This is a genomic window from Streptomyces sp. NPDC093598 (assembly GCF_044764825.1).
GTDB lineage: Bacteria > Actinomycetota > Actinomycetes > Streptomycetales > Streptomycetaceae > Streptomyces.
In genome coordinates, this window is sequence record NZ_JBIWIV010000009.1 from 226,041 (window position 1) to 283,711 (window position 57,671).

A 57,671-nucleotide genomic window follows, 5' to 3' on the forward strand; every position below is an offset into this window, starting at 1 on the left:
CGAGGACCAGGCCGATCCCGGCGGCCAGGGCGAAGAACCACACCGGCGCCCCGGCCGGCAGGAAGTACCCGGCCGCCAGCGTCACCGTCCACGCGACCAGCGAGCCGAGGATCGTGCGCTTGGCCCCGTACACCCGGGCCAGCCGGCCCATGGTCAGCGCGCCCGCCACCGCCAGCACCTGCACCAGCAGGACGGCGCCGATGAGCGTGGACTGACCCAGGCCCAGCTCCTCGGAGCCGTAGACCGAGGCCTGGGAGATCACCGTCTGGATGCCGTCGTTGTAGACGAGGTAGGCGAGCAGGAACCCCAGCGTCAGCGGATGGCGGCGCATGTCGCGGACGGTCGCCGCGAGCTGCCGGAAGCCGGGGAGGGCCGCCTCCCGGCCGGCGGTCCTGCGATCGCGCAGCCGCCGCAGGGGGATGAGGGCGAACGCACCCCACCACAGCCCGGCCGACGCCAGACAGATGCGGACCGCCGCGCTCTCGGAGAGGCCGAAGCCGTCGTGCCCGGTGTAGAGGACCAGGTTGGCCACGAGGACCAGCGAGCCCGCCGCGTAGCCGAAGGCCCAGCCGCGGGAGGAGACCGCGTCCCGTTGCCCGGGCGGGGCGATCTGCGGCAGATAGGAGTTGTAGAGCATCATCGCCACGGACTGCGCGGCGTTCGCGACGACGAGGAGGACGCCGCCGAGCAGGTAGCGGTCGCCGCCCAGGAAGAACATCGCCGTGGTGGCCGTGGCCCCCGTGTAGGCGGCGGCCGCGAGGAGTGGCTTCTTGCGGCCGGTGCGGTCGGCGGCGGCGCCGACCAGGGGCATCACCAGCACGGCCACGATCACCGACAGGGACACCGTGTACGCGAAGAAGGACCCGGCCCGCACAGGGATGCCGAGGGGGTGGACGTACCCGTCGGGCCCGGCCGCCGACTCGGCGACCGAGGTCAGATAGGGGCCCAGGAACACGGTGAGCACGCTCGTCGAGTAGACGGAGCACGCCCAGTCGTAGAAGTACCAGCCGCGCTGCTCGCTCTTGCGCTCCGCGGCCCCGTCGGCCGGTGGCGTCCGCACGGTGTCGTGGCCCACCCGTGCCCTCGCTTCCCCGTGAACGCGCGGGAGGGGCGGGCCCGGGGTCTCAGACCCAGACGCCGCGGTCCTCCATGACCTTGCGCAACGTGTCGATGTGATCGGTCATGATGCCATCCACACCCAGGTCGAGAAGCCGGTGCATGCTGTCGGCGTCGTTGACCGTCCACACGTGCACCTGGAGCCCGCGCGCGTGGGCCGCGTGCAGGAAGCGCTGGTCCACGACCTGGATGCCGGACTGGATCTCGGGGACCTGCGCGGCCACCGCCGAGCGGCGCACCGCCGCCGGCAGCCCCCAGGAGCGCAGCCGCAGGTTGAGCACGCCCCGCGTGCCGTACGAGGTGGCCAGGCGCGGGCCGGCCAGCCGCTGGGCGCGCACCACGCGCGCCTCCGAGAACGAGCCGAGGCAGATCCGGTCCCAGGAGTCCGTGCGCCCGACCAGGTCAAGGAAGGGCAGCAGGGCGGCCTCCGCCTTGACGTCCACGTTCCAGCGCACTTCGGGGAAGGTCTCCAGGAGCTCCTCGAAGAGGGGGAGCGGTTCCTCGCCCGCCACGCGGGCCTGCCGCACCTCCTGCCACGGCAGGTCGGCGATCCGGCCCGCCCCGTCCGTCACCCGGTCCAGGGTCGCGTCGTGGAAGGCGACGAGCTTGCCGTCGCGCGTGGTGTGGACGTCGGTCTCGATGTACCGGTAGCCGGCCTCGACGGCACACCGGAACTGCCGCACGGTGTTCTCCAGACCGTCCGCGGCCCCGCCCCGGTGGGCGAAGGCGATCGGGCCGGGATGGTCGAGGTAGGGGTGGCGTATCCGCGGGGTCACGGACGCAGTATCGCCCCTCGGGGTTGACCGGCGGCAACCGTCGTGCTGCCACCGGATGCCGTGGGGACGGCGAACACGCGCAGGAACACCTGGGCGAGCGGGCCGATCGCCAGGGCGTACAGCAGGGTGCCGATCCCGACGGTGCCGCCCAGGGCGAAGCCGGTCGCCACGACCGTCAGCTCGATGCCCGTGCGCACCAGTCGGATCGAGACGCCGGTGAGCTGGTGCAGCCCGGTCATGAGGCCGTCGCGCGGGCCCGGCCCGAAGCGGGCCGCGATGTACAGGCCGGTCGCCGCGCCGTTCAGGACGATCCCCGCCACCATCAGCGTGATGCGCGGCGCCGGGCCGTGGGCGTCGGGCACCAGGGCCAGGGTCGCGTCCATCGCCATGCCGATGACCAGCACGTTGGAGATCGTGCCCAGCCCCGGCCGCTGGCGCAGCGGGATCCACGCGAGCAGCACCGCGGCGCCCACCAGGGTCAGCACGACGCCGATCGACAGGCCGGTCCGCTCGGCGAGGCCCTGGTGCAGCACGTTCCAGGGCTCCAGCCCGAGCCCCGAGCGGACGAGCAGAGCCGAACTCGCGCCGTACAGCGCGAGACCGGCGTACAGCTGGACGAGCCGCCGGGCGAGACGCCCTCGCGTGGACATGAAGTGCCCCCCTGTGGTGGTAGTGGACTGCTGCATGACACCCTGTGGCTTGGATGGAGAGGCCATCCATGGCCAATCCGGGGAAGGTGGACTGATTTCCATGGCGGAATGGACCTCGGCCGTGGGCGCGGCGCAGCTCGCCCGGCTCCTCAACTCCCAGCAGGACCGCCCGGCGGGACCCGGCACGCGCCGGCCGCCGGCCTACCGCGCGCTCGCCGACGGCATCCGTCTGCTGGTGCTCGAAGGGCGCGTCCCGGTGGCCGCCCGGCTGCCCGCCGAACGCGAACTCGCCCTCTCCCTGTCCGTAAGCCGTACGACGGTCGCCGCCGCGTACGAGGCGCTGCGCAGCGAGGGGTTCCTGGAGTCCCGGCGCGGCGCGGGCAGCTGGACCGCCGTGCCGGCCGGAAATCCGCTGCCCGCGCGGGGGCTGGAGCCCCTGCCGCCGGAGGCCCTCGGCTCGATGATCGACCTGGGCTGCGCCGCACTCCCGGCTCCCGAGCCCTGGCTCACCCGGGCCGTCCAGGGCGCCCTGGAGGAGCTGCCGCCGTACGCGCACACGCACGGCGACTACCCCGCCGGGCTGCCCGCGTTGCGGGCGATGATCGCCGAGCGGTACACCGCGCGCGGCATCCCCACCATGCCCGAACAGATCATGGTGACGACCGGGGCGATGGGCGCGATCGACGCCATCTGCCATCTGTTCGCCGGGCGGGGCGAGCGCATCGCCGTCGAGTCGCCCTCGTACGCCAACATCCTCCAGCTGATGCGGGAGGCCGGGGCCCGGCTCGTGCCCGTCGCCATGGCCGAGGGGCTCACCGGGTGGGACATGGACCGCTGGCGGCAGGTCCTGCGCGACGCCGCGCCCCGCATCGCCTACGTCGTCGCCGATTTCCACAACCCGACCGGGGCGCTCGCGGACGAGGACCAGCGGCGGCGGCTGGTGGACGCGGCGCGGTCCGCGGGGACCGTGCTGATCGCCGACGAGACGATGAGCGAGCTGTGGCTCGACGCGGAGGTGCGGATGCCGCGGCCGGTGTGCGCGTTCGACCCGGCCGGGTCCACGGTGATCACGGTGGGGTCGGCGAGCAAGGCGTTCTGGGCCGGGATGCGGATCGGGTGGGTGCGGGCCGCGCCGGACGTGATCCGCAGCCTGGTCGCCGCGCGGGCGTATGCCGACCTCGGTACACCCGTGCTGGAGCAGCTGGCGGTGAACTGGCTGTTCGGGACCGGGGGCTGGGAGCAGGCCGTGGAGGTGCGGCGGGAGCAGGCGCGGGCGAACCGGGACGAGCTCGTGGCCGCGGTGCGGCGGGAGCTGCCCGGGTGGGAGTTCGACGTGCCGCAGGGCGGGCTCACGCTCTGGGTACGGACGGGGGGCCTGTCCGGGTCGCGGCTGGCCGAGGCGGGGGAGCGCGTGGGAGTGCGCGTGCCGTCCGGGCCGCGGTTCGGGGTGGACGGTGCGTTCGAGGGGTATGTGCGGTTGCCGTTCACCGTGGGAGGTGCGGTGGCCGAGGAGGCGGCCGTGCGGCTGGCCGCGGCCGCGGGGCTGGTGGAGAGCGGAGCGGTCGGGAGCGCGGAGGCGCCGCGCACGTTTGTCGCCTAGCGGGCGGGGATTCCTCGGACAGGTCCCCGTGCGGAGGGGATCGCCCCCGGCCGGGTGTCGCTACGAGTGATCCGCTTCCGACGGTTTCGTCAGGACCGGGACCGGCTTCGGCGGGAGGTCCCTCCGAAGGGCCGGTACCGGTTCGGGCTCCGGCGCCTGCGTTGCCTGCGGCGCCACCGGCTCCGGTTCCTCGGCGGCCGGTACCTGCTCCGGCTCGCCCGCCGACTGGTCCTGCTCCGGAATCGTCTCCCCGTCCGCCGGGGTCGTCCGGGGTGGGAGGAGGTCCAGGACCGCCTGGCAGAGGGCGTCGGGCGTCGCGTCGTCGTAGGGGTTCGGCGTGACCGGGACCTGGAGCCGGTGGACGGGACCCGCGCCCAGACGGGCGTAGCCGCGGCCGGGCGGGAGCTGGTCGACGGGGGTGGTGTGCGGGGGGGCGCCCAGGACCGACTCGAGTTGTTCCGCCGTCGCCGGGCCCAGGACCACGCGGGCGCGGGTGTGCCGGCGTACCGGATCGCTGAGGGCGTCCATGCTGTCCAGCTGGTCGGCCACGACCACCGTCACGTTCGCCGGGCGGCCGTGCCGGAGGGGGACCTGGAGGAGCGCCTGCGGATCCTTGCGGCTGTCCGCGGCGGCCAGGTGGGTGAACGCCGTCGGGCGGTCGAGGAGGATCCACAGCGGGCGCTTGGTGTCGTCGGGCGGCGGGTGCCCCGCCTGGTGGGCGCGGTTGGCGGCGATGAGGCGGCGCTCGGTCTCGGTCGCGGCCCACTCCAGGCTGGCCGTGACCCCGGCGAGCCCGGCCTCGACGGCCAGGACGCCGTCGCGGCCGGTCAGACAGGCGTACTCGCCGGTGCCCCCGCCGTCGACGATCACCACGTCGCCGTGTTGCAGGGCCTGGAGGGCGATGCACCGCAGCAGGGTGGAGATGCCGGTGCCCGGCTGGCCGAGAGCCAGCAGGTGCGGCTCGGTGGAGCGCGGGCCCGTGCGCCAGACGACCGGCGGCACGTCCCGCCGCTGTTCCCCGCAGGTGAGGGGGAGGGTGCGCTGGACCCGGGTGAGGTCGGTGAAGCCCAGGACCGTCTCGCCGGGGGCGGTGACGAAACGCTGGGCGGCGATGTCGACGGGCAGCGGCAGAAGCACGCTGACCGTCAACTGGTTGCCCTCCTCGTCCCACGTGAAGTGGTATTCGCGGCCCCGGCCCGACTTGGCGGCGAGGAGGTGCTCGATCCGGGTGCGGGCCTCGGCCTCGCCGTCGGTGAAGTACGCCGGGTAGCGCACCACCAGCTGAGCAATCCGGCCGCCTCCGTCGAACGCGTAGGTGGGGAAGGCCTTGTCCCACGCGCCGCCGTGGGAGTACAACGGCTCGGGGTCCTCGGCGGCGGAGAAGTGCGGCACGAGCGCCTCGTACAGCGACTGCAGCCGCCGGCTCTGCGACTCGTCGGGCCCGTCGGAGGCCGCCGGGGAGCGGTCCCGGCCCTGCCAGGCCGCCGCCGTCATCAGGGTGATGACGGCGAGCAGCGGTCCGTACGGCGCCAGCGCCACGACCAGGATCACGGAGGCCACCAGGAACAACAGCGCCCCCCGTCGCTCCTTGGGGGTCTCGATCCATCTGCGCCGCCCGGCCGCTGCCAGCCGGCGCAGACCCCGCGTGATCGTGATCAGCGGGTGGAGGACGTCGGTGGCGCTGTCGGCGGCCGTCCGGGCCAGCTCCCGGCTCCGGGCGAGCTGCGCGCTGCCGTTGCTCAGAATGCGGGGGAGGGGGCGCCGGGCCACTACTGCCTCCGGTGAGTGCGTACGAGTGGGATGCGCACGGGGAACGAGGCCGTCAGAACCTGATTCCGCCGAGGAGGCTCGCCAGGCTCTCGCCGCCCGCCTTGATGCTCGGGGCGATGGCCGTGCTCGCCAGATAGAAGCCGAACAGCATGGCGACCACGGCATGCGACGCCTTCAGTCCGTCCTTGCGGAAGAAGATGAAGACGACGATGCCGAGCAGGACCACGCCTGAGATGGAGAGGATCATTTGGGTTCTCCTGGTTCGCGGGGACAGTCACCATGAGTACTTCCAGGCTCACAGGATGTATCCATACGATAAAAGGTGCAACTGGGTGAAATTCGAACGATTTCCCCTGTGCGGTGGGGTGGTCCCGGGTCTCGTGGAGCCGGGCTGTTGCGCTTGTCCGGGTCTGTGGTGATCTTTACCTCGGGCACATCGGGTCATGTGCCGCGCGAGCCAGTACCCTGGCGATTCACTCGTACGGCTGCGCCCCTCGCAGGCGTACGCACCCGAGGAGACGCGTAGTGGAGAGGCGGTCCGGCAGATGACCGAAGTCCCCGACCCCGAGGTCGTGGAGCTGGCGACCAAGATCTTCGATCTGGCCCGGCGGGGACAGACCGAGGCGCTCGTGGCGTACGTCGACGCGGGTGTTCCGGCCAACCTCACCAACGACCGCGGCGACTCGCTCGTGATGCTCGCCGCCTATCACGGCCACGCCGACGCGGTGCGTGCGCTGCTCGACCGCGGCGCCGAGGCCGACCGGGTCAACGACCGAGGCCAGACCCCGCTCGCCGGGGCGGTCTTCAAGGGCGAGACGGACGTGATCAAAGCACTCCTGGAGGGCGGCGCCGACCCGTCCGCCGGCACGCCCTCGGCGGTCGACACCGCTCGGATGTTCGGACGGAAGGAATTGCTCGAACTGTTCGGCGAGCACTGAGCCGACCGGTCTGACCAGGAACGACAGGGAAAACGGGGGAGGCGGTACAGGGCCGCCGAAATTTCGGTCGCGGCAGACGAGAGTGCCGAGTCATCATGACGAAGTGCTTCACGGACGTGATGGTTGGGCAGGTGTTGCCGCACCGCGCGGGCCGTGACGCGGTCCGCAAGGGCCACCGACGAGAGGCAGAGGAAGATGGTCTACAGCAAGCAGGAAACGGCGGGCACTCCGACGTGTTGTCGCGCGGCCAGGTAGTACACGTCCCCGGTTGCGTCGACGCTTGATGTGAGGCTGTTTCCCATGTTCGATCCGGTCATAGCGCCCAGCGGTACGCTGCTCGGCCTGCTCCAGCGGGGCCGCGGCGACGGCACGCTGCACGCGCTCACCGCTCCGCGCCCCGAGGCGCTGGCGGCGTTGAACCACTGCGTGCTGCGCGATCCCCGCCACGACTGGCAGGTGGAGAACCGCTCCCTCTACTACGCCCGCCTCTACCTCGACCTGAACGGCGAGCTGGACGAGGTCGAGGCCCATCTCTTCTGCGCCGAGGACGTCCTCGACACCGACGAGTCCCGCACCGGGCTCGCCCTCGCCGTCCTCGGGCACCTCGCCTCCTACGGCAGGCGGGACGCGCTCGAACTGCTGCGCAGGTACGCCGCCCACGGCTCCAACTGGGCCTGGGCCCTCGACGAGCTGGCGCTCCGGGACGACGACGCGGGCCTGCGCGCCCTCGCCGCACCCGTCCTCGCCCGGTTCCCGGCCGATCCGGAGGGCGACGCCGAGCTGGCCGCCACCGTCCGGGACGCCTTCGAGCCCCGGCCGTGGCGGCTGTGGGCCCAGGATCCGCGCGAATCCGTCGCCACGCGCGTGCGTGCCGCCCACGAGACGGGCTCTTTCGACCGCTGGCAGCGCCAGATGCGGCCGTCCGGCCCCCGGCCGGGGTGGAGCGTGCAGGCCGTCTTCGAGTGGGCCCAGCAGGGCATCGAGAGGGGTGCCGCCCTCCATGTGCCGGCCGCCCGCTGTCTCACCGCAGTGGCGGGGCCCGAGGACCGGGCAGAGATCGTCCGGGCGGCGAAGGACGGCACCGACGGAGCCCGGTGCACCGCCCTCAGGTACCTCGCCGACGGCAACGATCCCGAAGCCCTCGATCTGATCGAGGGCGCCGTGGCCACCGGCTCGACGCTCGTCGTGGACGCCGCCGTCGACGCCTTCGAACGCATGCGCTCACTGGCGGCCGTGGACCGGGCGCGCGGCTGGGCCCGGCGGCCCGACGCCCTGGGCGCCGCCGCCGGACGCGTCCTCGCCTGCCGGGGCGGGATGCAGGACCGCGACCTGGTCCTCGCGGCGCTGCGCGAGGCCGTGCGGGGCGAAGGCCCCGACGCGCAGACGCTGTGGACCCTCGTGGACGGCACCGGCCGGCTCGGCATCGGCTGCGCGGCCCCCGTGCTCCGCCACGTCTACCGCGAGACCGCCTCTTCCCATCTGCGCGGCAGGGCCGCCCGGGCCCTCGCCGCCACCGACCCCTCCTTCGCCACCGGCTTCGCCGTCGAGTGCCTGTGGGACTGCGAGGAGACCACCCGGGAGATCGCCGCCCGGCACGCCGAGACCGGAGACACCCGCGTCGTCGAGCGACTGCGCCGGCTCGCCGCCGACCCGGCCGAGGAGGACGAGGTGCAGACGGCCGTGCGCAGCCGGATCGGTCCGGAGGAGACCGCTGTGTGACCCCCCTCCCCGAGGGGATGCCGGGGCGGCTTCCCGCCTCCAGGGTGAACGTGGGGTGACTCGCGGGTCAGGAGGGCATGGACACGGCCTGACCTGCGCGGGTGCGCCTCAGAACGCTCATAGGACGTTCCTCGGCCGGAAAGATCCACGTTGACGCGGCCACGTCCGGCACGGCGACAACACCGGTATGCGTGTCGTCATCGTGACCGAATCCTTTCCCCCCGATGTGAACGGCGTGGCCCACTGCGCGCTACAGACCGCCCGGCACCTCGTCGATCGCGGTCACGTCCCCGTCGTCGTCGCCCCGGCCCCCGCGCCCGGGAACAAACCCGACGCCTTCGCGCCGTGCCCCGTCGTCCACGTCCCCTCCCTCCCGCTCCCCGGCTACCCCCAGGTCCGCGTCGCCCTCCCCAGCCGCCGCCTGGCCGCCACCCTCATCGAGCACCGTGCCGATGTGGTCCACCTCGCCAGCCCCTTCGTCCTCGGCGTGCGCGGCATGGCCGCCGCCGCCCGCCTCGGCGTCCCCACCGTCGCCGTCTACCAGACCGACCTGGCCGGCTACGCCCGTACCTACATGGGTGCCGGAGAGGCCGCCGCCTGGCGGCGCATCCGCTCCGTCCACGGCGCCGCCGACCTCACCCTCGCCCCCTCCAGCGCGGCCCTGCACGACCTGGAGACGCACGGGGTGCCCCGGGTCGAGCTGTGGCCGCGCGGCGTGGACACCGAGCGCTTCCGGCCCGACCGGCGCGACGAGGCCCTGCGCCGCGAACTCGCCCCGAACGGGGAGCTGATCGTCGGCTACGTCGGCAGGCTCGCCCCCGAGAAGCAGGTCGAACTCCTCGCCGGTGCCTGTGGCCTGGAGGGCGTCCGGGTCGTGATCGTCGGCGACGGCCCCAGCCGGCCCGGCCTGGAGCAGGCGCTGCCCGGCGCCGTCTTCCTCGGCCGGCGCACCGGCGACGACCTCGCCCGCGTCTTCGCCTCGTTGCACGTGTTCGCGCACACGGGCCCGTTCGAGACCTTCTGCCAGACCGTCCAGGAGGCCATGGCCAGCGGCCTGCCGGTGGTGGCGCCCGCCGCGGGCGGACCGCTGGACCTCGTCGCCCACGGGCGCACCGGGCTGCTGGTGCCGCCGCGCGACGCGGCCGCGGTACGGGACGCGGTGCGGTCCCTGGCCGCCGACGCCGGGCTGCGGGCCGCCTTCGGCGCCGCCGGACGCGCCATGGTCGAGGGCCGCACCTGGGCGGCCGTCGGCGACCAGCTGATCGGGCACTACGCGAAGGTGCTCGCCGGGCGCCGGACGGCGGTGGCGGCATGAGCGCCCCGCGTTCCGGCGACAGCGGCCGGCAGGCGCTGCGGATCGTCCGGCTCGCCAACTTCGTCGCGCCGTCGTCCGGAGGTCTGCGCACCGCGCTGCGCGAACTCGGCAAGGGGTTCAGGGCGGCGGGGCACGAACCCGTCCTCGTGGTCCCCGGCGAGCGGATGAGCGACCGGGAGACCGAGCAGGGGCGGGTGATCACCCTCCCCGGACCTCTGCTGCCCGGCACCGGCGGCTACCGCGTCCTCGCCGACAAGCGGCGGGTGGCCCGGCTCCTGGAGGACCTCGCGCCGGACCGGCTGGAAGTGTCCGACCGGACGACCCTGAGGTGGACCGGCAAGTGGGCGCGACGTGCCCGGGTCCCGGCCGTGATGGTCTCCCACGAGACGGCCGACGGGGTGCTGCGCACCTGGGGCCTGCCCGAGGGGGCCGCCCGGCGTGCCGCCGACGCCCTCAACGTCCGCACGGCCCACACCTATTCGCGGGTGGTGTGCACCACCGAGTTCGCCGAGCGGGAGTTCGTGCGGATCGGCGCCCGCAACGTCGTCCGGGCCCCGCTCGGCGTCGATCTGGTGCAGCGGCACCCGGCGCTGCACGACCCGGGGATACGGGCCCGGCACGCGCGCGAGGACGAGACGCTGCTCGTGATGTGCTCGCGGCTGTCCGTGGAGAAGCGGCCCGGCACGGCGCTGGACGCCCTGGAGGCGCTGCGGCGGCGCGGGCGCCGGGCCGTGCTGGTGGTGGCCGGGGACGGTCCGCTGCGCGCCCGGCTCGAACAGCGGACGCGCGAGAGCGGCCTGCCGGTCACCTTCCTCGGGCACGTCTCCGACCGCGGGCTGCTCGGCGCCCTTCAGGCGTCCGCCGACGTGGCCCTGGCGCCGGGGCCCGCCGAGACCTTCGGGCTCGCCGCGCTGGAGGCCATGGCCTGCGGCACGCCCGTGGTGGCGAGCGCGTCGTCCGCGCTGCCGGAGGTGATCGGCTCCGCCGGGGCCGTCGCGGCGGACCACGGGGAGGCGTTCGCGGACGCCGTGGACCTGCTGCTGGAACGCCTGGAGGCGGACCGGCGCGGCGCGGCACGCGCGCGTGCGGAGTGCTTCGGGTGGAACGCGGCGGTCGACGCGTTCCTCGCCGCGCATGACGCGGCTGTGCCTGTGCGTCGGGTCCTGCCGTTCGTGCCCGGGGGCGTGGCATGAGACCCCCGCGGTTCGAGGGGCCCTTGCGGTTCGTGGCCCTCGGTGACTCGCTCACCGAGGGCGTGGGGGATCCCGTCGGTGACGGGGTGTGGCGAGGCTGGGCCGCGCTGCTCGCGGACGGGCTCACCGAGGAGCCGGTCGGGTTCACCAACCTCGCGGTCAGCGGATCGCAGACCCGGGACGTGCTGGAACGGCAGCTGCCCGCCGCGCTGGAGCTGCGACCCGACCTCGTGTCCGTCGTCGTCGGCGTCAACGACACCCTGCGCTGCACCTTCGACATCCAGGCCGTGGCCGCCCGGCTCGACCAGGTGTACGCGGCCTGCACCGGACAGGGCGCGGTCCTGCTCACCGCCTGCCTGCCCGACCCGGGCGCGATGCTCGGGCTGCCGGGGGCCCTCGCCCATCCGCTGGCCCGGCGGCAGCGGGCCGTGAACACGGTGGTGCACGCCCTGACCGAGCGGCACGAGGCGCTGCACCTGCACGCCTGCGAGGGCGACTGGGTCACCGACCGTGCCATGTGGAGCGCGGACCGGCTGCACCCCGCGGAACGCGGGCACCGGCAGCTGGCCCTGCGCTTCCACGCACTGCTCGCGGAGCACGGCCTCGCGACGGGGCCCGCGCCGTCACCCGAGCCCGAGTTCCCCGTCCCGACCAGGTCGGCGAGCCTGCGGTGGCTGGCCACGGCCGGCACCGGCTGGGTGGCCCGCCGGTGCACCGACCTGCTGCCCCAGCTCCTGACCCTGGCCGCGGACGAGCTCCGGCACCGCGCCCGGGGCACGAGCACCCGGCTCGACCTGCGGGCCTCGGCCGCGGTGTCCGCCGCCCTCGCCGCCCTGTCGGCGACCCCGGCCGGTCAGCGGTGACCGGCCCGAACGGTTCAACGGCGGCGTACGGCCACGAAGCGGACCGGCGTGCCGGGCACCGCCTGGGCGGCGGCCGGGAGGTCGGCGGGGCGGACCACGGCGATCACCGGGTAGCCCCCGGTGGTGGGGTGATCGGCCAGGAACACCACCGGCCGCCCGTCGGGCGGGACCTGCACGGCACCCAGCACCATGCCCTCGCTGGGGAGTTCGCCCGGCAGGGCCCGCTCCAGGGCCGGTCCCTCCGTGCGCAGCCCGATCCGGTTGCTCGCGGAGGACACCCGGTAGGTGCGGGAGACGAAGCCGCGTACGGCCTCCGGTGTGAACCAGCCGTCGCGCGGGCCGAGTGTCACCCGCAGCACCAGCTCGGCCGGTGGCGCCGGCTGCGGCGCGACGTCCACGCGCGCGTGCCCGCCGGCCGGGCGTCCCAGGGGCAGCACCGTGCCGTCCGCGAGCGGGGGCGGGCCGAGCCCCGACAGCAGATCCGTCGACCGGCTGCCGAGCACCCGCTCGACCGCGATGCCGCCGCAGACCCCCACGTAGGCGCGTACGCCCGACACGGCGGGCCCGACGTCCAGCAGCGCCCCGGCGGGCACGCGCACCGGCGCGCACCAGGCGACGGGCCGTCCGTCCACCGTGACCCGGCAGGGCGCGCCCGCGACCGCCATGGAAACGGTGGAACGGGGACGTACGGCACAGCCGTCCAGGGTCGTCTCCAGTACGGCAGCCCCGGGCGGATTGCCGACGAGCCGGTTGACGAGGCCGGCGGCGGGCCAGTCCAGTGCCCCGGAGCGGGGGACGCCGAGATGGGCGTGCCCGGGGCGGCCCGCATCCTGCACCGTTGTGAGGGCCCCGGCCCGGACGACGGCGAGCGCACGGTCGGTCATGACCCCGCCTCGGGGACGAACCGCACCCGCGTGCCCGGCGACAGCAACGCGGCCGGCACGCGCGTGTGGTCCCACAGCACGGCGTCCGTCGTGCCGATCAGCTGCCATCCGCCCGGCGACGAACGCGGGTACACGCCCGTGTACGGGCCTGCCAGGGCCACCGACCCGGCCGGGACGGCCGTACGCGGGGTGGCCCGGCGCGGGACGTCGTAGCGCGGCGGCAGCCCGGTGAGGTAGCCGAAGCCGGGTGCGAAACCGCAGAAGGCGACCCGGAACTCGGTGTCCGCGTGGATGCGGGCGACCTCCCGCACCGGCACGCCCCAGTGCGCGGCGACGTCGGCCAGGTCCGGGCCGTCGTAGCGCACCGCGATCTCGACGACCGCACGCGCGCGTGGGGGAGCGGGCGGCAGGTCGGCGGCGGTCAGTTCGGAGGCCAGCCGGGCGGGGGAGCCGAGGCCGTCGATGAGGACCGTGCGGGCCGCGGGCACGATCTCCCGGGCCGAGAGCGACCCCTCCGCGCGGCGCCGCAGCAGCTCCGCGTGCAGGGCTGCGGCCTCGTCGCCCGTGGAGACCTCGACGAGCAGGGCGTCCTCGCCGACGGGCAGGACCTTCATGCGAAGGCCCCCACCCGGATCCCCGACGCCTCCAGCCGCTCCCGCACCCGGCGCGCCAGCTCCACCGCGCCGGGGGTGTCGCCGTGCAGGCACAGGGAACGCGCGCGTACCTCGATGCGCGTGCCCGAGCGGGAGACGACCTCGCCGGAGCGGGCCAGGCCGAGGGAGCGTTCCACGACGGCGTCCGGGTCGGTGATCACGGCGCCCTCCAGGGTGCGCGGCACCAGGGTGCCCTCATCGGTGTACGCCCGGTCCGCGAACGCCTCGGTGACGACCGGCAGTCCGGCCTTCCCGGCCAGCTCCAGCAGGCGCGAGCCGGGCAGTCCGAGGACGGGCAGCGTGGCGTCGGCGAGGAGCACGCCGTCGACGACCGCGGCGGCCTGCTCCTCGTCGCGCACGACCCGGTTGTAGAGCGCGCCGTGCGGTTTGACGTACGCCACGCGGGCGCCCGCCGCGCGGGCGAAGACCTCCAGGGCGCCGATCTGGTAGGCCACCTCGGCCGCCAGCTCGCCGGGCGGCACGTCCATCGCGCGCCGCCCGAACCCGGCCAGGTCCCGGTAGGACACCTGGGCGCCGATCCGCACGCCGCGCTCGGCCGCCAGCTCGCACACCCGGCGCATGGTGACCGCGTCCCCGGCGTGGAAACCGCAGGCCACATTGGCGCTGGTGACGACGGACAGCAGCTGTTCGTCGTCGGTGAGCCGCCAGCGGCCGAAGCCCTCGCCGAGGTCGGCGTTCAGGTCGATACAGGCCATGAATCCAGTGTCTCCTGTCAGGCCACGCGGTACTGCTCGTCGCGGGCGTCGGTGAGGAACATCTGCCCCGGGGCGTGCGTGAGGGCGAACGGCGGACGCGAGGCCATCACGGCCGCCTGCGGGGTCACTCCGCAGGCCCAGAAGACCGGGATGTCGTCCGGTTCGGCGTCCACCGGCTCCCCGAAGTCGGGGCGGCCGAGGTCGTCGATGCCGAGCCCCGAGGGATCGCCGCAGTGCACCGGGCTGCCGTGCACCGCCGGCATGAGACTGCTCTCCCGGATCGCCGCCGCCAGCTGCCGGGGCGGCACCGGCCGCATGGACACCACCAGCGGCCCGTGCAGCCGCCCCGCCGGACGGCACTGCCGGCTCGTGACGTACATCGGGACGTTGCGGCCCTGCTCGACGTGGCGAATCGGAACGCCCGCCTCGCCGAGCGCCCACTCGAAGGTGAAGCTGCACCCGATCAGGAACGACACCAGGTCGTCCCGCCAGTACGCGCGCACGTCCGTCGGCTCGTCCACGAGCTCGCCGTCCCGCCACACCCGGTAGCGCGGCAGGTCGGTGCGCAGATCCGCGCCGTCGGCGAGCACGGTCGTGAAGGAACCGGCGTCCGTGACGTCGAGGACCGGACAGGGCTTGGGGTTGCGCTGGCAGAACAGCAGCATGTCGTAGGCCCAGTCGGCGGGCACCGCGATCAGGTTGACCTGGGTGTGACCCGCGGCGACCCCGGCCGTGGGGCCTGTCAGGCCCTCACGGAAGCGGGCGCGGGCCGTTTCCGGGCGCCACGCGTGCGCCTGCTCGTCGAGAAGGAGCAGGGGGCGGTCCTCGGTGCTCGTGCGGTTCACGTGAGCTCCTTCCCGCGCGTCTCCGGCAGTCCGAGCAGCGCCAGGGCCGCGATGCCGTAGCCGATCGCGCCGAAGACCAGCGCGCCGCCGACGCCCCAGCTGTCGGCCAGGAACCCGACCGTCGTCGGGAACACGGCACCCACCGCGCGGCCGGTGTTGTACGTGAAGCCCTGCCCCGTCCCGCGCACCGCCGTCGGGTACAGCTCGCTCAGGTAGGACCCGAAACCGCTGAAGATCGCCGACATGCAGAACCCGAGCGGGAAACCGAGCACCAGGAGCAGGGTGTTGGCGCCGCTCGGGATGTTCGCGTACGCCAGGATGCACAGCGCCGACAGCAGGGCGAAGAGCCAGATGTTGCGCCGCCGGCCCAGCTTGTCGGTGAGGTAGCCGCCGGTCAGGTAGCCGATGAAGGCGCCCGATATGAGGAACGTCAGATAGCCGCCGGTGCCGACGACCGACAGGTCGCGCTCGGACTTCAGATACGTCGGCACCCAGGTGGCCAGCGTGTAGTAGCCGCCCTGGACACCGGTCGAGAGCAGCACCGCGAAGACGGTGACCCGCAGCAGGCCGGGCTTGAAGATCGCCTTGAACGACCCCTTCTCCGCGCTCTGTTCACGCGCCGCGGTCGCCTCGGGGGCGTCGTGCACACTGCGCCGCAGCCAGACGACGAGCAGTGCGGGCAGCGCTCCGGTCCAGAACATGATGCGCCAGGCCAGGTCGTCGCCGGCCACCGAGAAGACCAGGGTGTAGACGATCACGGCCAGGCCCCAGCCCACGGCCCAGGAGCTCTGGACCGCGCCGAGCGTCCGGCCCCGGTGCTTGGCGCTCGCGTACTCGGCGACCAGGATCGCGCCGACCGCCCACTCACCGCCGAAACCGAGGCCTTGGAGCGCGCGGAAGACCAGCAACGTTTCGTAGTTGGGCGCGAAACCGCAGGCGACCGTGAACACCGCGTACGTGATCACGGTGAGCATCAGCGCCTTCACCCGGCCGACGCGGTCCGCGAGCACCCCCGCGAGGGCGCCGCCGATCGCGGAGACCACCAGCGTGACCGTGGTGAAGAGACCGGTCTGGCCGCTGTTCAGGCCGAAGTACGCGGACAGCGCGACCATGCTCAGCGGCAGCGTGAAGTAGTCGTACGAGTCCAGGGCATAGCCGCCGAAGGCACCGGCGAACGCGCGGCGGCCACGCGGCCCCAGGGCGCGCAGCCAGCCCAACGCCCCGTCGTCCGATGTGGGTTCGGCGAGCGCGGGGCGTGTGTCGTCGGTCAGGGCCTGCGGTGGAGGGTTCGTGCTCATGGGCACCTCGCAGAGGGAGGACGGAGGGTGCTTCGGGGTGAGCCGTGCCGTGCGGAAGCGGTCGGCGCCGCGGTGAGGAAAGCGATGCCGTGCGTAGCACCGTAGAGGATTGTTCAACGATCCCTCAATACCCATGTTGGTTCGTTCTTGGGATCTGCGATTGAATTCCGGCATGGCAGAGCAGCTGAAGGATCTCGCCGACGACCGGGCTCTCCTGGGGCGCACCAGCACCGCGGAACGGGTCTCGGACATCCTCAGGAGCCGGATCGCCGAGGGCTACTTCCCGCCCGGCACCCGCCTGTCGGAGGACAGCATCGGCGGCGCGCTCGGCGTCTCCCGCAACACGCTGCGCGAGGCGTTCCGGCTGCTCACCCACGAACGCCTGCTCGTCCACGAGCTGAACCGGGGCGTCTTCGTCCGGGTCCTGACCGTGGAGGACGTCGAGGACATCTACCGCACGCGCCGGCTCGTCGAGTGCGCGGTCGTCCGAGGGCTCGGTGAGCCGCCGTACGGGCTCGACGGGCTCGCGGATGCGGTGGAGGAGGGGCGGCGGGCGGCTCGGGAAGGTGACTGGAAGGGAGTGGGTACGGCGAACATCCACTTCCACCGGGAGCTGGTCGCGCTGGCCGCGAGCGAGCGCACCGACGAGCTGATGCGGAGTGTCTTCGCCGAACTGCGGCTGGCCTTTCATGTGGTGGACGAGCCGCAGCGACTGCACGAACCCTATATCGCGCGAAATGTCGCTATTCTTCAGGCTCTTCGGCACGGGGACCGCGAACAGGCCGAGAGCCTCCTCGCCGGTTACCTCGACGACTCGCTGGAGCGGGTCGTCGAGGTGTACCGCCGTCGCGTCGGTGAGGACGGCTGAGCAGCAGCACCGCGCCGTTTGGGCCGATGTCAGACCCAGGACCTAGTCTGTGCACCGTGACTTCGCCTGCATCGACGGACAGCGTTCCGCCCCAGCTCAGCGCGGGGCCGCGCCCCGCCCCGGGGCCGGCCGCCGACGAGGGCCTGGCGCGGCGCCTGCGCGCGCTCGCCTGCACCGCCCCGCTGCACGACCTCGACGCGCGCAAGGCCAACCTCGCCGGTGAGTACTCGGTGTACGGCATGGCGGAGGTGGCCCTCGCGGCCATCGACCTGGTCACCCTGAACATGGACTTCGACACGGGCGCGGACCACGACCAGATCGTCGCCCGCCTCATCCCGCGCATCGCCGCCCAGGCCGCGCAGCGGCCCGCCGCCGAGCACGAGCGGGTGGCTCGCTGGGTCCTGGAGAACCTGATCAACGTCGGCAGCGTCGACCGCGGCTTCCGCGCGGTGTACGGCACGTTCGGGGCGGACGGCACCTATGTGCGCCGCGACTACGACTTCAAGCTGATCGAGGAGGTCCCCGGCCCCGGCGGCACGGTCTACCTCCGTACGACGGACGAGGCGGTCAACGTCCTCGTCGGAGCTCTCGACACGGACGTCACCAGCGCGCAGATCGCCGCCGAGGTCAAGCTGGAGGTGCTGGTCAGCCGCGGCCGGCTCGCCGACGCCCAGCTCGCGGCCGAACAGGCCCGCTACCGGACCGTGCAGTACTCGGAGACCCTGCGCCGCGCCCTGGAGGCGACCCGGCGCAACGTGCGCGCGGTGGACTGGCTCTCCACCGTGCCCGACATGATCGCCGAGGCGCTGGAGCACGTCGCCGACCGCTACCGCCACGAGAACGCGATCCTCACGAACATCCGCAAGGCGCGCGACGAGTCCGAGGATCCCGAGAACAAGCGCCGCGCCGCCGAGCTCGTCGACATCGTCAAGGACTGCATCCGCCGGCACACGCAGTTGCAGTCCCGGCTGCTGGAGGCCGGACCGCTGTTCCGCGCCGAGCAGGACCGGCAGGCCTTCGCCGCCCCGATGACGACGTCGGGGACAGATCTGTACGGACATCTCCTCTCGCCCGTGCTGCCGCTGCCGCTGGAGCAGGCCGTGCGCGTCACGGACGCGTTCTTCGGCCATGGCACCGGGCTGCGCACGCCGGTGTCCGTCCGGGTGGGGGACCTCGTCGACATACTGCTGACGCCGCCGGTGGAGCGCGAGCACCTGGGTGCGGAGATGCCGGAGCCCGACCTGATCGCCACGCCGGACGACAGCCGGTTCAGCGAGGAGCAGATGGCGGCGGCGCAGGAGCTGCTCGACCTGCCGGCGGACGCGCCGCGCCGGTTGTCGGGGCTGCTGGCAGAGGCCCGGCGGCAGGATCCCGAACTGCCCTACCTGGTGGCCCTGCTGGCGGTGCACGCCGCCAGTCCGCCGGTCGGCACGGCCTATCGCCAGGGCGAGCAGAAGCTGCTGTTCGCCGTGGACGACGGGACCGAGCTCGACGATCAGGAGTTCGGCGGCGCGGATCTGATCGTCGGCACCGCGCTGCTGGACGCGGCGGGGATGGCGGCGGACCGGACGGAAGCGGCATGAGTCAGTACGAGTGGCACAAGGAGTCCCGACCGTGAGCGAGCATGTCGAGTGGAGCGAGCCGGACGGACCGGCCCCCGCGGCCGGCGCCGCCGTCACTCCCGCCGACGCCGCCGACGCGGCCCGGCTCGTGTCCTTCGGGTTGCAGCCCAAGCTGCAGCCCGCACGCGACCAGGAGTACGCGGACCTGCTGCGGCGCTACCGAGAGGACCCGCCCTTCGCGCGGCTCGCGGACGCCGTCGCGACCGGTCTGGGGCTGATCGTGCTGGAGGTGTCCCCGCGCGCGGGCATGGCCGTGACCGCCGCCGAGGACTCGGTGTTCGCCGTCCGCATGGGCGACTACGCGCGTCGTACGTCCGCCGACGGCGGCGACCGGTTCCTGCACGGCCTCGCCCATCTCGCCGTCGCCGCCCTGGCGTTCCCGCGCCCCGAGGACCTCGCCGACGACGGCTACATCGGCCGGGTGACGGTCAACGGCGTCGACGCCTTCGTGCGCCAGGCCTGCCGCCGGCTGGAGGAGCGCGCCGCCGAGCAGGGCGAGAACACCGACCCGGCGACCGACGCGCCCGGCCTGGAGGCCGCCTGGCGGATCTGGGTCCGGCGCAGCGCCACCGGTGCCACCAAGGACGCACGCCGCCTGGCCGGTTCGACCACCGGCATCGTCGCCAAGGCCGTCGCCTTCCTCACCGACTCCGGATTCCTCCAGCGCACCGGCGACGACCACGGCGGCACCTACCGCACGACCGCCCGCTACCAGCTCCAGGTCCGCGACATGGCCGGCAGCGCCGCCCTGGCCGAGCTGCTGGAACTGGGCGTCGTCCCGGTCACCGACGGCACGCCGACGCTGCTGCCCCCCGAGGAGGGCGACGACCTGGAGCTGGTCGCCGACGCCGGGCTGCCGTTCCACTCGTCCTGAACCCCCCACCGAACGAAGACTGACGAGAGTCCGCCATGTACGAGCTGTCCCGGGTCCGCCTCTACTCGATCGGGCCCGCCGGTGCGCGCTACGCCGACACCGTGCTTGACCTGCGGGGCGTGGGCGAGATCGTGCCCGACCCCGCGCCCACGCAGGCGGAGTTCTTCGAAGAGGAGCCGGTCGGCCCGCCGCGCCGGCCCGCGCCCGCGGGCGTGCTCTTCCTGGAGAACGGCGGCGGCAAGTCGGTGCTGCTCAAGCTGATCTTCTCCGTGATGCTGCCGGGTCACCGGAACACGCTCGGCGGTGCCAGCTCCGGCGTGCTGCGCAAGTTCCTCCTCGCCGACGACTGCGGACACGTCGCACTGGAGTGGCAGCACGTGCTGACCGGCGAGTGCGTCGTCGTCGGCAAGGTCAGTGAGTGGCGCGGTCGGCAGGTCTCCAACGACCCGCGGAAGTTCGCCGAGGCCTGGTACTCCTTCCGCCCCGGGCCCGGACTGAGCCTCGACAACCTCCCCGTGGCCGAGGCCACCGCCGTACGAGCCCCCGTCGAGGGGCAGTCCAGTGCACGCGGGCGACGCCGCACCATGAAGGGCTTCCGTGACGCCCTCACGGAGGCGGGCAAGACCTACCCGCACCTGGAGGTCCACTGGGAGGAGATCCACGACCGCTGGATCGAGCACCTCGGCGACCTCGGCCTCGACCCCGAACTCTTCCGCTACCAGCGGGAGATGAACGCCGACGAAGGTGAGGCCGCCGGTCTCTTCGCGGTCAAGAAGGACGCCGACTTCACCGACCTGCTGCTGCGCGCCGTCACCGACACCCGCGACACCGACGGGCTCGCCGACCTGGTCAGCGGCTTCGGCAACAAGCTCGGCCGGCGCGCCGAGCTGATGGCCGAACGAGACTTCACCGCCGGGTCGGTGGACCTCCTCGGGCGGATCGTCGAGGCCGCCGAGACCCGCTCCCGCGCGCGCGACGTCCACGCCGGAGCCGAGCGCCGCACCCGGACCCTGGCCCGCAGGCTGTCCGCGCGCGGCGCGCAGGAGCGGGTCCGGGCCGCCGACCTGGCCCAGCGGGTCACCGCCGCCGCGTACGCCGTGACGCACGCCGAGGCGGCCCGCGAGCGCAGCGCACTGATCTCCGCCGAACTCGCCTACCGGCACGCCTCGCTGGCGCTCGCCGCGGCCGAGAAGTCCGCCGCCGCGCAGAAGCGCGAGCTCGCCGACGCCCGCACCCTGTACTCCGCCTGGCAGGCCGCCGAGGCCGTGCTGCGCCACCGCGCCGCCTCCGACCGCGTCGCCCGCGTGTCCGCCGCGATCCAGGAGGCCGAGCGGGACGCGGCCCCGGCGCTGGCCGCCCGCTCCAGGGCCGCCGTGGACCTCGTCCGGGCCCTGCACGCGGCCGCGGAGAAGGCGGAGAGCCGCGCCGACGAGGAGGAGGAGCGCTCCGCCGCCCTCCAGGAGGTCAGCGACACCGCCTACCGGGACTCCACCGCCGCCGCCACGCAGGCGCAGCGCGCCCGCAGCGAGATCGGTCACCTCAAGCAGCGCCTCGCCGAGGTCGAGCAGGAGACCGCCGAGGCGGTACGGGCCGGCTGGCTCGACGACTCCGCTCCCGACGCCGACCCGGCCCGTGCGGCCCTCGCCGCCAGCGACGCCGAGAAGACCGCCGTCGCGGCCTGGGACGCGGCCCGCGAGGCGTCCCACCGGGCCACGGAGCACGCGCGCGAAGCCGCTTCCACCGAGAACCGCGCCGAACTGACCGCGGCCCGAGCGGCCGACGCGGCCACCGCGGCGGAGCGGTCGTACGACGCCGAACGCCGCACCGCGGAGGCCCTGGCGGGGGAGGAGCGGCTGGCGGAACTGCTCAGCCTGACCCCACAGACCCGCCCGGGCATCCCGCAGCCCCGCCACGGCACGGACGATGAGCAGGACGCGCAGTCGGCCTCCGGCGCCCAGGGGTTCGGCCCCGAGGAACTCGACCGCTTCGCCGACGACCTGCGCGACCTCCTCGACGACGCCGTGGGCTCAGCGGAACGGCAGCTGTTCGAGCTGCGGACGGCCGCCGCCGACGACGCGCGGATCCTCGGCGCCCTCGGTGACGGCGGGCTGCTGCCGCCCGGCCCGGACGTGCTGGCCACGGTCGAGTTCCTCGGCGAGCACGGCATTCCCGCGCTGCCCGGCTGGCGCTATCTCGCCCAGGCCGTCGACCCGGTCGACCACGCACGCGTGCTGGCCGCCCGGCCCGAACTCGTCGACGGCGTCATCATCACCGACCCCGACTCCCATGCCCGTGCCCGGGAGGCGCTGGGCGACGCGGCTCTGCTGCCCCGTTCCGCCGTGGCCGTCGGCACCGCCGCCGCCCTGCTCGCCCCGACCCCGGCCCCGGACACCGACAACGGCGACGTGTTCCTCGTGCCGCCGAACCCGGCCATGCACGACGAGCACGCCGCCGACGAGGAACGGCAGGCGCTGCGCGCCCGGGCGACCGAGCGGGACGAGGAGATCCGCACCCTCGCCGCCCGGCTCGGCAAGGACCGCGAGCTGGCCGCCCGGCTCGCCTCCTGGCGCACCGGCTGCCCCGCCGGCCGGCTGGCCGAACTGGCCCGGGCGGCCGAGGACACCCGGGAGTTCGCCGAGGAGTCGGAGGCCGAGCTGGCCGAGGCCCGGACCGTGCGGGCCGAGGCCGACGAGGTCGCCGCCGAGGCAGCGCGCGTCAGGGACGAGCGCCAGGAGGCGGCCCAGAAGGCCCGCCGCTCCGCCGACGCCCTGGCCGGGCTCGCCTTCCGGCTGCGCGAGCGGGCCGGCTGGCAGGTCAAGGTGCGCGAACTGGCCGACGAGGCGGCCGAGTCCGAGGCGGGCGCCCAGGCCTGCCTGGAGCGGGCCCGGGCCGCCGACGAGGACCGGCGTGCCGCCCAGCGCGCCGCCGACGACGCCCGTCGCACCGCCCGCGCGCTGCGCGCCGAGCGCTCCGAGATCGCAGGCGCACCCGACGACGTACCCGAGGACGAGTCCCAGACCCCCAAAACCTCCCTGCCCGCCCTGCGCGAGGCCTACCGGGCCGCGTCCCAGCTGTACGAGCAGGTCGGCGTGGGCGCCGACCTGCGCGCCGAGCAGGCCCGTGCCGAGAGCGACGAGAGCGCGGCCCGCGCGGAGCTGGACCGGCTGAGCAACAAGGTCCGTACGCGCGCGGAGCAGCTCCTCGAATCCCCCGACGGCTCCGACGGGCCCAGCCGGCAGGCCGCCGCCGCCCGCGCCGAGGAGCTGGTGCAGCTCCTGGAGACCCGGATGTCCACCGCGAGCGAGCAGCTCGGGCGGCTGCGCGGCGAGGCCGAACGGCTCGCGCCCGAGGACGGTGAGGCCCACACCGGCCTCGACGAGGACCTCCAGCCGCGCGACGCCGAGCACGCCCAGACCCTCCTGCGCACCGCCACCGCCGAACTCGCCTCCCGCACCGAGGCGCTGAACCAGGCCCGCGAGGCGCACACCGGCCTCCTGGAGGCCCACCGCGCCGCCGAGGACGCGGCGAGCGGCTTCGACGAGATCGCCGCCATGCTCCGCGACCTGCTGCGGGAGCACACCACGGACGAGGAGCACGAGGAGCCCGAGCCCTACCCCGGCAGCCCGGAGGAGGCCCGGCAGGCGGCCGCCGAGGCCCGCCGCTCCCTGCGCGGCTGCGCCGCCGACCTGTCCGCCGCCGAGTCCGCGGTCCGCGAGGCGAGCGACATCCTCGTGCGGCACGCCAACTCCACGCGCTACGAGCAGGTCCGCACCCCGGCCCGCCAGCAGATCCGCGAACTGCCCGCCTCCGCGCTGCCCGAGCACGCCCAGAAGTGGGCGGACGCCTTCGCACCCCGGCTGCGCGTCCTGACCGACGAACTGGAGCAGCTGGAGCGCAACCGCGACTCCATCGTGGACCGCCTGCGCGGCCTCGTCGAGTCGGCCCTGGCCACCCTGCGCTCGGCCCAGCGGCTCTCCCGGCTGCCGGAGGGCCTCGGCGAGTGGTCGGGGCAGGAGTTCCTCCGCATCCGCTTCGAGGAACCCGACCAGGCCACGCTCACCGAGCGGCTCGGCGAGGTCATCGACGAGGCGACCCGCGCCGCCGTCAAGAAGAACTCCGACCTGCGCCGCGACGGGATGTCCCTGCTGCTGCGGGGCGTCGCGGCGGCCCTCCAGCCCAAGGGCGTCGCCGTCGAGATCCTCAAGCCGGACGCGGTGCTGCGCGCCGAGCGCGTCCCCGTCGGGCAGATGGGCGACGTCTTCTCCGGCGGTCAGCTCCTCACCGCCGCCATCGCCCTGTACTGCACGATGGCCGCGCTGCGTTCGAACGACCGGGGCCGCGACAAGCACCGGCACGCCGGCACACTGTTCCTCGACAACCCCATCGGCCGCGCCAACGCCACGTACCTGCTGGAACTCCAGCGGGCGGTGTCGGACGCCCTCGGTGTGCAGCTCCTGTACACCACGGGCCTGTTCGACACCACCGCGCTGGCCGAGTTCCCCCTGGTCATCCGCATGCGCAACGACGCCGACCTGAGGGCGGGCCTCAAGTACATCAGCGTCGAGGAACATCTCCGCCCGGGCCTGCCGCGTGAGGCCCCCGACGGGGAGGCCGTACACAGCGAGATCACGGCGACCAGGATGTACAAGCGCCCGGTTTCCTAGGCGGCGTCCTCCCGCAGGAGATCCGCGCACTTCTCCCCGATCATCATGGTGGTGATGCAGGGGTTGACGGTGACGAGGTCGGGCATGACCGACCCGTCGGCGACGCGCAACCCCTGCACCCCCTTGACCCGCAGCCGTGCGTCCAGGGGGGCCGAAGGATCACCGTCCGCGCCCATCTTCACCGTGCAGGACGGGTGGTAGACGGTGTTGTGCGTCCTGTGGATGTAGTCGAGCAGCTCGTCGTCCGTGCGCACATCGGGACCGGGGGCGAGTTCCGCTCCCGCCCAGCCGCTCAGCGCGGGCTGCTCGGCGATCCGACGGGCCAGCCTCAGCCCGTACGTCATCACCCGCACGTCGTGCTCGTGCGTGAAGTAGCGCGGATCGACCTTCGGCTTGTCCCGGTAGTCCCGGGTCCGCAGCCGTACCGTCCCCCGTGACCTCGCCCGCGTCACGTTGGGCGTGAGGCAGAACGCGTTCTCGGAGGTGGGGTAGCCGTGCCGCGCGGTGTTCATGTCGAAGGGCACGGACCCGTAGTGGAACATCAGGTCCGGCCGGTCGAGCCCGGGCTCTGTGTCGTAGAAGACACCCGCCTCCCACCACTGGCTGGACGTGGTGGGCATGGGCTGCCGGGCCTCCCACATGATCACGCCCTCGGGGTGGTCCTGGAGGTTCTCGCCGACGCCGGGTGCGTCCACGACCACCTCGACGCCGACCTCGCGCAGATGCCCGGCCGGTCCGATGCCCGACAGCATCAGCAGTTTCGGCGAGTCGATCGCCCCGCAGGACACGATCACCTCGCGCCGCGCCCGTACCGTCCGGGTGTGGATCAGGTCCGGGTCGAGGTACTTCGCGCCCACGCAGCGCCGCCCGTCGAGCAGCAGCTTCCTGGCCCGTACACCCGTCCTTACCTCCAGGTTGGGCCGCTTGCCGAGGATCGGGTGCAGATAGGCGACCGAGGACGACTGGCGGATGTTGTTCTCGTCGGAGTTGATCTGGAACCAGTTGGCGCCCCGGACCACCGTGCGGCCCGTGTTGAAGGGGACGGTGGGGATGCCCGCCTGGGCGCACGCCTCCAGCAGGGCCGTGCCGCAGGGGTCGTCGCTCTTCAGCGTGCGCAGCTTCACCGGGCCGGTGCGGCCGTGGTGGTCGCCGGGGGCGTCGTTGTTCTCCAGCCGCCGGTACAGCGGGAACAGGTCGGCGGCGCTCCAGCCCGTGCAGCCCGCGGCCGCCCAGTCGTCGAGGTCCTCGGCCGGGGCCCAGAAGGCGATGCAGGAGTTGTGGGAGGAACAGCCGCCGAGCACCTTGGCGCGCGCGTGCCGCATGAAGCTGTTGCCGCTGGTCTGCGGTTCGACCGGGTAGTCCCAGTCGTAGCCGGACTCCAGCAGCCCCATCCAGCGCTCCAGCCGCAGGACGTCGTCGTCTCCGACGTCGCTCGGGCCGGCCTCCAGCACGCACACCGTGACGGAGGGGTCCTCGGAGAGCCGGGCCGCCACCACGTTGCCCGCGGTGCCGCCGCCGACGACGACGTAGTCGAACTCATGCGTACTCATGGGTTCTCCTTCAGCCCTCAGTCGGCCGCCGGGGCGGCGACGGGAACGGTGGCCGAGGCCTCGGAACGGTGCTCGGCGAGCACGCCGGTCCGGTGGCGCTGGACGAACCAGTAGTAGGCGAAGCCGCCGCCGGCGATGACGGCGACGAACAGCACCGCGCCCCAGCGCAGGTACCAGTGATAGGGAGCCGCGGCGTTGTAGACCGCGGCCCGCGGCCAGATCAGGTTGAGCGTCATGGCCGCGCCCCACACGACGGCCAGGATGTTGACCGGCAGCCCCCAGCGGCCCAGCGAGAACCGGCCCTCGCCCGCGGGCTGCCACTTCCCCCGCAGCCGGGCGACCAGCAGCGGCACCGTGACGCCCAGGTAGGCGAGGTAGATCATGATGATGCCGATGCTGGTGACGACCGTGAAGATCTGCGGCTGACGGATGTTGACCACCAGGATCGCCAGCGCCAGGATCCCGATGATCACGGTGGGCAGGACCGGCGTCTGGAACCGCGGATGGCACTTGGCCAGCTTCGAGGACGCGGGCAGGTTGTTGTCGCGGGCCATCGCGAACGCCAGCCGGACCGCCGCCGTGTGCACCGCCAGGGCGCACACCGTCACCGCGATCAGCACGCACCACAGCATCGCCTTGCCGGCCGTCGGGCCGAGCACGTCCAGCACGATGTACTGCAGGCCGTCCGTGGAGAGCTTGTCGCCCTTCAGGCTGGAGACGCTCATCAGGGCGAGCAGGAGGATCAGGCCGCCGAGGACGAAGGACGCCACGATCGCCCGGATGATCGCGCGGGGCGCGTTCCGGGTCGGGTCCAGGGACTCCTCACCGAGCGAGGCGGCGGTGTCGAAGCCGTACATCACGTACGCCGAGGCCAGCGAGGCAACCAGGAAGGCCCCCAGGTAGCCGCTGCCGTAACCGGCGCCGGTGCCGTGCGTCTCCATGACGACCTGCGGACCGCGCGTGATGTGGACCGCGAACATGATGATCAATACGACGGTGGCGATCAACTCGATGAACACGCCCGCCGTGTTGATCCTGGCCATCAGCTTGACGCCGAAGGCGTTCACGAGGGTCGTGAACAGGATCAACACCGCGGCCAGGATGACCGCGTTGGTCGCCACGTCGTACGTACCGGTGCCGTCCCCCACGAACTGGAAGAACGACGAGATCTGCGGCAGGGTCAGCTGGTAGGCCAGCGCGACGGCCGATATGGACACGATCGAGGCGATCAGCATCATCCAGCCGGCGAGCCAGCCCAGATGGGGATTGCCGATCTTCTTCGACCAGTTGTAGACGGAGCCCGCCACGGGATAGCGGGCGGCGAGCTCCGCGAAACACAGGGCGACCATGAACTGGCCGACGAAGACCATCGGCCACGACCACCAGTAGGCGGGGCCGCCACTGCCGTAGCCGAAGTAGAACAGCTGGAAGGTGCCGGTGAGGATCGAGATGTAGCTGATGCCGGCGGCGAAGGTGTGGAAGTTGCCCAGGGTGCGTTTCAGCTCGGGTCTGTAGCCGAACTCGGTGAGTTCGGCGTCGTCCCGGCCGTGTGGGTCGGTCGACTCTGCGGTTGTCTTCATGGGCGGTTCCTCAATGGGTGTGCCTCAGGGCGTGGTCGGTCAGTCGAACCAACCCTGGGGTGTGGGGCGGGTGTTGCGCCAGATGTGCTTCGTCTCGCGATACTCGGCGAGCCCCGCGGGCCCGAGTTCGCGGCCGAAGCCGGACTGCTTGAATCCGCCCCACTCCGCCTGCGGGACGTAGGGGTGGTAGTCGTTGATCCAGACGGTGCCGAGCCGCAGCCGGGCCGCGACCCGGGCCGCGCGGGCCTCGTCGCTCGTCCACACGGCGCCGGCCAGACCGTAGACCGTGTCGTTGGCGAGGCGTACGGCCTCCTCCTCGCTGCTGAACCGTTCGACCGTGAGGACCGGCCCGAAGGATTCCTCCTGGACCACCGACATCCCCGCGACGCACTCGTCCAGCACCGTGGGCAGGTAGTAGAAGCCGTCCGCGAGGTCCGGCCGGTCCGGGCGCGAGCCGCCGCACCGCAGCACCGCGCCCTCCGCCAGGCCCTTCGCCACGTACGCCTCGACCTTGGCGCGGTGCGCGGCCGAGATCAGCGGCCCGGTCCGCGCCCGTTCGTCGAACGGCCCGCCCAGCCGGATGGACCGAGCCCGGCGTACGACCTCGTCGACGAACCGGTCGTGCAGGGCGTCCTCGACGAGCAGCCGCGCTCCGGCCGAGCAGACCTGCCCCGAGTGCAGGAACACGGCGGTCAGCGCCATGTCGACGGCCGCCTCGAAGCCGGCGTCGGCGAAGACGATGTTCGGGTTCTTGCCGCCGAGTTCGAGGGCCACCTTCTTCACCGTCCCGGCGGCCGTCGCCATCAGCCGGCGGCCGGTCTCCAGGCCGCCGGTGAAGGAGACGAGGTCCACGTCCGGATGGTCGGCGAGCGGGGCGCCCGCCTCCGGGCCGGCGCCCAGGACCAGGTTGCCTGCGCCCGGCGGAAGACCGGCTTCCGTCAGCAGCCGCAGGAGGTGGATCGCGGTGTGCGGGGTCAGTTCGCTCGGTTTCAGCACGAAGGTGTTGCCCGCCGCGAGAGCCGGGGCCACCTTCCAGGCCGTCTGCAGCAGCGGGTAGTTCCAGGGGGTGATCAGCCCGCACACGCCGACCGGTTCGTGCACCACCCGGCTGTCGACGTCGTCCCGGCCCGTGTCGACGACCCGGCCCTGCTCGCTCGCCACCAGCCGCCCGAAGTAGCGGAAGCAGTTCGCGATGTCGTGGATGTCGTACTCGCTCTCGACGAGCCGTTTGCCCGTGTCCAGGGACTCCGCGCGGGCGAGGGCGTCCTTGTCCCGCACGAGCAGCTCCGCGACACGCAGCAGCAGATCGCCGCGTTCCTGGGCCGGAGTCCGCGGCCAGGGCCCTGCGTCGAAGGCATGCCGGGCCGCGGCGATCGCCTCCACCGTGTCCTTGCCGCCCGCCTCGTCCACGACTGCGACCAGGGAGCCGTCGGCCGGGCAGCGGATCTCACGGGTGCGCTCGTCGACCGCTCCCCGCCACTCACCGTCAATGAACAGGTCCGGCATGCGCGCCTCCCAGCCGCTCGACGAGCCATTCGTGGAAGATCTGGATGTGGTGCTCGTTGGGGACCAGCACACCGCCCTCGCGGTACGCGCGGGAAGCCATGGCCGGCTGCGTCCGTTCACAGGCTTCAAAATCCTGGACGTTCACCCGGTGGAAGAGCTCCACGGACCTCGACACGTCCGCCCCCGACTCCACCACCTCGGGCGCGTACAGCCAGTCGCACTCGACGACCGTGCGGTCCTCGGCGAGCGGGAACATGCGGTGCAGGATGACGTGGTCCGGGACGAGGTTGACGAAGACGGTCGGCTTGACGGTGATGGCGTAGTAGCGGCGGTCCTGGTCGGCGCTCACGTCGGGCAGCCTGCCGAAGCCCTCGCCGCCGTCGACGGTGAAGCCCTTGACCTGCTCCCCGAACTCGGCGCCGTGGCCCACGTAGTACTGGGCGGCGTACCCGTCGGCGAACTCCGGCAGCACCTCGGTGAGTTCGGGGTGGATCGTCGCACAGTGGTAGCACTCCATGAAGTTCTCGACGATCAGTTTCCAGTTCGCCTTCACGTCATAGGTGATGCGTTTGCCGAGCGCGAGGTTCTCCGTGCCGTAATGATCGATCGCCGCGACATCGCCGAGCCGCTCGACGGCCGCCTGTACGACCGTCTCCTCGAAGGAGGGCGGCTCGTCCGCCAGACACACCCAGGCGTAGCCGAGCCACTCGCGCAGGGCCACGTGGATCAGCCCGTACGCGACCCGGTCGACGTCCGGCATCTTGATCAGGTTGGGCGCGGCGATCAACTTGCCGTCGAGGTCGTACGTCCACGCGTGGTACGGGCACTGGAGCGTGCGGCGGATCTCGCCCGACTCCTCAAGGCAGAGGCGAGCCCCGCGGTGCCGGCACACGTTGAGGAAGGCGCGCAGTTCGCCCTTGCGGGTACGGGTGATGATGACGTTCTCGCGACCGACCTGGACGGTGCGGAAGGCGCCCGGCCGGTCCAGGTCGGAGCCGCGGACCGCGCAGAACCACAGCGACTCGAAGACGTGTTCCTGCTCCTGCCGGAAGATGTCCGGGTCGGTGTAGTAGCGCCCGGGGAGGGTGGCGATCAGGCTCGGGGTGGTCGGGGTCGTCGTCACGTGCGTGCTCCTCAAAGAGGCCAAGGCATGCCTCCTAACGGCGGATGCGCGTCATCTTCGGGTCGAACAGCGGCTCCTCGGCGACCGTGGCCGGGACCTTCTCGCCGAAGTACTCGATGTGCACGCCGGTGCCCGTGGTGAGACCCGCGGGCAGCCAGGCGTAGGCGATGCAGCGGCCGAGCGTGTAGCCGTGCGACGCGCTGGTGACGTAGCCGGCCGGGGCGCCGTCGACATGGACCGGCTCCTTGCCGAGGACGACGGCGTCGGGGGCGTCGAGGAGGAGGGGCGTGAGGCGCCGGGCGGGCTCGCCGGCCCGGGCCAGGGCCGCCCTGCCGACGAAGTCCTCACCGTCCATACGGACCGCGAAGCCGAGGCCCGCCTCGAACGGGTCGTGCTCGTCGGTCATGTCGGCGCCCCAGGCGCGGTAGCCCTTCTCCAGACGCAGGGAGTTGAACGCCGATCGGCCCGCCGCGATCACGCCGAGCTCCCGGCCGGCCTCCCACAGCGTGTCCCAGAGCCGGAGTCCCAGGTCGGCGGTGGTGTACAGCTCCCAGCCCAGCTCGCCGACGTAACTCAGCCGCAGGGCGGTCACCGGGACGTGCCCGATGTACGTCTCCTTGGCCCGGAAGTAGCCGAAGGCCTCATGGGAGAAGTCGTCCGGAGTGAGCGGCTGGACGAGGTCGCGGGCGAGCGGGCCCCAGACGCCCACGCAGCACGTGCCGGAGGTGACGTCCCGGATGTGGACGTCGTCAGGCGCGTGACGCAGCAGCCAGTCGAGGTCGGCGGGGGAATTGGCGCCGACCTGGAAGCGGTCGGGGGCGAGGCGGGCCACGGTGAGGTCGGAGCGGATGCCGCCCCCCTCGTCGAGGAGGAGGGTGTAGGTGACCGCACCGGGCTTCTTGCGGAGGTTGTTGCTGGTCATGCGGTCGAGGAAGCCGAGGGCCCCGGGGCCGGTGACGTCGAGGCGGCGCAGCGGCGTCATGTCGTAGAGGGCGACGCCCTCGCGGGTCGCCTTCGCCTCGGCCGCCGCGATCGGGGACCAGTGGCGGGCCGCCCAGGCATCACGCTCGGGAAGAGGCCCGAGGCCGTCCACGAGCGGGGCGTTCACCTCGTACCAGTGCGGACGCTCCCAGCCGCCGCTTTCCAGGAAGTACGCGCCGAGCTGCTGCTGCCTGGCGTGGAAGGGGCTGACGCGCAGGGGCCGTGGCCGCTCCATGGGCTGGAGCGGGTGGATGACGTCGTACACCTCGACGAACTGCTGCGCCCCGCGCTCCAGGACGTACGACGGGGAGCGCTGCGCCTCCTCGAACCGCGTGAGGTCGCACTCGTGCAGGTCGATCGAGGGCCGCCCGTCCACCATCCACTCGGCGACCGCCTTGGCGACACCGGCCGAGTGCGTTACCCAGACGGCCTCGGCCAGCCAGAAGCCGCGCAGCCGCCGGGACTCGCCGAGGACCGGCATCCCGTCCGGGGTGAAGGAGAAGACGCCGTTGAAGCCCGCCTCGATCCCGGCGTCGCGCAGGGCGGGCATGAGGTGCCGGCAGTCGGCCCAGCTGGGGGCCCAGTCCTCCTCCGTGAAGGGGTACGAGGACGGCATGTCCATGTTCCGGGCCCGGGCCTCGTCGTACGGCAGGACCGCGAACGGGTCGACGGGCAGGGGGCGGTGGGCGTAGGAGCCGATGCCGATGCGGTCGGTGTGCTCGCGGAAGTACAGGTCGCGGTCCTGGAAGCGGAGGATCGGCTTCGAGGCCTCCGCGGTGGCGCCGCTCAGCTCGGGGAGCGGCCCGGTCCTGGCGTACTGGTGGGCGAGCGGCTGCAGAGGCACGTCGACTCCGGCCATGCGGCCGATGACCGGGCCCCAGAACCCCGCCGCCGAGACGACATGGTCGGCCGGGAAGGTGCCCTGGTCGGTGACGACGGCGGTCACCCGGCCGTCCGTCTGCTCGATGCCGGTGACCGTGTGCCGGTCCAGGAAGCGGGCGCCCCGCGCGGTGGCCCGGGCCATCTGGGCGCGCGCGGCGAGCAGGGCCCGGGCGAGGCCGTCGTCCGGGGTGTGGAAGCCGCCGAGGACCACCGACTCGTCGATCAGCGGCCACAGTTCCTTGCAGCGCGCGGCGCTGACGATCTCGCCGCGCACACCCCAGGAGGCGGCGTAGCCGGCCCTGCGGTGCAGCTCTGCGAGCCGCTCGGGGGTGGTGGCCAGCTCCAGGCCGCCGACCTGGTGGAAGCAGGAGACGCCGTCGACGTCGAGGGAGCCGAACTTCTCGACGGTGTACCGGGCGAGGGCGGTGAGCGTCTTCGACGGGCTGGTCTGGAAGACGAGGCCGGGTGCGTGCGAGGTGGAGCCGCCGGGGGCGGGCAGGGGGCCCTGTTCGAGGACGGTGATGTCGGTCCAGCCGCGGGCGGTCAGTTCGTCGGCGAGGGAGCAGCCGACGATGCCGGCGCCGATGACGACCACGCGGGGGTTTTCGGGTGTGCTGGACATGCCCCTCCTTGCCGGGACGGAGAACGCGTTGGGGGAGTGGGGCGTTGGGGTTGTGGAGTCATGGGGAGCGGGGTGCCGGGTTGCGGAGGTGCGGGGAGCCGAGTTCTGGGGTTGCGAGGTGGGTGAGGCCCGGAGGCTCAGGGAGCGGGGTGTGCGCTCACAGCACGACCACCGAGCGCAGCACCTCACCCCGGTGCATCTTCGCGAACGCCGCCTCCACCTGGTCCAGCGCGATGGTCTCGCTGACGAAGGCGTTCAGATCCAGCAGCCCGTACAGGTACTGGTCGATGAGGAACGGGAAGTCGCGGCTCGGCAGACAGTCGCCGTACCAGGACGACTTGATCGCGCCACCCCGCGAGAACACGTCGATCAGCGGCAGTTCGACCTTCATCTCGGGGGACGGCACGCCGACCTGGACCAGCAGACCCGCGTGGTCGCGCATGTAGAAGGCCTGCCGGAAGGTCTCGGGACGGCCCACCGCGTCGATCGCGATGTCGACACCGAAGCCGCCGGTGAGCTCCCGCACCGCCTCGACCGGGTCCGTGCCCCGTGAGTTGACGGTGTGCGTGGCGCCGAACTTCTCCGCCTGGTCGAGCTTCCTGTCGTCGATGTCCACGGCGATGACCTTCATGGCGCCGTTGAGGCAGGCGCCCGCGATCGCCGCGTTGCCCACTCCGCCACAGCCGATCACGGCGACCGAGTCGCCCCGGCCGACGTTGCCGGTGTTGACCGCGGCGCCGTATCCGGCCATCACGCCGCAACCGATGAGCCCGGCCGCCTCCGAGCGTGCGGCCGGATCGATCTTCACCGCCTGCCCTGCCGCGACCAGCGTCTTCTCGGCGAAGGCGCCGATGCCGAGCGCGTTGGAGAGCGGCGTGCCGTCCAGCAGGGTCATCGGCTGTGCGGCGTTGCGGGAGTCGAAGCAGTACCAGGGGCGGCCGCGGCGACAGGAACGGCAACTGCCGCAAGGGGCCCGCCAGGCCAGCACCACGTAGTCGCCGGGTTTGAGCTCGGTGACCCCCTCGCCGACCGCCTCGATCGTGCCCGCCGCCTCGTGGCCCAGCAGAAACGGGAAGCCGTCGTCGATCGCGCCCTCCCGGTAGTGCAGATCCGTGTGGCAGACCCCGCACGCCTGCACGGTGACGAGGACCTCCCCGGGCCCGGGATCGGGGACCACGATCGTCTGCACCTCGACGGGTGCGCCCTTCTCGACAGCGACTACGGCACGGACCTCGTGTGGCACGACAAGCTCCTCTGCTGTTGCGCAGTGCACGATGGGTTGCGCGATGGGGAACATAGTGGGAACGCCATCGAGGAACCGTCAAGAGGTGCGGGCCATGGTTCGGGTCAACCCTTGGAAAACGGAACGGGACGGGCGAAACCCGCCTGACACACAACAGCGCGGGACCAGGTGTTTCACCTGGCCCCGCGCTGTGCTCCCGCGCTGCCGGCCGACCGGCCCGGGCTACGTCAGAAGCCGTACCCCATACGACGGGACAGCTCGATCGCGGCCGCTTCCGTGCGCTTGGCCACCTCGGGCAGCCGCTCCTGGCTCAGCCGGTACACCGGCCCCGAGACGCTGAGCGAGGCGATGACCTTGCCGTCGTGGGCCCGGACGGGAGACGCCGCTGCCGCCAGCCCGATCTCCAGCTCCTCCATCGTGATCGCGTACCCCTGCTGCACCACGGTGTCCAGCTCGCCCCGCAGCAGGGACGCCACCGTCGTGGTCCGCTCCGTGAAGCGGTGCAGCGGGCGCGCCAGCAGACCTTCGCGCAGGGTCGGCGGCAGATGGGCGAGCAGCACCTTTCCGCTGGCCGTGGCATGCAGTGGGGTGCGCCGGCCGAGCCAGTTCTGCGCGGTGACGGACGCGGTGCCGCGGGCCTGCATGATGTTGACCGCCGCGTCGTCGTCCAGGACCGCGATGTTGACCGTCTCGCCCAGCTCGTCGGCGAGTTCCCGGCACACCGGGACGCCCTCCTGCGAGACGTCCAGCCGCACTGCCGCCGCCCCCGCGAGGCGCAGTACGCCGGCGCCCAGGTAGTACTTGCCGCGGTCCTTCGCCTGGGCCACCAGGCCGCGGTTCTCCAGGACGCCGAGCAGCCGGAACGCCGTGGACTTGTGCACGTCCAGCTCGTCGGCGATCTCGGTCACCCCCGCCTCGCCGTGCCGGGCGAGGATCTCCAGCACACTCACGGCGCGATCCACCGACTGGACGGCACTCGCCGCGCCTCTGCCGCTCTGCCCGGCTCCGTTCTCCGTGCGGTTCTCCTCCTGGCCGGACTGCTTCTGCGTGCGGGTCATGGCTGAACTCTCACCACCTGTCGGCCCTGTTTGGGCCGCATCTGCGGGAACCCCTTGACGCGACGGTCGTCCCGCCCGGATTCTGTTGCGCATAGCGCTTGCTCATGCGTCATGTGAAACATCATGTTACCGAAGCGTCCGGATCTCGGTAGGGGTCGAGCTCCCGGCAGGGGACTCGACCTGACGGCGGGACCGGATGACGTGCACCAACACCCTCGTGCCCGGACCCGCCCCGGTCCCGGCACTCCCTGGAACTGCCTACAGTCTGGCCGAACTGGTCCGGACCATGCGTCCCGGACCGAGAGGGGGGCCCATGATTCCCGTCTGCCGCCTCGAAGACCTCCCCAAGGGTGAGTCCTTCCGCGTCGAGACGACCCCGCCCGTCGCCGTGTTCCACACCGACGACGGCGATCTCTACGCCATCGACGACACCTGCACCCACCAGGACGCCTCCCTGTCCGAGGGCTGGCTGGAGGGCTGCCTCGTCGAATGCCCCCTGCACGCCGCCTCGTTCGACCTGCGCACGGGCGTCCCGACCTGCCTTCCGGCCCGCCGCCCCGTCCGCACCCACCGCGTCACCGTCGACGACGGCGTCATCCACGTCCACCTCGCGGTGGAGGAGGGGACGGCGGCGTGAACGCGATGCGTGCCGGCGATGCGAGCAGCGGAGCCGCTGCCGCGGTGTGCCGCACCACGGCCGGTGAGGGCCACATGCGCTGGTGGCGTACCGCGGCCGGCGCGGCCCCCGTGCGGACCCCTCTGGCGCGGCTCACCTCCGACGGTGCGGCCTGTGTGCCGGTCGCCCACGCGGGTCGTTCCGGGGCAGGTGCGGCCGGCGGCGTTCCCGGCGCCCCGAGGAGGCAGCCCGCATGCGAACCGTGACCATCGTCGGCGCCTCGCTCTCCGGTCTCTACGCCGCCCGGGAACTGCGCGCCCAGGGCTACGACGGGCGTCTCGTCATCGTCGGTGACGAATCCCACCACCCCTACGACCGACCTCCCCTCTCCAAGGACTTCCTCACCGGCCGGGCCGACGAGACTCAACTCGCTCTCACCGACGCCGAGGAGACCGCCGAACTCGGCGCCGAGTGGATCCTCGGCGTCCGTGGCCGCGCCCTCGACGCCCGCGGGCGCACCGTGCTGCTGGACGACGGCCGCACCGTCTCCACCGACGGCGTCGTCATCGCCACCGGCGCCTCGGCCCGCCGACTGCCGGGCGACAGGCTCGCCGGAGTGCACACGCTGCGCACTCTCGACGACGCCCGGGCCCTGCGCGAGGAACTCACCCGGGGCCCCCGCCGGGTCGTCGTCATCGGCGGCGGTTTCATCGGCGCCGAGACCGCGTCGTCGTGTGCCTCCCTCGGCCACTCCGTCACCGTCGTCGAGGCCGCCCCGCTGCCGCTCGTGCCTCAACTGGGCGCCGAGATGGCCGCCGTGTGCGCCGCACTGCACCGCCGGGCCGGCGTGGACCTGGTCACCGGCACCGGAGTGGCCGGGCTGCGCGGTACCGCCACCGTCACCGGCGTGGACCTCACCGACGGCCGCACCCTTCCCGCGGACGTCGTGATCGTCGGCATCGGCGTCGTCCCCAACACCGCCTGGCTGGCGGGCTCGACCCTGGCTCTGCACAACGGCGTCCTGTGCGACGACGGCTGTGTGACGGCCCTGCCGCAGGTGGTCGCCGTCGGCGACGTCGCAAGGGCCGGCGGCCACCGCGCCGAGCACTGGACGTCCGCCACCCAGCAGCCGAAGGCCGCCGTGGCCAACCTGCTCGCCGGACGCACCGCCGAGACCGCCGTCACGGTGCCCTACTTCTGGTCCGATCAGTACGGCGCCCGCATCCAGTTCGCAGGCCGACGCAGCGACGCTGACACCGTCCGCATCACCGAGGGCGAAATCTGCGACGGCGCACCGGCCGAGGGCGGCTTCCTGGCCCGGTACGAGCGGGACGGCCGTACGACAGCGGTGCTCGCCGTGGACCGCCCACGCCCCTTCATGCGGGCGAGACGCGAACTCGCGCGGGGCGCGGGGGAGGAGCGGGTGCGGCCGGTCCTACGGTGAGGAGGCGCCGGATCGAGCCTCGGCCGAGTGACCGCTCTCGCGCGTCGCCCCGCCGCGGCCTCCGTCGCCACGCCTCACGAGTGGGACAACTGCCCGGCTCCACCACGCCGGCGTATCCGCCCCTGCGTCCGCTCGTCGGCCCGCTCCTGCCGCCGGGTCCGGCGCCGCTCGCGCCGCAGCGCCCGAGCCGTGCTGCTCGGCACGGACACCACGCCGTTGCGCTGGTTCCAGACCTGGCGCGTCACCCACACGTCGAGCGCTCCCCAAGTGGCCGCGATCGTGCTGACCACACTGCTGATCACCATCGGGAACGCCAGCCAGGACCCGGCCATCGTGCACAGGAACGCCACCATCGCCTGGATCAGCGTCACGGATATGAGAAGGACCGCCCGCACGGCCGCCGTCCGCACCGGATCCGGCAAGCGGCGCCGCCGCGCGGGCTCCTCGACCCACAGGGGCCGGTAGTGCTGCTGCTCCCGAGCGCCGCGACCCACCTCCGGAGCCAGGACCCCCGGCTCCGCTCCCGAGGGGTCCGCCACGCCCTCGGGAATGTCGCGATCGGTCGCCTCGGGACCCCGATGCCCCGTCAGCTGCGCCCCACCCGCCCTGGGCGCACCGTGCCGTTCCGCCGTGCCCATCACCGTGTCACTCCCCACCGCCAGCAGACCGCTCGCTCGCATCCGAAGACCCGTGCTCCCCAGTGGCTGCCCGGCTTGCGCTGTTTTACGCCGCCCAGGTGCGGGACGCGGCTCCTGTGGCCGATTCCGCCCCCGTTTCCCGAAGAGAAGGACGAACAACTCCTCACGAACATTCCCGGAATCCGAAAAATCTCAGCCAACCACCCTGGCCGACCATGGGGATTGACCCCCACCTTCACCACCGGTTTCGGGGAGACAACTCCCGCAATGCCCGGACAACTCACGACGCCTCGTGGCCGGCGCGGAAGTTCAGCCTCCGGACCGGTTTTCGAGTTCCCCGTGGGTCGGTAGTAGGCTCGCGCCGTTTGTTGACGCACATGTGTACCCCGGGTAGCCCGGGGCCCGACCTTGGGGAGGCCATGCGCTTTCGCGGGAAGTCCATCCGCCGGAAGATCGTGGCGCTGCTTCTCGTGCCGCTGGTGTCCCTGACCGCGATCTGGGCCTTCGCCACGGTGCTCACGGGACGTGAGGCGGGCGACCTGTTCAACGTGTCGTCCGTGGTGGAGAAGATCGGCTACCCCATCGAGGACACCGTCCGCGTCCTCCAGGAGGAACGCCGCCAGACCCTCGTCTACCTCGCCGACCCCCGCGCCTCCGACGGCCTCGCCGCACTCCGCCGCAGCCGGACCGCCACCGACAAGGCCGTCGGCAGCATCCGCGAGAACGCCCGGAACCCGGACGTGCGCGACGCGATGGGCGTGGACACCGACGAGCGGCTGACCGCGGTCCTGGACGCCTTCGACGGCATCGAGTCGCTGCGCCGCAGCATCGAGGACGGCACCGTCAACCGCTCCCAGGCCCTCGACCTCTACAACCGGCTCGTCGACCCCTGCTACGTCCTCCTCGCCAACCTCCACGTGGTCGACAACGTCGAACTGGACAAGCAGTACCGCGCGCTGGTCAACCTCGCCCGCGCCCGCGAACTGCTCTCCCGCGAGGACGCCCTCCTCGGCTCCGCCCTGATCGTCGGCAGGATCTCCCACTCCGAAGAGCGCGACATCTCCGACCTGGTGGCCCAGCGCACTTTGATGTACGACGTCAACCTGCCGCTGCTGCCCGTGGCCGAGCGCGACCGCTACCAGAGCTTCTGGAAGAACGCCTCCTCCGCTCCCTTGCGCGTGGCCGAGGAGGCCGCCGTCTCCTCCGGGGCCGGGACACCCCGCGGCGTCTCCGCCAAGAGCTGGGACAGCGCCGCCGGCAACGTGCTCGACGAGCTCGGCACCCTCAACGACCAGGCCAACGACCGCTACCAGGACCGCGTCCACCCCGTGGCCGTCGGCGTCATCGCCAAGGCGGTCATCGCCGGCGCACTCGGCCTGATCGCGCTCCTGCTCTCCCTCTTCCTGTCCGTACGCGTGGGCCGTACCCTCATCCGCGACTTGCGGCAGCTGCGTCTGGAGGCCCACGAGGCGTCCGGAGTGCGGCTGCCCAGCGTGATGCGCCGCCTCTCGGCGGGCGAGCAGGTCGACGTCGAGACCGAGGTCCCGCGCCTCGAATACGACAAGAACGAGATGGGCGAGGTCGGCCAGGCCCTCAACACCCTGCAGCGTGCCGCCGTCGAGGCCGCCGTCAAGCAGGCCGAGCTGCGCGCCGGCGTCTCCGAGGTCTTCGTGAACCTCGCGCGCCGCAGCCAGGTCCTGCTGCACAAGCAGCTCACCCTGCTCGACGCCATGGAGCGCCGGACCGAGGACACCGAGGAACTCGCCGACCTGTTCCGCCTCGACCACCTGACCACCCGCATGCGCCGGCACGCCGAGGGCCTCGTGATCCTCTCGGGCGCCGCGCCCTCCCGTCAGTGGCGCAAGCCCGTCCAGCTCATGGACGTCGTACGCGCCGCCGTCGCCGAGGTCGAGGACTACGAACGCATCGAGGTCCGCCGACTTCCGCGGATCGCCATCAGCGGTCCGGCCGTCGCCGACCTCACGCATCTCGTGGCCGAACTCCTCGAGAACGCCACGGTCTTCTCGCCGCCGCACACCGCCGTCCAGGTCCTGGGCGAGCGCGTCGCCAACGGCTTCACGCTGGAGATTCACGACCGTGGCCTCGGCATGGCTGCCGAAGCGCTCCTGGACGCCAACCTCCGGCTGGCCGAGACACCGGAGTTCGAGCTCTCCGACACCGACCGGCTCGGCCTGTTCGTGGTCAGCCGTCTCGCCCAGCGCCAGAACGTCCGGGTCTCCCTGCAGCCCTCGCCGTACGGCGGCACGACCGCCGTGGTCTTCATCCCCGACGCGCTGCTGACGGACGACGTCCCGGACACGAACGGCATCGGGTTCCGGCTCGACCGCCCGCAGCTGGCCCCGGAGAGCGAACCGCAGGACGGCCGCCGCGCCGCGCTGTCCCAGGCATCCGCCCAGCGCCCCGGCCTGCCCGCCTCGCTGCTGGACGGTCCGGTCGAGCTGGAGGCACCCGTCGACCTGGACGCCGTCGGCGACTTCCCGGGCGTCATCGAGGACGAGGACAGTGAACACGGCGGCCTGTTCCGCCCCCGCCACTCGCTCACCCGAGCCCCGGACGAGACGGCGGGGCGCCGCACCGATCCGCGCCGCCAGGCAGCCGACGCCCGCGGCGCGGGAGACCGGACCGACGGTGACGAGGAGCTGAGCGCTCCGGTCCCGCTGTCCCGCCGCCACACCCCCAAGCTGGTCAGTTCGCACGGGCGCCCGGTCACCGACCAGCGTCCCCGGCGAGGGAAGGCGGACGAGGAGACCACCACGGCCCCCGGCCGAACGGAGTCGAGTGTCACCTCCGCGCTCCCGCAACGCCGCCGTGGCGAGGAGCCCGCGTCCGGCCGGTCGGGATCCGAGCCCGCCTCCGCCCTTCCCGCCCGGCGCCGCTCCGAGAGCTCCTCGACCGGCAGTCGGGGGGGCGAGGCCCAGCCGGACGCGCCGCCGCCGCTGCCGGCCCGCCGTCGGGGGACGGACTCCGCTCGCCGCGGCATCGGCGCCGCCGGCCGCAACGAGGACCACAGCGAATCCCCGGCCGCGCCCGGCAGCGCCGGCGACGACCGGCCGGAGTCGTCCGCCCTCCCCAGGCGGACCCGCCGCGCGGAGATCGCCTCCAGCGGTCCGGACGGACCCGACCACCTCTCCGGCTCCCCGTCGGAGATCACCGGCGGGCCCTTCCGCCACGCGGCCGGCTCCGCCGCCCCGCCGCCCCGGGGGACCGGCTCCGCACCGCAGCCCGGCTCCGGCACCGCGCCGCTGCCCCGGCGCGTCCGGCAGGCCAACCTGGCCCCGCAGCTGAAGCGGAACTCGGAGCCGCGTACCGAGGACAGGGCCGAGCCGGTCGAACGCGACGCAGATGACGTACGAAACCGCATGGCCTCCCTCCAGCGCGGCTGGCAGCGCGGCCGTGAGGAGAACGCCGCGGTCGATGCCGCCGACAGCGGCACAGCACCACAAGGAACGACAGAGGAGGACGGTCGATGACCGCACCGAAGCCGACCGGCCACACGACCAACACGGGCGAGCTGAACTGGCTCCTCGATGACCTGGTGGACCGCGTCGCGAGCATCCGCAAGGCCCTCGTGCTCTCCGGCGACGGACTGCCGACGGGCGTGTCCAAGGATCTGACCAGGGAGGACAGCGAGCACCTGGCCGCCGTCGCCTCCGGGTTCCACAGTCTCGCCAAGGGCGTGGGACGCCACTTCGAGGCAGGCAACGTCCGCCAGACGGTCGTCGAGCTGGACGACGCCTTCCTGTTCGTGACGGCCGCCGGCGACGGCAGCTGCCTCGCCGTCCTCTCGGACGCCGACTCGGACGTCGGCCAGGTGGCCTACGAGATGACGCTGCTCGTGAAGCGGGTGGGCGTGCATCTGGCCGCCGCTCCGCGCACCGATCTGCCCGCAGGCGGGTAGTGGGATGACATGAGCGCTGACGGTCAGGGAAGAAGCCACTGGTTCGACGACGAGGCCGGACCGGTCGTCCGCCCGTACGCCATGACCCGCGGCCGCACCAGCAGTCAGGGCCAGCACCGCCTGGACCTGATCGCGGTCGTGGTCGCGGAACCGCACGCGGACGATCCGGAAGCGGACCACATGCTCTCCCCGGAGCACGTGGACATCGTCGAACTGTGCCGCGACGTCCCGCAGTCGGTCGCCGAACTCGCAGCGGAACTCGACCTGCCGATCGGGGTCGTACGGGTCCTCGTCGGAGATCTCGTGGACGCGGAATTCGTCCATGTGAACCGGCCCGTACCTCCTGCGGAGCTGCCGGACGAGAGTATTCTGCGCGACGTGATCAGCGGCCTCCGGGCGCTGTGAGCAGCGCGGAAGCGGGGTATTGACGTGACTGGCCGGCAGTTCGGGGTGGACCGAGACGGCACCTTCACCGACGTCGTCACCCGGCGCCCGGACGGCCGGCTGCTCCCGCACACGCTCCTGTCGGACCGTTCCGCCCGGCTCCCTGCTGACCTCTGCGCGGCGCTCGGCGTCCAGACCGAAGGCTTCGGCGCGGGCGACGGCTTGCCCGGCGCGCCCGTCGTCCGGACCCACGTGACCGACTCCCGCCTCACCGACCCCGAGGTCCTGGAGCGGCGACTGCCCGTGCGCCGCATCCGGTTCCTGGAGCCCATGACGCTCTCCACGCCGTCCCAGCACCGCCGCACGCTCCCGTACGGCATGGCGGGGGGTGAGCCGGGCGCGCTCGGCGCCAACCGGGTGGAGCACGCCGACGGTACGGTGACCGCACTCGGCGGCAGCGACTGCGCGGACGTCGCCCCCGGCGACGTACTCGTCATCGAAACCCCAGGCGGCGGTGGCTACGGCTCGCCGTCGCCCGACCCCCATCAAGCAGGAGAAGAGATCGATGATCTTCGGGCGTTCTGAGCGCGGCAAGCCTCCGGTCGAGCCCGTCACGCTCAAGATCCTCGTGGCCGGCGGCTTCGGCGTGGGCAAGACCACGCTCGTCGGCGCGGTCAGCGAGATCAGGCCGTTGCGCACCGAGGAGCTGCTCACCGAGGCCGGGCGCCCGGTCGACGACACCAGGGGAGTGGAGGGCAAGCACACCACGACCGTGGCCATGGACTTCGGCCGCATCACCCTCCGTGAGGACCTCGTGCTGTACCTCTTCGGCACGCCGGGCCAGGAGCGGTTCTGGTTCATGTGGGACGAGCTCTCCGAGGGCGCGCTCGGTGCCGTCGTGCTCGCCGACACCCGCCGCCTCGAGGACTGCTTCGCCGCCGTCGACTACTTCGAACGCCGCTCCATACCGTTCCTCGTCGGCGTCAACTGCTTCGAGGGCGCTCCCCGCTACCCGATCGAGGACGTCCGCCAGGCCCTCGACCTCGACGAGGGCGTGCCGCTCCTGATGTGCGACGCCCGCGACCGCGAGTCGGTCAAGGAAGCACTCATCGGCGTCGTCCAGCACGCCATGGCGTACGCGGCCGACCGCCGTGAGGCCGTGACCGGCTGACACCGCCCGGCCGAGCGGGGGCGGCCCGTACCCCGCCGACCGGGTTACGGGCCGCAGCCGGAACGACGCTCCACGCGCGCGTGGTCAGCTGTCGCTGTCCTCCTCCCAGCCGAAGCTCTTCTCCACGGCCTTGTGCCAGTTGTGGTACTCGCGGTCCCGCACCGACGCCTCCATGTCCGGCGTCCACTCGACGTCCTTCTGCCAGTGCGCCTTCAGCTCGTCCAGGTCGTTCCACACACCGGTGGCCAGACCGGCCGCGTACGCGGCGCCCAGACAGGTCGTCTCGGAGATCTTCGGCCGCACCACCGGCACGTCGAGCACGTCCGCCTGGTGCTGCATGAGCAGGTTGTTCTTCGTCATGCCGCCGTCGACCTTCAGGGTGGTGATGTGCACCCCGGAGTCCTGGTACATGGCGTCCACGACTTCGCGGGTCTGCCAGCTCGTCGCCTCCAGCACCGCGCGCGCGAGGTGCGCCTTCGTGACGTACCGGGTCAGGCCGGTGACGACGCCACGCGCGTCGGAGCGCCAGTACGGCGCGAACAGGCCCGAGAACGCCGGCACGATGTACGCGCCGCCGTTGTCCTCCACGCTGGCCGCCAGCGGCTCGATCTCGTCGGCGGTGCGGATGATGCCGAGCTGGTCGCGGAACCACTGGACCAGTGCGCCCGTGATGGCGATCGCGCCCTCCAGGCAGTAGACCGGTGCCTCATCGCCGATCTTGTAGCCCATGGTCGTCAGCAGTCCGCTCTTCGACGGCACCGGGCGGTCGCCCGTGTTGAGGAGCAGGAAACTGCCCGTGCCGTACGTGTTCTTCGCCGTGCCCACGTCGTAGCAGGCCTGTCCGAACACGGCCGCCTGCTGGTCGCCCAGGGCGGAGGCCACGGGGACACCGGCGAGCTGGCCGACGGCGGTGCCGTACACCTCGGCCGAGGAGCGGATCTCGGGCAGCATGGCCTCGGGGATGTTCATCGCCGAGAGGATCGAGGAGTCCCACTGGAGGGTCTCCAGGTTCATCAGCATGGTGCGCCCGGCATTGGTCACGTCGGTGACGTGCTGCCCGCCGTCCGTGCCGCCGGTCAGGTTCCAGATCAGCCAGGAGTCCATCGTGCCGAAGGCGATCTCGCCGCGTTCGGCACGCGCCCGCAGGTCGGGCACGTTGTCGAGCAGCCAGGCCGCCTTGGGCCCGGAGAAGTAGGTGGCCAGCGGCAGGCCCGTCTGCTCGCGGAAACGGTCCTGCCCGTCCGAGCCGCCCAGCTGGTTGCACAGCGCCGCCGTCCGCGTGTCCTGCCAGACGATGGCGTTGTGCACCGGCTTGCCCGTGGCACGGTCCCACAGGACGGTCGTCTCGCGCTGGTTGGTGATCCCCATGGCGCTCAGCTGGTCGGCGCGCAGACCGGCCTTGGCGATCGCTCCCGCCACCACCGCCTGCACCTTGGACCAGATCTCGGTGGCGTCGTGCTCCACCCAGCCGGGCTTCGGGAAGATCTGGCGGTGCTCGCGCTGGTCCACGGCGACGATCGCGCCGTCCTGGTCGAAGACGATGCAGCGGCTCGACGTGGTGCCCTGGTCGATGGCTGCGACGTACTTCGCGGAGTTGTCCGTCATGGCTACCCCTTCGGCTGGTTCAGAAGGCTGCGTTGTAGATGACGCCACCCAGCAGGCCGCCGATCAGTGGTCCGACGACGGGGATCCACGAGTAGCCCCAGTCGGACGTGCCCTTGTTCGGGATCGGCAGGATGGAGTGGATGATGCGCGGGCCGAGGTCACGCGCCGGGTTGATGGCGTAGCCGGTGGGACCACCCAGGGACAGGCCGATGCCGACGACCAGGAAGGAGACCAGCAGGATCGCGATGCCGGAGCCGTAGATCCCCTCTTGGCCGGCGATCTGTCCGATGCCGATGCCCTCGACGTGCCTGTTGCTGCCCACCAGTGCGAGGAGGGGCAGCACCAGGGCGATGGTGGCGAGGATCTCGGTGATCAGGTTGGCCACCGGGTTACGGATCTCGGGGATCGTGGAGAAGATGCCCAGCGTCGGAACCGGCTCGTCGACTGTGCCCTCCGTGGTGCCCGTCTTCCGCATATTCGCCTGGAACTGGGCGAGGTACACGAGGTAGGCGAGGACGGCTCCGATCATGGCGCCGGTGATCTGGCCGAGCAGGTAGATCCACACCTTGTTCCACACGCCGGTGTCGACGGCGAGGCCGAGGGTGACGGCCGGGTTGAGGTGCCCTCCGGAGAGGGGAGCGGCCGTGTACGCGCCTGCCAGCACGCCGAAGCCCCAGCCGAACGCGATCACGATCCACCCGGCGGCTCGCGCTTTCGAGAATCTGAGGGTGACGGCGGCACACACGCCGGCACCGAACAGGATCAGTATCGCCGTGCCGATCATCTCGCCGACGAAAATGTCTCCGTTGCTCATAACGGCTCCTCAGCCCTGGCCCGGGACGATCCGCCCCGGTCCTCACCTGCAGGGTGCGTTTCCCGTGGCTACTTCAGCCGAAGGCAGGGAGGTCCCGCGTCCCGCCCGGCATCCGTGACGAGCGTGCCGTCGCAGCCGAATCGCCCGTGGGGGAAGGGGCCTTGGCGCAGGCGCGATGACGCGCCGCAGTGCCGGAATACGCCGAGTATGTACGGCGATGTCGACTGACACCGGAAGTGTTCACCGGCACCCAAAGGGCGTCAAGGTCGCCGACCGCAACGGTTGACGGCCATCCGACGGCAGCCGGGCTCGCGCCAAGCCGACGGGCCGGTTGCACGGCCATGGCGGCGCCCGGTCGGGTCGTTGTTCAGATCTGTTCCGGACCCGCGCGGGCCTGGTCGAGCCGCGCGGGGCCTGCCTGACATGGTGTCCGGCCTCCGCCGGGCTCCGCCAAGGGCGAATGCCCGGCCGCACCTGACTCCTCGCTTGCTAGTGCTCGTGTCCAGGATCCACCTGACCTGGTGGTTTCTCAACCGCAGGAGTTCCGCGGTCCGATGCCCCCGCAGAGGGCCCCGGCGCACCGGCCGCCGCCGCGCCCGGCACGGCCCTGACAGCGCCGCGACCCCGCGTGCCGGGCCCTCCTGCGCCAGCCGCCGAACGGGGCGTGCACCGCCGCCCCACCGCCGCGGCAGGAAACCGCCCAGCAGGAACCTGACGCCTTGCCCGCGGGCCTCGTCGGGGCACCGCGGCTCGGCCGTCTTCCGGGCGCCTCAGGCGCCCTCCACCCCCTGCTCGGTTCCCATGCCGCACCCCGCCGACGCCGGCGTCGGCAGTGAGCCCCGGCGGGTCTCGTGGCCCGGCATGCCCGCCCGGCCCAGCACCCAACTCGCCCCGTCAACGCCTTCGCCGCCTTCTTCAGGGGCGCCAGACAGGCGGCGGCCTGCCGGTGATCGGTCACACTGCCCGGCGCGCACAGCACCGTCGCGAGCGACAGCGTGACCGGCCGGCCACCCGCCGACCAGGGAGCGTCCAGCACGGCAGCCGCCAGCGGATCGAGACCGTCCGGATCGGCGAGCACCAGGAAGTCGTCCCCGCCGATGTGCCCCACGCGCGCACCACCCGTCGCGGCCCGTTGCAGCGTCCGCCCCACCGCCCGGATCAGCTCGTCGCCCGCAGCGAACCCGGCCCCGTCGTTGACCTGTTTGAAGTGGTCGACATCCAGCCAGCTCAACGCGATCGCCCGCCCCGCAGCGATCCGCCGGTCCACCTCACCGGTGATCGCGTCCGAGCCGGGCAGGCGCGTCAGCGGATTGAGTCCCGCCGCTTCCTCCACTCGTGTCTCGGCCAGTGCGCGCACGAGGTCCGCGAGCCGCACGACCCCGACGCACCGCCCGTGCTCGTCCACCACGGCCACGTCGTCCGAGGTACGGTCCCGCCCCCCGACCGCCACCACGTCCAGGACCTCCCAGGCCGTGGCGTCGACGCCCACCGTCCGCGGCGGGTCGCCGAGCTTGGCCGCGGGCCGGTCGGCATACAGGGCATGCCCGTAGCGCCCCGACATCGACAGCAGGAAACGGGAGCGGTGCACCGACCGGACCGGTACCCCCGCGGTGTCCACGAGGAGCACCCCGGACACGTCCGGTGACCCGGTCAGCAGGGCTCGTACCTGCCCAGCCGATGCCGTGGCGGGCAGCAGCGCGGCGGGCCGGACGAACTCCCGCACCGACGGTCCGGACCGGGGTGCGGCCATCTCGGCGGGGGAGCGGGGCGGTACAAAGACGTCCGCGGCGGGCAGCCGTGCCGGCGGCGCGAACAGCTCGCCCTGCGCGAGTTGCGCCCCGGCCGCCCGCGCCCCCGCGCACTGCCCTTCGGTCTCCACGCCCTCCACGGCCAGGAGCGCCCCCAACTCGTCGCACAGGGTCCGCATCGACCGCACCACCGCCGGGCGCGCCAGCAGCGACGCGTCCAGTTTCACCAAGCCGGGCGCCAGGTCCGAGAGCAGCCGCAAGGGCACGTCCCCGTCCCCGACACCGTCCGCGCAGATCCGGAAGCCCTGCTCGCGCAGCGCGGCCACCGCGTCCAGCAGAGCCTGCTGCGGCACGTGCGTACAGGGCGGACAGACGTCGATCGTCACCTCCCACGGAAGCCGCCCCGCCGCGCGGACGGCGTCGTGCAGGGAGGGCAACCCGCCGAGGTCCGCGAGGGTCCCGGCGAACACGTTGACGAACAACGGAAGCAGCGTCTCCTTGCGGACCGCGGCGCGGACCGCCGCCACCGCCAGCCGGGAGTCGAGCTCGGCGTTGCGGCGGGCCTCGGCCAGGACGTCGCCGGTCTCCGGGCGGGCGAGTATCTCCAGCCCCGCGACCGTGCCGGTCGTCAGGTTGACCACCGGTTGGAAGGCGAAGCGGAGAGTGTCCGTCCAGGAGTGCACGGGAGCATGATCGACGCCACCGGTGCATGCCCAAGCGCAGTTCATGAGACGTTCACGCAGGATTCCCGAGCGGTCACACAGCGTATTCCCCACGGCCCGTGCTCCGATACGACCAGCACCTGAAGCGGCGTCGGCCCAAGGTTTCTCGTGGCTCACCGAACCACGATCACCGCCGACCCGTGCCCGAACAGCCCCTGGTTCGCGGTGATCCCCACGCGTGCTCCCACCACCTGCCGGTCCCCCGCCTCGCCCCTCAACTGCCATGCCAGCTCGCACACCTGGGCTATCGCCTGCGCCGGAACGGCTTCGCCGAAGGAGGCCAGTCCACCGCTGACGTTCACCGGTATACGACCGCCCAGTGTCGTCGCCCCGTCCCGCAGCAGCTTCACGCCCTCGCCCTCGCCGCACAGCCCCAGGTCCTCGTACCACTGCAACTCGAGGGCGGTGGACAGGTCGTAGACCTCGGCCAGTGACACGTCCTCCGGTCCGATGCCCGCCTCCTCACAGGCGGCGCGGGCGATCGATCCCCGGAACGTCCCGCTGGGAGGATCCACCGCCGCCGCCGAGTCCGTGGCGATGTCCGGCAGGTCCAGCACGGTGTTCGGGTAGCGGGGTGTCACCGTGGACACGGCCCGGATCCGCACCGGCTGCGCATGCCCGTGCCGGCGCGCGAACGCCATGCTCGAGAGCACCACCGCCGCGCCGCCGTCGGAGGTCGCACAGATGTCGAGCAGCCGGAGCGGGTCGGCGACGACGGCGGAGGTGGCGACCTCCTCGGCGGTCACGCGGCTGCGGTAGCGCGCGTGGGGGTTCAGCGCCCCCATCGCCGAGTTCTTCACCTTCACCTGCGCGAAGTCGTCCGGTGTGTCGCCGTGCAGAGCCATGCGTCTGCGGGCGTACAACCCGAAGTAGACAGGATTGGTCGCCCCGAGTATCCGGAACCGCAGCCAGTCGGGGTCGTCGGGCCGGTCCCCGCCCGCAGGACGGAAGAATCCCTTGGGAGCGGAATCCGCCCCCACGACGAGCACCACATCGGCGAGCCCGGCGAGAATCCGGGCGCGCGCGGCGTCGATGGCCTGCGCCCCGGACGCGCACGCCGCGTACACGCTGGTGACCCGGGCCCCCTGCCAGCCCAGTGCTTTCGCGAACGTCGCCCCGGCGACATACCCGGGATAGCCGCCACGCACCGTGTCCGCACCGATGATCGCGCCGATGTCCCGCCATTCCAGCCCGGCGTCGGTGAGCGCCGCGCGGGCCGCGGTGACGCCGTACCGCACGAAATCGCGCCCCCACTTGCCCCACGGGTGCATGCCCGCGCCGAGCACCGCCACGTCGTCCGTCATGCCGTCACCCCCGTCGGCCGCCAGTGCCACGTCGTCCACGTCGTCTCCGCGTCCTCATGGAGCACGCCGGGCACGACCTCCACCTCCATGCCCACCGCCAGATCGGCGACGGTGGTGCCGGGAGCCGCCTGTCCCAGCACCACCATCCGCTCGGCCCCCAGCTCCACAGCCATGAACGCGCACGGCTCCCACGAAAGTTCCGGATCGGTCACGTAGGGTGACGGCGGCCGGTACCGGCTGTCCGTGAACGACCAGATGTGCCCGCGTCGCGACAGCGGAACCTCATGCAACTCGCCGCCCGGGCAAGCGGGATTGCGGCAGTGGTGGTCCTCGCGGGGGAAGAAGACCGAGGCACACGCCGAACAGCGTGTGCCGAGCAGCCGGAAGTCGTCCCCGTCCCCGGCGAACCACCCCGCCACCACAGGTGTCCGTACACGCGCCATGCGCCCTCCCCGCAGACCGAATCTGACGGAACGTCAGAAGTCTGCCACGGAAGCCTGGAGATCGACAGGCCGCGAGTCCGCAACCGGCGGGCAGACGCCACTCCGCATGCGATCCCTTTCCCCGGCGCCCTCATTCCTGGTAGACGCAGCTGCATGACACGACTCAGCACCGTGGCACGTGCCCTGCTCACCGCGGTCGCCGTCTCGCTGGCGGCGACCGCCCCCACAACCGCCCGGGCCGGCACCGATCCCAAGGCGCCGGAGGACTTCGTGGCGCTGAGAAGCGTGGACCCGACGATCATTCAGGAGATGCGCTACGTCACCCCGCACAACTTCGTGGGCAAGCGCATCGACGGCTACGAGCAGCCCCTTTGCATCCTCACCCGCCCCGCCGCCGAAGCCCTCCACGAGGCCCAGACCAAGCTCCTGCGCCAGGGCTACACGCTCAAGGTGTACGACTGCTACCGGCCGCAGCGCGCCGTGGACCACTTCGTCCGCTGGGCCGAGGACCTCCACGACGAGGCGATGAAGGGCGAGTTCTACCCGAACGTCGACAAGACCCGGCTGTTCGCCGACGGGTACATCGCGGCGAAATCCGGCCACAGTCGCGGTTCGACACTGGACGTCACGCTCGTCAGGCTCCCGGCGAAGCCGACCCGGCCCTACCACCCCGGGGAGCCCCTGGAGCCGTGCTTCGCGCCCAAGAGCGAGCGGTTCCCCGACAACTCGATCGACATGGGGACCGGCTTCGACTGCTTCGACACCCTCTCGCACACCCTCGATCGACGCATCCAGGGCCGACAGCGCGCCAACCGGCTACTGCTCAAGGGCACCCTGGAAGGCCTCGGTTTCGTGAACCTGGCAGAGGAGTGGTGGCACTACACCTTCAAGCCGGAGGCCTATCCGGACACGTACTTCGACTTCCCCGTGTCGAGGAAATCGCTCACCAACGCTCACTGAGCCGCCTGCCCGAGGCACCCTCTCCGTGATCGGCTACAGTCCGCCGCGTGTCCGAAACTCAGCACTCCGCTTCCAACTCCGCGCCGAACTCCCACTGTTCGAGCTGCGGCGCGCCCTACGGAGAGGGCGTCACCGGCTGGCCCCGCACCTGCCCGGCGTGCGGCGCCGTGGCCTACCGCAATCCGCTCCCGGTCGCGGTGGCCCTCCAGCCGGTGTACGACACCAAGGGCACCGCCCTGGTCGTCATCACCCGAACCATCGCCCCCGCGCGCGGGGGCATCGCCCTGCCCGGCGGCTACATCGACGACCGGGAGGACTGGCGGCAGGCCGTCATACGCGAACTCAGGGAGGAAACCGGCATCGACGCGGCCGGCCGTGACGTACGGCTCGTCGACGCGATGAGCTCGCCCGACGGGCACCTGCTGCTGTTCGGTCTCCTCCCGGAACGCCCGGCCGAGGGCCTGCCGTCCTCCACCGCCACGGACGAGACGGAGGGCTGGCACCTCCTGCGCAGGCCCGAGGAGCTCGCCTTCCCCCTGCACACCCTGGCCGTACGGGCCTGGTTCGAGGGCCGGTACATCTGAGCTCAGTGCTCCCCGGCCCCGCGGACGCGCACGGGGTGGGGCGGCGCACTCTCGCCGTCCTCCCCCTCGCGCTCGACGACCAGCCGCGAACCCATCCAGCGAGCGGTGTAGCGCTCGATCTCCGGCTCGTCCCACCCGTCGCCCCCGTCCGGAACGACCAGACCGCCTCCGGTCCGTCCCCGGGCGGGCGCCCACACCTCCAGCTCCAGCCCGCCGTCCTCCCCGCGCACCGGAAGCACGGCACCCGCGCGCGCGAACACCGGGATCCGCGACAGGGGCGCGTCGACAAGCACCTGCCCCGGCCCCTCGTACGCCTGCCCCGTCGCGGTGTCGTACCAGCGCCCCCGCGGCAGTTGCACGGCACGCCCGTCGGCACCCGGGTCCAGCACCGGCGCCACCAGCAGGCTGTCGCCCAGCAGAAACGCGTCCTCGCAGTCACGCAGCGCCCGCTCCTCCGGCGCCGCCCACCACAGGGGCCGCACATAGGGCGCTCCCGTACGCCGCGCCAGGTGCGCCAGCGTCAAGAAGTACGGCAGCAGCCGCCGGCGTTCGACGAGCGCCACGCGCGCGTGCTCCAGCACCTCGCCACCGAACTCCCACGGCTCCCTGCGCCCCGCCCGCATCCCCCCGTGCGTACGGAACAGCGGCAGATACGCGCCCAGCTGGAACCACCGCAGATACAGCTCGGGGGACGGATCCCCGTCGAAGCCCCCGACGTCCGGCCCCGAGTAGGGGACGCCGCACAGCCCCAGGCCCATCACCAGCGCCAAAGACGCCCGCAGCCCCGGCCAGCCCGTGGCCACGTCACCCGACCACGTCCCTCCGTAGCGCTGCATGCCGGCCCACCCGGAGCGGGAGAACAGGAACGGCCGCTCCCGGGGCGCGAGCTTCCGCAGCCCATCGAAGCCCGCCCTGGCCATGCACAGGGCGTACACGTTGTGCGCCTCACGATGGTCACCGCCCCGCCCCTCCAACGAGTGCCGGGCCGAACGCGGCAGCGTCGACTCCCCGAAGGCGGTGAACGACGTGGGCTCGTTCATGACGTGCCAGAAACCCGAGAAGCCCTGCGCGAGCCGCTCCTCGTAGAGACCGCCCCACCACTCACGCACGCGCGCGTGCGTGAAATCGGGAAACACCGCCTCCCCGGGCCACCCGACACCCTCCACGACCTCCCCCGAGGCGTCCCGCACGAACGCCTCCTCGGCAGCCCCGCCGTCGTACACCGCGTTGCCGGGAAGGGCCTTCACAGCCGGGTCGACGATCGACACCAGCCGGATGCCGTCCCGCCGGAGCTCCTCGGCCAGGACGGGCAGCTTCGGGAAGCGCTGCTCGTCGACGGTGAACACCTGATGCGCATCGAGGTGGTCGGTGTCCAGATGCACGGCGTCGAGCGGCAGACCATGCTCCAGATAGCCCGCGACGATCCGCCGCACCTCCTGCTCACCGCCTATTCCCCACCGCGCGTGATGGTGCCCGAGCGCCCAGGAGGGCGGCAGCGCGGGCGCCCCGGTGAGCGACGCCCAGGCGAGCAGCACGCGCGCGGGGGTGCCCACCATCACCCAGCAGCGCAGCGGACCGCCGTCCATCCGCAGCTCGCTCGTCCCGGCACGGTCATGCCCGGAACCCGCGCCCTCCTCGCCCTCCCGCAGCGTCACCGTGCCGTTCCACGAACTGTCGTGGAACGCCAGATGCGTACCACCGTCGGACACCACCAGCTGCACCGGCATGGTGATGTACAGCGGGTCGTCCCCGGGCGCGAAGGCGCGGCCGGGATCGGTGTTCCACAGCCGGTACGTCCCGTCCGGCAGCCGAGGACCCGAGGTCCGCCCCCCGAGCCCGAAGAACCGCGCGTCGGCGCCCACCTCCGACCGCTGCATCCACCGCGCCGGGCCGCCGCCGACCGGCTCCCACCACCGCGGCGGCAGATCACGCCGCAGGGTCACACCCCCGGGAGTACGCACCTCCACCGCGCCGTGCCGCGAGACCACGACCGTGACCCGCTCGGCGACCACCCGCCAGCCACCGTCCATGTCGGGCTCCAGGACCGCCCGCGGATCCGGCTCCGGACAGCGGCCGGCCAGCGCGTACGACGGCTCGGGCTCCGCCCCGTCCCAGCCCCAGAAGACGGCCCCGTTCACAGTGACGAGAACGCGTAGCTCCGACCGGCTGAACCGGACGACACCTCCCCCCGGCCCCGGCTCCGCGTCCACCACCGGCCCGGGCACCCGCGCACGCTCCGCGCCACGCGCCGGCAGCCCGGTGGCGTCGGCCCGGCGCCTGCGCCACGCTGCTCGTACGGTACGCACACCCTGCGCCGCCCCCACCGAACCCACCGCTTTCACCGAACGCACCAGGTCACGACCGTTCATGCTGCTCACCCTGCCACTGACCGCCCCGCACACGGGTGTCGTTCAACTGCCGTTCACCCGTGCCAGGACCACATCTTCACGACACGGACTATGTGGGGCGCACCCTGGTGCCGAAGTCGATCACATGGCATTGTCCGTGCCATCCGCTCACGCGCACACCCCAGCCCGTGCGCGGAGGACGCACACGACGCGCACAGTCCGGGAGCCGACCATGTCGACGAAGAGTCCCCAGCCGCTCTGGCAGCCAGACCCCGAGCGCATCGCCCGTGCACGGATCACCAGGTTCCAGGCCTGGGCCGCCGAACACCACGGCGCCCCCGCCGAGGGCGGCTACGCGGCCCTGCAGCGCTGGTCCGTCGGCGAGCTGGACACCTTCTGGAAAGCCGTCACCGAGTGGTTCGACGTCCGCTTCTCGACCCCCTACGCGCGCGTGCTCGGCGACCGCTCGATGCCGGGCGCCCAGTGGTTCCCCGAAGCGACCCTCAACTACGCCGAACACGCCCTGCGCGCGGCCGGCACCCGTGCGGACGAACCGGCCCTCCTGTACGTCGACGAGACACACGAACCGCGCCCCGTCACCTGGGCCGAGCTGCGCCGCCAGGTCGGCTCCCTGGCCGCCGAACTGCGCGCCCTCGGCGTACGCCCCGGCGACCGCGTCAGCGGCTACCTCCCCAACGTCCCGCAGGCCGTGGTCGCCCTCCTCGCCACAGCCGCCGTCGGCGGGGTCTGGACCTCCTGCGCGCCCGACTTCGGCGCCCGCAGCGTCCTCGACCGCTTCCAGCAGGTCGAACCCGTCGTCCTCTTCACGGTCGACGGCTACCGCTACGGCGGCAAGGAACACGACCGACGCGAGGCCGTCGCCGAACTGCGCCGCGAACTGCCCACCCTGCGCGCCGTGATCCACATCTCGCTCCTCGGCACCGAGGCACCCGACGGCGCCCTGGACTGGTCGGCCCTCACCTCGGCCGACACGGACCCCGTCTTCGAGCAGGTGCCCTTCGACCACCCCCTGTGGGTGCTCTACTCCTCCGGCACGACCGGCCTGCCCAAGGCCATCGTCCAGTCCCAGGGCGGCATCCTGGTCGAGCACCTCAAGCAACTCGGCCTGCACTGCGACCTCGGCCCGGAGGACCGCTTCTTCTGGTACACCTCGACCGGCTGGATGATGTGGAACTTCCTCGTCTCCGGCCTGCTCACCGGCACCACGATCGTCCTCTACGACGGCAGCCCCGGCTACCCCGACACCGGCGCCCAGTGGCGGATCGCCGAACGCACGAAGGCCACCCTCTACGGCACCTCGGCCGCCTACGTCATGGCTTGCCGCAAGGCCGGCGTGCACCCCTCCCGCGACTTCGACCTCTCCTCGGTCCAGTGCGTCGCCACCACCGGCTCGCCCCTGCCGCCCGACGGCTTCCGCTGGCTCCACGACGAGGTTCGCGACGATCTGTGGATCGCCTCCGTCAGCGGCGGCACCGACGTGTGCTCCTGCTTCGCCGGTGCCGTACCGACCCTTCCGGTCCACGTCGGCGAACTCCAGGCCCCGTGCCTGGGGACCGATCTGCAGTCCTGGGACCCGAACGGCAGCCCCCTCGTCGACGAGGTCGGGGAACTGGTCGTCACCAACCCCATGCCGTCGATGCCCATCCACTTCTGGAACGACCCCGACGGCAACCGCTACCGCGACAGCTACTTCGACACCTACCCCGGCGTATGGCGGCACGGCGACTGGATCACCGTCACCTCCCGCGGATCCGTCGTCATCCACGGCCGCTCCGACTCCACGCTCAACCGCCAAGGTGTCCGCATGGGATCCGCCGACATCTACGAAGCCGTGGAACGCCTCCCCGAGATCAGGGAGTCCCTCGTCATCGGCATCGAACAGCCCGACGGCGGCTACTGGATGCCCCTCTTCGTCCACCTGGCCCCCGAAGCCGTACTCGACGAGGCCCTGCTCAACCGCATCAAGCAGACGATCCGCGAGCAACTCTCACCGCGCCACGTCCCCGACGAGATCATCGAAGTGCCCGGAGTCCCGCACACCCTCACCGGAAAGCGCATCGAGGTCCCCGTCAAGCGCCTCCTCCAGGGCACGCCGCTGGAAAAGGCGGTCAACCCGGGCTCCATCGACAACCTCGACCTGCTGACCTTCTACGAGGACCTGGCCCGCAAACGCGCCTGACACGGCTACCACCCACCACACAACTCCGCGTCACCACGGTCCAGGGCGCAGGGTCACAGCGGACACCACGCCGTGACCTGCGCCTTTCGCATCCGGTCGAGTGCGGGAACATCGAGCCCAGCCCATTGTCAGTGGCGTCGATTACTGTGAGTGAGCATTGATCGACCGTGCACAGGGGGAACAATGGCGCACACCGACAACCGAACCATGCGACGCGTCCTGCGCCGCGAAATCGCCGGCACCATCGGCCTGCTGACCGACGAGCACGACTTCCGGGCCATGCGGCGCTACCGCAGCTTCACCTTCGACGACCACGCCACCTACCTGAAACAGGTGGAGGGGCTGCTCAGGACCCGGGCATTGCAGGGCAGTCACACCACTGTGGCTCTCTTCGACCCCGAGGAGTACGCCGCGTTCTGCACACAGAAAGGCCTCGACCCCGACAAACCGTCGAGCCGCACACGCTTCACGGCACAGATCGCGGTCACAGGCCCGACCCTGCCCTACGACGGCCGGCCGCTGGCCGACCTGCTCCCGGACCTCGTTGACGAGGCCGTCCGACAGGCCACCTGGGAGTACGCGACCACCCTCCTCGCCCGCCTGGGCTCGTGCACCTCCTGCGGCGAGGACATCGGACGCGCCGCCTTCACCCGGGCCTCGGACCTCCTCGTCCGCATCCTCGACACGGCCCCGCCCGGCAACCGCCACCTCGTCTGCAGCGTCACCGGACGACCCGAAACCCTCATCGCCGCCCTCCGCACCACCGACAACGGGGCCGACCTGAAACTGGACGAGACCGAAGCCCTCGAGTTCACCACGGTCCTGGCACTCGGCCTGGCCACCGGCGGCCCCGGGGGACTCGTCATCCGCGCCAGCGCCCCAGGCACACCCGACCGCGTCTACGGCTGGCGCATGCGCGCATACGGACTCGAACCCCTCACCGCGGGAGAGGTCTTCGACGCCTACTGCACCGACGTCGAATCCGGAGACCTGATCTCCCCGGAATCCAACGTCGACTACTGCGCGCCGCCCGACCTCGGGGAGGAGAAACCCGTCCAGGGGCATCAGCACTGAACGCGGCAGGGGCGCCCCACCTCGGTGGAGCGCCCCTCCGGGCAAGCCGTCCTACGCCATGCCCGGCCTACTCGCCCGACAACACCGCCTGCGCCGCACTGCGCGCGTCCTCGGCACTGTCCGTCGCCCGCGCCGCCGCAGCGGCCCGCTCGCACTGCGCCAGCGTGTACTTCGCCAGCGTCGCCCGGACGTAGGGAATCGACGCGGCACCCATCGACAGAGAGGTGACGCCCAGACCGGTCAGCACACACGCGAGCAGCGGGTCGGACGCGGCCTCACCACAGACACCACAGCTCTTGCCCTCGGCCTTCGCCGCCTCGGCGGACAGCTCCACCAGGTCGAGCAGGGCGGGCTGCCACGGATCCTGCAGACGAGACACCGCACCCACCTGTCGGTCGGCGGCGAACGTGTACTGGGCGAGGTCGTTCGTCCCCAGCGACAGGAACTCGACCTCCTGCAGGATCGAGCGTGCCCGCAGCGCGGCCGACGGGATCTCGACCATCGCACCGAACTTCGCCCGCAGCCCGGCCTCACGGCAGGCGTCCGCGAAGGCCCGGGCATCCGTACGGTCCGCCACCATCGGGGCCATGACCTCGAGGTAGACCGGCAGCCCCTCCGCGGCCTTCGCGAGCGCGGTCAGCTGGGTGCGCAGGACGTCCGGGTGGTCGAGCAGCGTCCGCAGGCCCCGCACGCCGAGTGCCGGGTTCGGCTCGTCGGCCGGCGTGAGGAAGTCGAGCGGCTTGTCCGCGCCCGCGTCCAGCACCCGCACCACGACACGCCCCTCGGGG

General features: G+C 72.5%; 44 protein-coding genes and 2 pseudogenes (2 of these 46 cut by a window edge). 21 read left to right on the forward strand and 25 right to left on the reverse strand.

The window, feature by feature from the left end; translation table 11 throughout:
• The 3 genes in view from ACIRDU_RS25580 to ACIRDU_RS25590 are tightly spaced (at most 49 nt apart) and all read right to left on the reverse strand, a layout consistent with a single transcriptional unit that may run on beyond the window.
• On the reverse strand, positions 1-1,075 hold the 5' portion of the coding sequence (locus tag ACIRDU_RS25580; RefSeq protein ID WP_403583104.1) for an MFS transporter. 272 nt of this gene lie to the left of the window's left edge; the window shows 1,075 of its 1,347 coding nt (coding positions 1-1,075); the start codon lies at positions 1,073-1,075; the stop codon falls past the left edge of the window.
• Positions 1,076-1,124: 49 nt separating this feature from the next.
• Positions 1,125-1,892 carry a glycerophosphodiester phosphodiesterase gene (locus ACIRDU_RS25585; protein WP_403583107.1) on the reverse strand — a complete coding sequence of 256 codons (768 nt, stop codon included), beginning with the start codon at positions 1,890-1,892 and terminating at the stop codon, positions 1,125-1,127.
• Positions 1,889-2,578 (reverse strand): YitT family protein, encoded by a 690-nt coding sequence (locus ACIRDU_RS25590; RefSeq protein WP_403583109.1) that lies wholly within the window; start codon positions 2,576-2,578, stop codon positions 1,889-1,891. The genes ACIRDU_RS25585 and ACIRDU_RS25590 overlap by 4 nt, the downstream gene beginning before the upstream one ends.
• Positions 2,579-2,642: 64 nt before the next feature.
• Between ACIRDU_RS25590 and ACIRDU_RS25595 the strand changes: the two genes are divergently transcribed.
• Positions 2,643-4,142 carry a PLP-dependent aminotransferase family protein gene (locus ACIRDU_RS25595; RefSeq protein WP_403583111.1) on the forward strand — a complete coding sequence of 500 codons (1,500 nt, stop codon included), beginning with the start codon at positions 2,643-2,645 and terminating at the stop codon, positions 4,140-4,142.
• Positions 4,143-4,202: 60 nt separating this feature from the next.
• Here the strand turns inward: ACIRDU_RS25595 and ACIRDU_RS25600 are convergent, their stop codons facing one another.
• A complete protein-coding gene (locus ACIRDU_RS25600) occupies positions 4,203-5,912 on the reverse strand; it encodes a hypothetical protein (RefSeq protein ID WP_403583113.1) in 1,710 nt (569 codons plus the stop codon).
• A gap of 52 nt (positions 5,913-5,964) precedes the next feature.
• Positions 5,965-6,159: a hypothetical protein gene (locus ACIRDU_RS25605; RefSeq protein WP_399411667.1), complete on the reverse strand. Its 195-nt coding sequence runs from the start codon at positions 6,157-6,159 to the stop codon at positions 5,965-5,967.
• Between the two features lie 298 nt (positions 6,160-6,457).
• Here ACIRDU_RS25605 and ACIRDU_RS25610 point away from each other — a divergent pair, with 298 nt between their 5' ends.
• The 5 genes from ACIRDU_RS25610 to ACIRDU_RS25630 all read left to right on the forward strand — a co-directional run bounded on the left by ACIRDU_RS25610 (position 6,458) and on the right by ACIRDU_RS25630 (position 11,940).
• The gene (locus ACIRDU_RS25610; protein ID WP_403583116.1) at positions 6,458-6,850 is read left to right on the forward strand and encodes an ankyrin repeat domain-containing protein; all 393 of its coding nucleotides are present in this window, start codon (positions 6,458-6,460) and stop codon (positions 6,848-6,850) included.
• Positions 6,851-7,150: 300 nt separating this feature from the next.
• Positions 7,151-8,569, forward strand: coding sequence for a HEAT repeat domain-containing protein (locus ACIRDU_RS25615; RefSeq protein WP_403583119.1), 1,419 nt, complete (start codon positions 7,151-7,153; stop codon positions 8,567-8,569).
• A 187-nt stretch (positions 8,570-8,756) separates the two neighbouring features.
• Complete coding sequence (locus tag ACIRDU_RS25620) at positions 8,757-9,884, forward strand: glycosyltransferase family 4 protein (protein WP_403583121.1); 1,128 nt, start codon at positions 8,757-8,759, stop codon at positions 9,882-9,884.
• Complete coding sequence (locus ACIRDU_RS25625) at positions 9,881-11,077, forward strand: glycosyltransferase (RefSeq protein WP_403583124.1); 1,197 nt, start codon at positions 9,881-9,883, stop codon at positions 11,075-11,077. The genes ACIRDU_RS25620 and ACIRDU_RS25625 overlap by 4 nt, the downstream gene beginning before the upstream one ends.
• Entirely contained in the window at positions 11,074-11,940 is an 867-nt protein-coding gene (locus tag ACIRDU_RS25630) for an SGNH/GDSL hydrolase family protein (RefSeq protein WP_403583127.1), read from the forward strand. Before ACIRDU_RS25625 ends, ACIRDU_RS25630 begins: the two co-directional genes overlap by 4 nt.
• 14 nt (positions 11,941-11,954) lie before the next feature.
• Here ACIRDU_RS25630 and ACIRDU_RS25635 read toward each other — a convergent pair whose 3' ends face one another.
• From ACIRDU_RS25635 to ACIRDU_RS25655, 5 genes are read right to left on the reverse strand one after another with little or no spacing between them, the layout of a single operon-like run.
• A complete protein-coding gene (locus ACIRDU_RS25635; protein WP_403583130.1) occupies positions 11,955-12,824 on the reverse strand; it encodes a biotin-dependent carboxyltransferase family protein in 870 nt (289 codons plus the stop codon).
• Positions 12,821-13,438: an allophanate hydrolase subunit 1 gene (locus ACIRDU_RS25640; protein ID WP_403583133.1), complete on the reverse strand. Its 618-nt coding sequence runs from the start codon at positions 13,436-13,438 to the stop codon at positions 12,821-12,823. The genes ACIRDU_RS25635 and ACIRDU_RS25640 overlap by 4 nt, the downstream gene beginning before the upstream one ends.
• Positions 13,435-14,193, reverse strand: coding sequence for a LamB/YcsF family protein (locus ACIRDU_RS25645; protein WP_403583136.1), 759 nt, complete (start codon positions 14,191-14,193; stop codon positions 13,435-13,437). Before ACIRDU_RS25645 ends, ACIRDU_RS25640 begins: the two co-directional genes overlap by 4 nt.
• 17 nt (positions 14,194-14,210) lie before the next feature.
• Entirely contained in the window at positions 14,211-15,038 is an 828-nt protein-coding gene (locus ACIRDU_RS25650) for a putative hydro-lyase (RefSeq protein WP_403583139.1), read from the reverse strand.
• Entirely contained in the window at positions 15,035-16,336 is a 1,302-nt protein-coding gene (locus ACIRDU_RS25655) for an MFS transporter (RefSeq protein ID WP_403583142.1), read from the reverse strand. The genes ACIRDU_RS25650 and ACIRDU_RS25655 overlap by 4 nt, the downstream gene beginning before the upstream one ends.
• A gap of 172 nt (positions 16,337-16,508) precedes the next feature.
• On the opposite strand from ACIRDU_RS25655, the gene ACIRDU_RS25660 reads away from it, so the two are divergent.
• Genes ACIRDU_RS25660 through ACIRDU_RS25675 form a run of 4 tightly spaced genes read left to right on the forward strand, consistent with a single transcriptional unit; the run spans position 16,509 to position 24,364 of the window.
• Positions 16,509-17,204, forward strand: coding sequence for a GntR family transcriptional regulator (locus ACIRDU_RS25660; RefSeq protein ID WP_403583144.1), 696 nt, complete (start codon positions 16,509-16,511; stop codon positions 17,202-17,204).
• A 56-nt stretch (positions 17,205-17,260) separates the two neighbouring features.
• Entirely contained in the window at positions 17,261-18,787 is a 1,527-nt protein-coding gene (locus ACIRDU_RS25665; RefSeq protein ID WP_403583146.1) for a hypothetical protein, read from the forward strand.
• A gap of 31 nt (positions 18,788-18,818) precedes the next feature.
• Entirely contained in the window at positions 18,819-19,700 is an 882-nt protein-coding gene (locus tag ACIRDU_RS25670) for a hypothetical protein (RefSeq protein ID WP_403583149.1), read from the forward strand.
• Between the two features lie 35 nt (positions 19,701-19,735).
• Entirely contained in the window at positions 19,736-24,364 is a 4,629-nt protein-coding gene (locus tag ACIRDU_RS25675) for a hypothetical protein (protein ID WP_403583152.1), read from the forward strand.
• Here the strand turns inward: ACIRDU_RS25675 and ACIRDU_RS25680 are convergent.
• The 7 genes from ACIRDU_RS25680 to ACIRDU_RS25710 all read right to left on the reverse strand — a co-directional run bounded on the left by ACIRDU_RS25680 (position 24,361) and on the right by ACIRDU_RS25710 (position 34,909).
• On the reverse strand, positions 24,361-25,914 hold the full coding sequence (locus ACIRDU_RS25680; protein WP_403583155.1) for a GMC family oxidoreductase: 1,554 nt from the start codon (positions 25,912-25,914) through the stop codon (positions 24,361-24,363). The two genes, ACIRDU_RS25675 and ACIRDU_RS25680, sit on opposite strands and share 4 nt — an antisense overlap.
• A 17-nt stretch (positions 25,915-25,931) precedes the next feature.
• A complete protein-coding gene (locus ACIRDU_RS25685; RefSeq protein WP_403583158.1) occupies positions 25,932-27,494 on the reverse strand; it encodes an APC family permease in 1,563 nt (520 codons plus the stop codon).
• 39 nt (positions 27,495-27,533) lie between these two features.
• A complete protein-coding gene (locus ACIRDU_RS25690) occupies positions 27,534-29,000 on the reverse strand; it encodes an aldehyde dehydrogenase family protein (RefSeq protein ID WP_403583161.1) in 1,467 nt (488 codons plus the stop codon).
• Positions 28,981-30,123 carry an aromatic ring-hydroxylating dioxygenase subunit alpha gene (locus ACIRDU_RS25695; protein ID WP_403583163.1) on the reverse strand — a complete coding sequence of 381 codons (1,143 nt, stop codon included), beginning with the start codon at positions 30,121-30,123 and terminating at the stop codon, positions 28,981-28,983. Before ACIRDU_RS25695 ends, ACIRDU_RS25690 begins: the two co-directional genes overlap by 20 nt.
• Positions 30,124-30,157: 34 nt before the next feature.
• Positions 30,158-32,608 carry an FAD-dependent oxidoreductase gene (locus ACIRDU_RS25700; RefSeq protein ID WP_403583166.1) on the reverse strand — a complete coding sequence of 817 codons (2,451 nt, stop codon included), beginning with the start codon at positions 32,606-32,608 and terminating at the stop codon, positions 30,158-30,160.
• Between the two features lie 157 nt (positions 32,609-32,765).
• Entirely contained in the window at positions 32,766-33,851 is a 1,086-nt protein-coding gene (locus ACIRDU_RS25705; protein WP_403583168.1) for an S-(hydroxymethyl)mycothiol dehydrogenase, read from the reverse strand.
• Between the two features lie 227 nt (positions 33,852-34,078).
• Positions 34,079-34,909, reverse strand: a complete 831-nt coding sequence (locus ACIRDU_RS25710; RefSeq protein WP_403583170.1) for an IclR family transcriptional regulator — start codon at positions 34,907-34,909, stop codon at positions 34,079-34,081.
• Between the two features lie 313 nt (positions 34,910-35,222).
• On the opposite strand from ACIRDU_RS25710, the gene ACIRDU_RS25715 reads away from it, so the two are divergent.
• Together ACIRDU_RS25715 and ACIRDU_RS25720 are read left to right on the forward strand one after the other, a co-directional pair.
• Positions 35,223-35,546, forward strand: coding sequence for a bifunctional 3-phenylpropionate/cinnamic acid dioxygenase ferredoxin subunit (locus ACIRDU_RS25715; RefSeq protein ID WP_403583173.1), 324 nt, complete (start codon positions 35,223-35,225; stop codon positions 35,544-35,546).
• Positions 35,547-35,778: 232 nt separating this feature from the next.
• Positions 35,779-36,969 (forward strand): NAD(P)/FAD-dependent oxidoreductase, encoded by a 1,191-nt coding sequence (locus tag ACIRDU_RS25720; RefSeq protein ID WP_403583175.1) that lies wholly within the window; start codon positions 35,779-35,781, stop codon positions 36,967-36,969.
• Positions 36,970-37,043: 74 nt separating this feature from the next.
• Here the strand turns inward: ACIRDU_RS25720 and ACIRDU_RS25725 are convergent, their stop codons facing one another.
• Positions 37,044-37,607: a hypothetical protein gene (locus ACIRDU_RS25725; RefSeq protein ID WP_403583239.1), complete on the reverse strand. Its 564-nt coding sequence runs from the start codon at positions 37,605-37,607 to the stop codon at positions 37,044-37,046.
• 419 nt (positions 37,608-38,026) lie between these two features.
• Between ACIRDU_RS25725 and ACIRDU_RS25730 the strand changes: the two genes are divergently transcribed.
• The 5 genes and pseudogenes from ACIRDU_RS25730 (at position 38,027) to ACIRDU_RS25750 (ending at position 43,081) form a co-directional block, all read left to right on the forward strand.
• On the forward strand, positions 38,027-41,098 hold the full coding sequence (locus ACIRDU_RS25730; protein ID WP_403583178.1) for a nitrate- and nitrite sensing domain-containing protein: 3,072 nt from the start codon (positions 38,027-38,029) through the stop codon (positions 41,096-41,098).
• Positions 41,095-41,526, forward strand: a complete 432-nt coding sequence (locus ACIRDU_RS25735; RefSeq protein ID WP_403583181.1) for a roadblock/LC7 domain-containing protein — start codon at positions 41,095-41,097, stop codon at positions 41,524-41,526. The genes ACIRDU_RS25730 and ACIRDU_RS25735 overlap by 4 nt, the downstream gene beginning before the upstream one ends.
• Before the next feature lie 9 nt (positions 41,527-41,535).
• Entirely contained in the window at positions 41,536-41,931 is a 396-nt protein-coding gene (locus ACIRDU_RS25740) for a DUF742 domain-containing protein (RefSeq protein ID WP_403583183.1), read from the forward strand.
• Positions 41,932-42,054: 123 nt separating this feature from the next.
• A pseudogene (locus ACIRDU_RS25745) lies at positions 42,055-42,495 on the forward strand (hydantoinase B/oxoprolinase family protein); the annotation flags it as partial.
• On the forward strand, positions 42,476-43,081 hold the full coding sequence (locus tag ACIRDU_RS25750) for an ATP/GTP-binding protein (protein ID WP_391299595.1): 606 nt from the start codon (positions 42,476-42,478) through the stop codon (positions 43,079-43,081). The pseudogene ACIRDU_RS25745 and the gene ACIRDU_RS25750, both read left to right, overlap by 20 nt.
• A gap of 84 nt (positions 43,082-43,165) precedes the next feature.
• Here ACIRDU_RS25750 and glpK read toward each other — a convergent pair whose 3' ends face one another.
• From glpK to ACIRDU_RS25775, 5 genes and pseudogenes are all read right to left on the reverse strand, one after another.
• Positions 43,166-44,686, reverse strand: a complete 1,521-nt coding sequence (gene glpK / locus ACIRDU_RS25755; RefSeq protein WP_403583186.1) for a glycerol kinase GlpK — start codon at positions 44,684-44,686, stop codon at positions 43,166-43,168.
• A 19-nt stretch (positions 44,687-44,705) separates the two neighbouring features.
• On the reverse strand, positions 44,706-45,500 hold the full coding sequence (locus tag ACIRDU_RS25760) for an MIP/aquaporin family protein (RefSeq protein ID WP_403583189.1): 795 nt from the start codon (positions 45,498-45,500) through the stop codon (positions 44,706-44,708).
• A 770-nt stretch (positions 45,501-46,270) separates the two neighbouring features.
• Positions 46,271-47,931: pseudogene (locus ACIRDU_RS25765) on the reverse strand (EAL domain-containing protein).
• Positions 47,932-48,083: 152 nt separating this feature from the next.
• Entirely contained in the window at positions 48,084-49,274 is a 1,191-nt protein-coding gene (locus ACIRDU_RS25770; RefSeq protein ID WP_403583241.1) for a lipid-transfer protein, read from the reverse strand.
• Positions 49,271-49,696: a Zn-ribbon domain-containing OB-fold protein gene (locus ACIRDU_RS25775; RefSeq protein WP_403583244.1), complete on the reverse strand. Its 426-nt coding sequence runs from the start codon at positions 49,694-49,696 to the stop codon at positions 49,271-49,273. Before ACIRDU_RS25775 ends, ACIRDU_RS25770 begins: the two co-directional genes overlap by 4 nt.
• A 174-nt stretch (positions 49,697-49,870) precedes the next feature.
• Between ACIRDU_RS25775 and ACIRDU_RS25780 the strand changes: the two genes are divergently transcribed.
• Together ACIRDU_RS25780 and ACIRDU_RS25785 are read left to right on the forward strand one after the other, a co-directional pair.
• Positions 49,871-50,677 (forward strand): M15 family metallopeptidase, encoded by an 807-nt coding sequence (locus tag ACIRDU_RS25780; RefSeq protein ID WP_403583192.1) that lies wholly within the window; start codon positions 49,871-49,873, stop codon positions 50,675-50,677.
• Between the two features lie 47 nt (positions 50,678-50,724).
• Positions 50,725-51,261 (forward strand): NUDIX domain-containing protein, encoded by a 537-nt coding sequence (locus ACIRDU_RS25785; protein ID WP_403583195.1) that lies wholly within the window; start codon positions 50,725-50,727, stop codon positions 51,259-51,261.
• Between the two features lie 2 nt (positions 51,262-51,263).
• Here ACIRDU_RS25785 and ACIRDU_RS25790 read toward each other — a convergent pair whose 3' ends face one another.
• Positions 51,264-53,630, reverse strand: coding sequence for a glycoside hydrolase family 31 protein (locus ACIRDU_RS25790; protein ID WP_403583198.1), 2,367 nt, complete (start codon positions 53,628-53,630; stop codon positions 51,264-51,266).
• Positions 53,631-53,841: 211 nt separating this feature from the next.
• Here ACIRDU_RS25790 and ACIRDU_RS25795 point away from each other — a divergent pair, with 211 nt between their 5' ends.
• Entirely contained in the window at positions 53,842-55,809 is a 1,968-nt protein-coding gene (locus ACIRDU_RS25795) for an acetoacetate--CoA ligase (RefSeq protein ID WP_403583200.1), read from the forward strand.
• Between the two features lie 183 nt (positions 55,810-55,992).
• Positions 55,993-56,883 carry a hypothetical protein gene (locus ACIRDU_RS25800; protein WP_403583203.1) on the forward strand — a complete coding sequence of 297 codons (891 nt, stop codon included), beginning with the start codon at positions 55,993-55,995 and terminating at the stop codon, positions 56,881-56,883.
• Between the two features lie 67 nt (positions 56,884-56,950).
• Here ACIRDU_RS25800 and ptsP read toward each other — a convergent pair whose 3' ends face one another.
• Positions 56,951-57,671 carry the 3' portion of a phosphoenolpyruvate--protein phosphotransferase gene (gene ptsP / locus ACIRDU_RS25805; protein WP_403583206.1) on the reverse strand. The gene runs 950 nt beyond the window's last position, so only the last 721 of its 1,671 coding nucleotides appear in the window; the start codon falls outside the window, past its right edge — the gene reads right to left on this strand; the stop codon is at positions 56,951-56,953.

Coding starts and splice junctions, on each gene's coding strand:
- ACIRDU_RS25590 (WP_403583109.1), bottom strand. CDS start 2,578: ATGCAGCAGTCCACTACCACCACAGGGGGGCACTTCATGTCCACGCGA.
- ACIRDU_RS25595 (WP_403583111.1), top strand. CDS start 2,643: ATGGCGGAATGGACCTCGGCCGTGGGCGCGGCGCAGCTCGCCCGGCTC.
- ACIRDU_RS25605 (WP_399411667.1), bottom strand. CDS start 6,159: ATGATCCTCTCCATCTCAGGCGTGGTCCTGCTCGGCATCGTCGTCTTC.
- ACIRDU_RS25610 (WP_403583116.1), top strand. CDS start 6,458: ATGACCGAAGTCCCCGACCCCGAGGTCGTGGAGCTGGCGACCAAGATC.
- ACIRDU_RS25615 (WP_403583119.1), top strand. CDS start 7,151: ATGTTCGATCCGGTCATAGCGCCCAGCGGTACGCTGCTCGGCCTGCTC.
- ACIRDU_RS25620 (WP_403583121.1), top strand. CDS start 8,757: ATGCGTGTCGTCATCGTGACCGAATCCTTTCCCCCCGATGTGAACGGC.
- ACIRDU_RS25625 (WP_403583124.1), top strand. CDS start 9,881: ATGAGCGCCCCGCGTTCCGGCGACAGCGGCCGGCAGGCGCTGCGGATC.
- ACIRDU_RS25630 (WP_403583127.1), top strand. CDS start 11,074: ATGAGACCCCCGCGGTTCGAGGGGCCCTTGCGGTTCGTGGCCCTCGGT.
- ACIRDU_RS25635 (WP_403583130.1), bottom strand. CDS start 12,824: ATGACCGACCGTGCGCTCGCCGTCGTCCGGGCCGGGGCCCTCACAACG.
- ACIRDU_RS25640 (WP_403583133.1), bottom strand. CDS start 13,438: ATGAAGGTCCTGCCCGTCGGCGAGGACGCCCTGCTCGTCGAGGTCTCC.
- ACIRDU_RS25645 (WP_403583136.1), bottom strand. CDS start 14,193: ATGGCCTGTATCGACCTGAACGCCGACCTCGGCGAGGGCTTCGGCCGC.
- ACIRDU_RS25655 (WP_403583142.1), bottom strand. CDS start 16,336: ATGAGCACGAACCCTCCACCGCAGGCCCTGACCGACGACACACGCCCC.
- ACIRDU_RS25660 (WP_403583144.1), top strand. CDS start 16,509: ATGGCAGAGCAGCTGAAGGATCTCGCCGACGACCGGGCTCTCCTGGGG.
- ACIRDU_RS25675 (WP_403583152.1), top strand. CDS start 19,736: ATGTACGAGCTGTCCCGGGTCCGCCTCTACTCGATCGGGCCCGCCGGT.
- ACIRDU_RS25680 (WP_403583155.1), bottom strand. CDS start 25,914: ATGAGTACGCATGAGTTCGACTACGTCGTCGTCGGCGGCGGCACCGCG.
- ACIRDU_RS25685 (WP_403583158.1), bottom strand. CDS start 27,494: ATGAAGACAACCGCAGAGTCGACCGACCCACACGGCCGGGACGACGCC.
- ACIRDU_RS25690 (WP_403583161.1), bottom strand. CDS start 29,000: ATGCCGGACCTGTTCATTGACGGTGAGTGGCGGGGAGCGGTCGACGAG.
- ACIRDU_RS25700 (WP_403583166.1), bottom strand. CDS start 32,608: ATGTCCAGCACACCCGAAAACCCCCGCGTGGTCGTCATCGGCGCCGGC.
- ACIRDU_RS25710 (WP_403583170.1), bottom strand. CDS start 34,909: ATGACCCGCACGCAGAAGCAGTCCGGCCAGGAGGAGAACCGCACGGAG.
- ACIRDU_RS25715 (WP_403583173.1), top strand. CDS start 35,223: ATGATTCCCGTCTGCCGCCTCGAAGACCTCCCCAAGGGTGAGTCCTTC.
- ACIRDU_RS25720 (WP_403583175.1), top strand. CDS start 35,779: ATGCGAACCGTGACCATCGTCGGCGCCTCGCTCTCCGGTCTCTACGCC.
- ACIRDU_RS25725 (WP_403583239.1), bottom strand. CDS start 37,607: ATGGGCACGGCGGAACGGCACGGTGCGCCCAGGGCGGGTGGGGCGCAG.
- ACIRDU_RS25730 (WP_403583178.1), top strand. CDS start 38,027: ATGCGCTTTCGCGGGAAGTCCATCCGCCGGAAGATCGTGGCGCTGCTT.
- ACIRDU_RS25735 (WP_403583181.1), top strand. CDS start 41,095: ATGACCGCACCGAAGCCGACCGGCCACACGACCAACACGGGCGAGCTG.
- ACIRDU_RS25740 (WP_403583183.1), top strand. CDS start 41,536: ATGAGCGCTGACGGTCAGGGAAGAAGCCACTGGTTCGACGACGAGGCC.
- ACIRDU_RS25750 (WP_391299595.1), top strand. CDS start 42,476: ATGATCTTCGGGCGTTCTGAGCGCGGCAAGCCTCCGGTCGAGCCCGTC.
- glpK (WP_403583186.1), bottom strand. CDS start 44,686: ATGACGGACAACTCCGCGAAGTACGTCGCAGCCATCGACCAGGGCACC.
- ACIRDU_RS25760 (WP_403583189.1), bottom strand. CDS start 45,500: ATGAGCAACGGAGACATTTTCGTCGGCGAGATGATCGGCACGGCGATA.
- ACIRDU_RS25770 (WP_403583241.1), bottom strand. CDS start 49,274: ATGACGGACGACGTGGCGGTGCTCGGCGCGGGCATGCACCCGTGGGGC.
- ACIRDU_RS25780 (WP_403583192.1), top strand. CDS start 49,871: ATGACACGACTCAGCACCGTGGCACGTGCCCTGCTCACCGCGGTCGCC.
- ACIRDU_RS25790 (WP_403583198.1), bottom strand. CDS start 53,630: ATGAACGGTCGTGACCTGGTGCGTTCGGTGAAAGCGGTGGGTTCGGTG.
- ACIRDU_RS25795 (WP_403583200.1), top strand. CDS start 53,842: ATGTCGACGAAGAGTCCCCAGCCGCTCTGGCAGCCAGACCCCGAGCGC.
- ACIRDU_RS25800 (WP_403583203.1), top strand. CDS start 55,993: ATGGCGCACACCGACAACCGAACCATGCGACGCGTCCTGCGCCGCGAA.